Consider the following 40,715-nt stretch of genomic DNA (forward strand, 5'->3'; position numbering starts at 1 on the left):
CATTCCATACAGCCAAGCTTTTCAGCTCTGAACACCTCAGAAAAGCTTGACCGCCAACAGAGTATCTACATTTGTTGCAACGTGGCCATGCCTGTGAGGCCATGGTTTTCAGCCTTGTTGGCCTGACGGGGTTTTGAGGTGGGCATTGATGACGCCTCACATGACTTGAGGCATGCGCCAAGGCAGGCAACTATGGCCTGTCAGGTTCGGCACGTTGCAACAAATGTAGGAGCGGATTTATCCGCGATGCGCCGCGCGGGCGGCGCTCGATCTCGTAAGCGCTGAAGATCTCCAGGCGAACCCCTGGCAGCCACAAAAAAGGGGCGTCCGTATCACAGAACACCCCCTTCTCAACCACTGAAAACTGTCAGTCAGTCGTAATCCGCGAATGCTGCTTGGTGTCCTTCATGGTCGCATACACCAGCAGCGAGCAGGCGATGCATGCCGTGACGTACCAGTAGAAGCCGCTTTCCATGCCAGCGCTCTTGAACCACAGGGCCACGTACTCGGCGGTGCCGCCGAAGATCGACACGGTCAGCGCGTATGGCAGGCCGACGCCCAGGGCGCGGATTTCGGTAGGGAACAGCTCGGCCTTCACCACCGCGTTGATCGAGGTGTAGCCGCTGACGATGATCAGCGCTGCCATGATCAGGAAGAACGCGCCCCACCAGGTCTGAATGGTGTGCAGGGTGCTGAGGATCGGTACGGTGAACAGGGTGCCCAGCACGCCGAAGGCGATCAGGATCGGGCGACGGCCGATCTTGTCGGACAGGCCACCGATCACCGGCTGCAGGCACATGAACAGGAACAGCGTGGCCGCCGAGATGGTGGTCGAATCACTGATGCTCATGCCCACGGTGTTGACCAGGTACTTCTGCATGTAAGTGGTGTAGGTGTAGAAGGCCAGGGTGCCGCCCATGGTCAGGCCAACCACCGTCATCAGCTCTTTAGGGTGGCGCATGAGCGTGCGCATCAGGCTTTCCTTGGCCTTTTCCTTCTTGGTGAAGGAGGCGGTTTCTTCCATGCCGCGGCGCAGGTAAAGCGCAACCACCGCGCACAGCGCGCCGATCACGAAGGGTACGCGCCAGCCCCAGGCATACAGCTGCTCGGTGGTCAGGGTCTGTTGCAGGATGATCAGCACCGCCAGGGCGATGAGCTGGCCGGAGATCAGCGTCACGTACTGGAAGCTGGAGAAGAAGCCGCGGCGGTCCTTGCTGGCCATCTCGCTCAGGTAGGTGGCCGAGGTACCGTATTCGCCGCCCACCGACAGGCCCTGCATCAGGCGTGCGACGACCAGCAGGACCGGCGCCGCGACGCCGATGGTTTCATAGCCCGGGGTCAGGGCGATCACCAGGGAGCCGGCGCACATCAGCAGCACCGAAGCCATCAGGGCGGCTTTGCGACCCTTGCGATCGGCATACAGGCCCATCAGCCAGCCACCGATCGGGCGCATCAGGAAGCCGACGGCGAAGATCGCGGCGGTATTGAGCAGTTGTGCGGTGGAGTCGCCAGCGGGGAAGAAGGCCTTGGCGAAGTACAGCGAGAATGCGGCGTAGACGTACCAGTCGTACCATTCGACCATATTGCCGATGGAACCACTGAAGATCGACTTGAGGCGGCTGGCGGTGGTTTTTTCAGCGGCGGGCGCGACGGCCGCCCCGGCTGGCAGGGAGGTGGCGTTATCCATCAGGGATACCTTCTCGTTGTTTTTGTGGAGCGCGCCGAAGCGCAGCTTGCCAGGGCAGTTGCAGAAGGTGTGCCAAATGGGTGCGCAACGATCCAAATGGGGGCGTTCGCGGGCACAGCGGCCGCATGCTACTTGAGCCAGCAGCATTCTCTGTGGGAGCGGGCTTGCCCGCGAAGGGCTGCAAAGCAGCCCGGAATGGTCTGGGAATGAGCGGATATTTGCCTATTGATGTCAGGCAATAAGCGGATTTCCGCCTACTGCCGCGCGATAAAGTCTTCACGCACCAAACCATGCCGCTGCATCTTCTCGTTCAACGTTCGCCGAGGCAGCTGCAAGGCCTCCATCACCGCCTTGATCTCCCCGCCATGCTGACGCAGCGCCGCCCGCAGGCACTGGGCCTCGAAGGCCTCGATCTGCTCGACCAGCGATTGCCCTGCGGGCACCGCCTCGATGTTCGGTGAGCCCAGCCCCAACGCATGGCGCTCCGCCGCATTGGCCAGCTCACGCACGTTGCCCGGCCAGTCATGGGTGAGCAATTGCGCCAGCTGCGCGCCCGACAATGCCGGCGTCTGGCGTCCAAGCTTCTCGGCCGTCGCCCGGGCAAAGTGCTCGAACAGCAGCGGGATATCCTCACGCCGCTCACGCAACGGCGCCAGGCGCAGTTCCGCCACGTTCAGGCGATAGGCCAGGTCTTCGCGAAAACGCCCGGCGCGTGCCTCTTCGAGCAAGTCAGGCTTGGTTGCGGCAACGATTCGCAGGTCGACGCTGATGCTCTGGTTGGCCCCCAACCGCTCCAGCTTCTGCTCCTGGATCACCCGCAACAGCTTGGCCTGCTGGGCCAGCGGCATGCTCTCGATTTCATCGAGGAACACGGTACCGCCGTTGGCGTATTCCAGTTTGCCTATGCGTTTGCCCTGGGCGCCGGTGAATGCACCGCTTTCGTGACCAAACAGTTCGGCTTCGAACAGCGATTCGGGAATGGCCGCGCAGTTGAGCGCGACGAACGGTTTGTCGGCACGCGGTCCGAAGTCGTGCAGGCAGCGCGCCACGCGCTCCTTGCCGCTACCGGTTTCGCCGCGGATCAGCACATTGACCGGCAGGTTGGCCAGGTCGAGCACTTGCCGGCGTAGCTGCTGCAGGCCTTGCGACATGCCCAGCAAGGTTGCTTCCAGGCGCGACTTGAGGTCGGCCTGTTCATGCAGGCGGCGGTTCTCCAGGACCAGCTGGCGTTTCTCCAGGGCGCGGCGCAGGCTGCCCAGCAAGTGCTGAGGGGTGAAGGGCTTTTCGAGGAAATCGTAGGCGCCGTTGCGCATCGCTTCGACCGCCATTGGCACATCGCCATGGCCGGTCAGCAGGATCACCGGCAGGTCCGGGTCATCCGCCTGCAGGCGTTCGAGCAGTTGCAGCCCACCCATGCCCGGCATGCGGACGTCGCTGATGATCACCCCGGCAAAGTGCGTGGGCAGCTGGGCCAGGCAGTCTTCGGCGCGAGCGAACAGCTGCACGCTGAAGCCCGACAGGCTCAGCCACTGCTCGACTGCAGTGCGGATGCTGGCTTCATCATCGACGACGATCACCGAATTCAACATACAGGCTCCAGGTCACGGGGCAGGCTCAGGCTCAGGCGGGCACCACCCGGCAGGTTCTCGGCGTGCAACTGGCCGCCGGCTTCGACGATGATGCCATAGGAAATCGCCAGGCCCAGGCCCAGGCCTTCGCCCACCGGCTTGGTGGTAAAAAACGGGTCGAAGACTTTCGCCAGGTCCGATTCGGCAATACCGCCGCCGGAATCCAGCACGCTCAGGCGCCACTGCTCGTGGTCAGGTTCGATGCGGACCTCCAGGCGCTTGTAGCTTTTGTCGGCCATGGCGTCGAGGGCGTTGCGCAGCAGATTGATCAGTACCTGTTCGAGGCGAATCGCATCGCCCCGAACCCAGGCCGGGCGGGCCAGGTACAGGGCCACCTCGACTTCCTCGCTGCGAATGCGGGTGTCCAGCAGGTGCAGGGCCTGGTCGACCACGGTGGCCAGGTCGAGGCGCTCGCGCAAGCCGACCGGGCTGTTGCGGGCGAAGGTCTTCAGGTGGCTGGTCAGCGCGGCCATGCGCGTGAGCATCTGCTCCAGCGGTTCGAGGGCCTTGCGTGCGTCGTCGTAGCGGCCGTGGTCGAGCAGCAGGCGCAAGGTTTCCAGCTGCATGCGCTGGGTGGTCAGCGGCTGGTTGATCTCGTGGGCCATGGCCGCCGACATCTGCCCCAGCGCCGCCAGCTTGGCTGACTGCACCAGGCCTTCCTGGGCGGTGCGCAGCTCGCGGGTGCGTTCCTCGACCTGGCGCTTGAGCTCTTCACGGCTGCGTTGGCGCATGCGGGCCAGGCGCAGGCGCTGGCTGACGAACAGCACGGCGAACACCAGGCTCAACCACACAGCGGCAGCGCCCAGTGCCGCGTTGCGGCCAGCGGCTTCGACCTGCGGCTTGCGCAGCAGGTGCAAGGTCCAGTCCTCGCCTTCCAGCGGCAGGCTTTCCCAGAGGTATTCGGCGGGGCCGTCGGGGCCCTGTACGCGGCTCAGGTAACTGTTGCTGGCGAAGCGGGTAAGTACCTGGTGCTGAAGCGGCACCAGCGGCTGTTTGTCGTATTGGCGGGTTTCGCCAAGCTCGGCGCGGTCGGCGCTGCTGAGCGGTTTGAGCTCGCGGTAGCGCCAGCCGTCCTGGTTGGCGATGAAGGTAATGCCGCGGGCGTCACTGACCAGCAGGATGTCGCTGCCCTGGCGCCATTCGCGCTCAAGCTCGGGGAATTCCAGCTTGACCACCATGGCGCCGAGGAAGCGCCCCTGTTCGTCGCTGACTGCACTGGACAGGAAGTAGCCTGGCACGCCACTGGTCACGCCCACCGCATAGAAGCGGCCGCTACCCTGGCTGCGGGTCTGTTTGAAGTAGGGGCGAAAGCCGTAGTTGGAGCCTACGTAGGTGGTCGGCAGGCGCCAGTTGCTGGCGGCCACGGCCAGCCCGGTGCGGTCGAGCAGCTCCAGGGTCGAGGAGTTGGCGGCGCCGTTGATGCGTTCGAGCTTGAGGTTGAGCGCGTGCTGCACCGGCTCGCTGACCGGGCCGCGCAGGGCTTCGATCAGCTCCGGGTCCAGGGCCAGCACGGCGGGCAAGGCGCGGTAGCGATCGATCAGGGTGTGCAGGGCATTGGCGTACAGCACCAGCTGCTGGCTGGCGCGCAGGGCGTCGTCTTCCATTGCCTGGCGTTTGGCCTGGTGCATGGCCCAGCCGGCGCTGAGAACGGTGCCGAGCACGATCAGCAGAGTGATCAGCCCCAGGCGCAGGGCGCGAAAGGAATAGGGCATGGGGCGGATCCAACTGAAGGAATATCGGGTCCGGCCCTTTCGCGGGCAAGCCCGCTCCCACAAGTGTTCTGCACACAGTCAGATTTGATGGGAGCGGGCTTGTCCCGCGAAAGGGCCAGCGCTGGCGACCAATCAGTTACAGCAGTTCGAAGCTCTTCTGCTGCACAGCCTCGGAATCCAGCCCGATCTGGACATTGAATTCACCAGGCTCGGCCACCCGCTGCAACTGGCCATTGTAGAACTTAAGGTCGTCCTCGCTGATGCGGAAGGTCAAGGTCCGCGACTCACCGGCCTTGAGCATCAGTTTCTGGAAGTTCTTCAGCTCCTTGACCGGGCGGCTCATCGACGCCGACACATCCTGCAGGTACAGCTGCACCACCGTCTCGCCGTCGAGCTTGCCGGTGTTCTTCACCGTCACCTTGGCCTCCAGGGTGTCGCCACGCTTGAGGTCCTTGTTCGACAGGGTCAGGCCCGACAGCTCGAAGCTGCTGTAGCTCAGGCCATAGCCGAACGGGTACAGCGGGCCGTTGGGTTCTTCGAAATACTGCGAGGTGTAGTTGCCCGGCTTGCCTGGGGTGTATGGCCGGCCGATGCGTGTGTGGTTGTAGTACATCGGAATCTGCCCGACCGAGCGCGGGAAGGTGATGGCCAGCTTGCCCGACGGGTTGTAGTCGCCAAACAACACGTCGGCGATGGCGTTGCCGCCTTCGGTGCCGGAGAACCAGGTTTCGAGGATGGCGTCGGCTTGCTCACGCTCCCAGCTGATCGACAGTGGGCGGCCGTTCATCAGGACCAGAACCAGCGGCTTGCCGGTTGCCTTCAGGGCCTTGATCAGCTCGCGCTGGCTGGCCGGGATTTCCAGGGTGGTGCGGCTCGACGACTCGTGGGACATGCCACGCGACTCGCCGACCACGGCTACCACCACATCGGACTGCTTGGCGGCCTTGACCGCTTCATCGATCAACACGGCCGCAGGGCGTGGGTCATCGACGATTTCCGGGGCATCGAAGTTGAGGAAGTTCAGGTAATCGAGGATCGCCTTGTCGCCCGTGACGTTCGAGCCCTTGGCGTACACCAGCTTGGCCTTGCCCTCGACAGCGCGGCGCAGGCCCTCGCGCACGGTAACCGAATGCATCGGCTTGCCGTCTGCAGCCCAGCTGCCCATCATGTCGATCGGGGCATCGGCCAGCGGGCCGACCAGGGCGATGGTGCCGGCCTTTTTCAGCGGCAGGGTCTGGTTGCGGTTTTCCAGCAGTACCAGGCTGCGGCGCGCCACGTCGCGGGCCGCGTCGCGGTGCAGGCGGTTGTCGGCGTAGTAGTCTTTCAGGTCGGTTTCGGCCTTGCCGATGCGCACGTACGGGTCCTTGAACAGGCCCATGTCGTACTTGGCGCCGAGCACCTCGCGCACGGCCTGGTCAAGCTCGTGCTCGGTCACCTCGCCGGACTTCAGCAGCCCTGGCAGCTCTTCGCCGTACAGGGTGTCGTTCATGCTCATGTCGATACCGGCCTTGATCGCCAGCTTGGCGGCTTCACGGCCGTCGCGGGCGACACCGTGGCGGATCAGCTCCTGGATGGCGCCGTGGTCACTGATGGTCACGCCCTTGAAGCCCCACTGCTTGCGCAGCAGGTCGTTCATCAACCAGGTGTTGGAGGTGGCCGGTACGCCGTTGATCGAGTTGAGCGCCACCATCACCCCGCCCGCACCCGCGTCGAGCGCGGCGCGGTAGGGCGGCAGGTAGTCGTTGTACATCTTCGGCAGGCTCATATCGACCGTGTTGTAGTCGCGCCCGCCCTCGACTGCGCCGTACAGGGCAAAGTGCTTGACGATGGCCATGATGCTGTCGGGGTTTGCCGGGCTGCTGCCCTGGAACGAGCGGACCATCACCTGGCCGATCTTCGAGGTCAGGTAGGTGTCTTCGCCGAAGCCTTCACTGGTGCGGCCCCAGCGTGGGTCGCGGGCGATGTCGACCATTGGCGCGAAGGTCATGTCCAGGGCGTCAGCCGACGCTTCGATGGCCGAGGTGCGGCCGACCTTGGCGATGGCGTCCATGTCCCAGCTGGCAGCCAGGCCCAGGCCGATCGGGAAGATGGTGCGTTCGCCGTGGATGGTGTCGTAAGCGAAGAACATCGGGATCTTCAGGCGGCTGCGCATGGCGGCGTCCTGCATCGGCCGGTTCTCGGGGGCGGTGCGCGAGTTGAAGGTGCCGCCGATGCGCCCGGCGGCGATTTCTTCGCGGATCTTGTCGCGGGGCATTTCCGGGCCGATGCTGATCAGGCGCAACTGGCCGATTTTTTCGGCTTCGGTCATCTGGCTGATCAGATGGTCGATGAACGCCTGCTTGTCCTGCAGGGGCGGGGCGGTAGGGGCGGCGAGGGCCGCCTGGCTGGCAAGGCCCATGGCCAGGCCCAGCAAAGACAGTTTCATCATCAATTCCATTGTCGAGGCCCTTGCCGTATCCACGGTGATACGTGCGTGGCCGAAGTTTTCAGGCGGCTATTGTTGTACGATTCGCCGGTAATTCATCCAGCGGCGGATTATGCCTGAATATGTCGGCCGCGGAGGAAGCCCCGAATGCCGGGACAACAACTATAAGAACGCTTAAGAGACCGACGGCATGACTTCCCTCAACGAATACGAACGTCGCCAGGTGGCTGAGGCCATTGCCCGCGTGGAGCGGCGCACCGATGCGCAGCTGGTGACCGTGCTGGCGCGTCGCGCCGATGACTACGCTTACCTGCCACTGTTGTGGGCCGCCATACTGGCGCTGGCGCTGCCTGGCTTGCTGCACGGGTTGTTGGCCTGGCCCGGTGTGCGCGGGCTGCTGGTTGCCAACATACTGTTGTTCATCGGCCTGTGCTTGCTGCTGCGCAGCCCGCGCCTGGCGCCTATGCTGATCCCCGCTGCCTTGCGCCGCTGGCGCGCTTCGAGCCTGGCGCACCAGCAGTTTCGCGAGCAGAACCTGCAGGGCACGAAGGGCGCCACGGGGGTGCTGATCTTTGTCGCCGAGGCCGAGCGGCATGTGGAAATCCTGGTCGACCAAGGCATCGCCCAGCATCTCGATGCCAAGGCCCGGGCAATGATGGTTGCGCGTTTCACCGAGCAGGTGCGCCAAGGGCAGACCTTGCAGGGCTTTGTCGACTGTATCGAGGCGTGCGGTGAGCTGCTGTGCGAGCACCTGCCACGCACCCACACACGCAACGAACTGCCCAACCGTCTGGTGATTCTCGACTGAACCGGCAGGCGCTACGGTCTGTGCGGGCTTGGCCCGCGAAGCATGCACCGCGGTGCATGGCACCGGCTTCGCCGGTGTTCGCGGGGCAAGCCCGCTCCCACAGGGGCCTTGGCACACGGTAGAATGTGCGCTCCGCTACCCAAGGCTGCTTTTCTCCATGTCCGCCAGTACTTCCGCTTCCACCGCGCCGGATGCGCGCGCCCAGTTCCTCGACCTGCTGAGCGCCGCCCTGCACGGCAACACCTTGGTCAAGCTGGTGTTGGCGCGCCATGTCGGCACCGACCAGAGCTTGCAGCGCATCATCGCCAAGCCGTTGTTGGTCAAGGGTCAGGCCCAGCTGTCGCTGGTCTACCGCCACCAGACCCGCGACATCACTCGCAACCTGCCGCTGGACCAGGCCCAGGCGCTGCTTGCCGAGCTGCTGCCGGAGAGCTTCCGCAATGCCCACCTGTTCGACGCCGATGGCGAAGTGCAGCTGACCTTCAGCAAGAAGGGCAAGCCGATGCTGCAGCGCCACGGCGCGCAGGCGCCACGCGAGGCGGCTGCCAACAGCGGCCATGACCGCGAGAAGAAACGCTACCTGGCGCTGTCGCGGCCATTTCTGCGTGACCTGGGCGTGACCGATGCCCAAGGCGCGCTGATCCCGTCGATGTCGCGCAAATGGAAGCAGATCAACAAGTTCATCGAAGTCTTCGACCACGCCCTGGCCAACGCCCCGCTGCCGGCCGGGCAGCCGCTGCGGGTCGCCGACTTTGGTTCCGGCAAGGGTTACCTGACCTTCGCCATGCATGACTACCTGCGCAACACCCTGAGCCGGGAAGCACAGGTGACCGGGGTGGAGCTACGCCAGGACATGGTCGACCTGTGCAATGCCGCCGCCCAGCGCCTGGAGCATTCGGGCCTGGAATTCCAGTGCGGCGACGTGCGCAGCGTGGTGCCCGAAGCCATCGAGGTGATGATTGCCTTGCACGCCTGCGACATCGCCACCGACTACGCCATCCACACCGGTATCCGCTGCAACGCCGCGATCATCATGTGCTCACCGTGCTGCCACAAGCAGATCCGCCCGCAACTGCACAGCCCGGGGTTGCTGCAGCCGATGCTGCAATATGGGTTGCACCTGGGGCAGCAGGCCGAGATGCTCACCGACAGCCTGCGCGCGTTGTATCTGGAAGCCTGTGGTTACGAGACCAAGGTGTTCGAGTTCATCTCCCTGGAGCACACCAACAAGAACAAGATGATTCTTGCGGTGAAGCGCCGGCAGGTAGGGGATAACGCGGCATTGCTGGAGAAAATCGCGCAGCTCAAGGCGTTTTATGGGGTGCAGGAGCATTGCCTGGAGACGTTGTTGCAGGCGGACAAGCTGATCTGAGTAGAAACGAGATCAAGTCCCTGGACGCCCGCCCGCCAGACAAGGCGCGTCATCTAACGACGCGCTGACGGCACCTCGATCGCCAACCCCTCAAACCCCAACGGATGCGTACTGGCATCGAAGAAGTGCAGCGCCGTCCCCGTCATATCCCCGAACCGCTCGACAAAGTGCTGTTTCTGGTTGAGTACCGAAGCCTCGCTCAATGGTCGGATGGCAATCGACAGATGCGCCGGCCGCGCCTGGCGAATGGCTTCGACCAGGTGCTGGTCAGTGCTGTCGAGATGCTGACCGAACAGACACAGGCCCTGGCTTTCCTGTGCCAGTTGCCCCAACCCCCAGGCCAGGTAGTCCGAGTTGCGAATGGCGCGCAGTTTTTCGTCGCTGCGTTCTTCGTTGACGAACAACGGCACCTCCCCGGGAATGTTCACGGCAAAGCCGTCCAGCAACTCGGCGCTGTCGGCGCTGCGCTGGCGGGTGCTACCGTCGGGCAGCTTGAGCAGGTGCAGGCCGCCATGCAGATGCAGCACGCGGGTGCCTTCACTGCGGGTGCGGCGTACGTCGAAGAACCCTTGATCGTCGAACAGCGCGGCGAAGCCCTGTGGATCGTGCAGCAGGGCCCAAGGCAGAATGAGGTCGTAGTTGCTGGTATAGACGCTTTGGTATTCGCGCAGGGCCTGGTTGATCGACGCCAGGGTGGTGGCGGGCATCAGCGGCCAGGGCAGGTGCAGGGTGCGGATGGCGTGGATCAGGCCTTCCTTGATCGAGTAGTAGCGGTTCAACGGCGCGGTGGAGTTGATGGCCAGGGCGGCGTTGGCGCGCACGGTGTGGTTGAGGGTGCTCAGCACCGGCTCGAACAATTCGGTGCCCAGCGACTTGAACAGGGCCTGGTCGCTGATCGCCAGGCCCTTCTTGCGCCCGGCGCGCTGGGCCTCTTCGTACAGCGAGAAGTAGCCGAACGGTTTCCACAGCGCGCGACTGGCGCCGTTGCCCAGCAGCAGGGCTGTGCACGGGTGGCGCTGGTTGAGGTCTGGCCAAGAGGCGAGGCGGGCGTCGAGAGCTGGCATGGGCGGTCCGTTCGGTGGTGCGGGAAACGGCGGGGACTTTAGCATGTCATGCAAGGTGTGCGAGGGTTGCTGTTTACATTGCCGTCTTGTCTTGCCTGCGCCGGCCTCTTCGCGGGTGAACCCGCTCCCACAGTTACCGCACTGCCCTGAAGCAAGTGGTGACCCTGTGGGAGCGGGTTTACCTGAAATCCGGTGTCGACGGGATCTTCACCAACCGGGCGGGAAAGTTGTTGCGTGCTTATCGACGCCCGGCAGAAAGCGAGGCGGTTTTGCTGAAGCGTTTGGGATACTGAACTAATGGGCAAGTGCCCTGAGGACATGGTCAGGGTCGTTGCGTATGGCACGTAACAAAGCCTTGGCTGGCCCGGTAGGCTCCCTGCGCCCTTGCTCCCAGTTCCTAAGCGTGGCGACCTGAACATCGATCATCTCGGCGAAGCGTACTTGGGACAAACCCGTGGATGTGCGGAGTCCGATTCCTCAATCGGCCACCGGCTCCCTGCGACTCCTGTTCCGCCAAACCCGATAAGCCCGTATTCCCGCCCGCACCGAGCCGAACAGCAGCTTGTCTTCCATCTCCCGTGCCATCCCTGAGCGCACCAGCATGCGCAGGAAAGTGCCGCGGGCGCGGGCGATTGCGAAGTGGATGCCCTGCGCTGCAAGGGTATCGCGCACCTCGCGCAGGGCGGCGATGCCGCTGACGTCAATGCTGCTCACCGCTTCTGCATCGAACAGCAGCACCTGCGGCTGGGCCTGGCTCTGCACGGCTTCGAGCAGGCGCATCTTGAAGTAGTCGGCGTTGAAGAACAGGATCGCGTCGTCGAAGCGGTATACCACCAGGCCCGGCACGGTGCGGGCGTCTTTGTTCTTGCGGATGTCGACCTGGCCCTCGGTGCCCGGCAGCCAGCCGAGCACGGCGTCGGTCGGTTGGTAGATGGTGTAGAGCAGGCGCAGGATCGCCAGGGTCACGGCAAACACGATGCCCGGCAGCACGCCCAGGCCGAGCACACCGACCGTGGTCAGCAGGCACAGCCAGAACTCGAAGCGGCTCAGGCGTCTGATGCTGCCCAGCGACTTGATATCGATCAGGCCCCAGCCGGCCATTAGCAGCACGGCACCTAGCACTGCCTGCGGGATCCAGGCCATCGGTGCGGTAAAGAACAACAGGATCAAGGCGATGACCAGTGCCGCGATGATGCCGACCAGCTGGCTCTTGCCACCGACCATGTCATTGACTGCCGTGCGCGAGTCGGCGCCGCTGATGGCAAAGCCCTGGGAAATGCCAGCGGCCAGGTTGCTGACGCCGAGTGCGACGAACTCATGGTTGGCGTTGATCGCATAGCCGTGCCGCGCGGCGAAGCTGCGTGCGGTGAGCATGGCGCTGCAGAAACTTACGGTGGCGATACCCAGGGCATCGCGTAGCAGGGCCTTGGTTTCATCAAGGTTGCTGTGGGGCCAGGCGAGCTTGGGGATGCCGGATGGCACCGGCCCGAGAATGGCGACGCCGAAACGGTCCAGGCCGAGCAGGCCGGCCAGCAGGGTAAAGACTGCCACGGTCACCAGGGCCGCAGGCAGGCGAGGGTAGCGGCGCGGCAGCCAGATCAGCAGCGCCAGGCCCGCCAGGCCGATGGCCAGGGTCATCCAGTGGATCTCGTTCAGGCGCTGGAAGAAATTGACCACGCTGAGGATGAACCCGTCACCCTCGATCTTGAAGCCCACGACCTTGGACAATTGCCCGGCAATCAGGCTCAGGCCGATGCCGTTCAGGTAACCGATCAGGATCGGTCGCGAGAAGAAGCTGGCGATAAAGCCGGCGCGTGCCAGGCCGGCGACAATCAGCATCACCCCGACCAGCACCGTGACAATCACTGAAAGCTCGGCGATGCGTTGCGGGTCGCCCATGGCCAGTGGCGCCACGGCGCCGGCAATCATCGCGCAGGTGGCGGCGTCCGGGCCGACCATCAGCTGGCGTGAGCTGCCGATCAGGGCGTACACCATCATCGGCAGCACGCACGCGTACAGGCCGTATTGCGGCGGCAGGCCCACGATCTGTGCATAGGCGATGGCGATGGGGATCTGGATCGCTGCCACCGACAGCCCTGCCTGCAGGTCGGCATGGAACCATTCGCGGCGGTAGTGCAACAGGTTGGCAAGGCCGGGGAGCCAGCGGGAGAGAAACATGCGTGGTCCTTTCGAAATGTTTCACGGATCCATGAAGCATATGCACTTCAAGCCGTTTCGCTTGCAAGCGAATTGGAACGGAAAACATCGAGCGCGGCCATGGGCCCAGTCAAGGACGGCAGCAGAAACGAAAAAAGGAGCCGTGGGCTCCTTTTGACAGCGATGACGTTGCTGGAACGCCATGCGGGGAATGCTATGTGTGGAGCGGGTAGAGGGAATCGAACCCTCAACTAAAGCTTGGGAAGCTTTCGTTTTGCCACTAAACTATACCCGCGTCTGCGCTGGACTTTTTACCAGAACCCTCCCTGAAATAGAAGCCCAAGTTATAAAAAAGCTTGTCGGCGACCCATAACCTGCGGGTGTGGGCTACAGGACGCCGATGCGCTCAAATGGCCAATGCATGCTGCCCCTGGTTGTATGAATTACCACGTTGACGGGACTCGCGCACGGTTGGCTTGAGGAAGCCAAGCATGACGTTGCGGGTGTCTTCACAGGCAGACTTGTTTTCCATGTCGAGGAAGTGGCCAGCGTCGCGGATCACGCTGAACTGGCTGTTGCCTACATGCTTGCCGAACTCGCGTGCATCTTGAACGGTGGTGTATTCGTCGCGCTCGCCATTGATGAACAGCACCGGGATGTCGATGTTGCGTGCGCCCCTCAATGCCCGTTCCAGGTCACGCTGCAGCACTTCGTTGATGTGGAAGTGCATCTGCGCATACTCGTGGCTGTCCAGGCTGCTGACATGCCGGTAGTTGAAGCGCTTGAACAGCGATGGCAGGTGCTTGCCGATGGTGTCGTTGACCAGGTTGCCGACCTGGTAGCGATCGCACGCAGCCAGGTACTGGCAGCCACGCTCCAGGTAGTCGCGCATCGGTTCGTTGATCACCGGCGAGAACGAACTGACCACCGCCTTTTTCACCTGCCGCGGCTGGTGCGCCAGCGCCAGCAAGGTGCAGGCACCGCCCCAGGAAAAGGACATGACGTGGTCGCACTGGAAGCGCTCGATCAGTTCGAGGAGGATATGCGCCTCGTCTTCCTTGCTGATCAGCCGTTCCTGGCGGTTGTGCGGCTTGGACTTGCCGGCATACGGCTGGTCGTACAGCACAACGTTGAATTGGGGGTGCAGGTTACGCACCGTCTGGGCGAACGAAGCCGTGGTGGCCAGCGAACCATTGATCAGGATGATCGTCTTCTCGGCCGCATCCGCGCGATAGAACTCCGTGTAAACCCGATACTGACCTTGGATATCAAGTACAGCAATTTCTGGCCTCATGTCATCGACTCCTGGCGCAAAAAGGGTAATCGCGTCACCTAGGGTGCACGTTCTTTATGACAGGTAGGCATTTGCCTGAATAAATCGGGGGGCCCTGTGTCGATCCTTCGCACACGTGTCGACGATATTGTTTTGGCGGGCAATCTGCCGTGCCCCAAGGCATCTGGGCTTTGGGTGGCCGGCAAAAGGTGTCATGAACTGCGGGCGTGACTGCTTGGTCACTCGCGGACTGACGAGTTAGGAGTCAAGCAGCGGGTCGGGGATCCTGCAAGTGCTGTTTGCGCAAATTTGTGACTTGAGCCGCTCAGCGGTCGTATGCCTGTATTACGGCATTCACACCGAAGCGATTTCTTCGGCCGTCAGGGCCCTGAAATCCCCAGGTTGCAGGGCCGGATCGAGGCGGATCGTCCCCATGCTTTCGCGATGCAGGCCGACCACCTTGTTGCCGAAATGGCCGAACATGCGCTTGACCTGGTGATAGCGCCCTTCGACGATTGCCAGCCGCGCCTGGCGCGGGCCGAGGATATCGAGCTGGGCGGGCAGGGTGGTCAGGTCTTCGAAGGCGAAATACAAACCTTCACGGAACTTGGCCGCATAGTGCGCGCCAATCTCGTCTTCGGTTTCTACCAGATAATGCTTTGGCAGCTTGGTGGCCGGCTGGGTCAGGCGCCGTGACCACTGGCCATCGTTGGTCAGGATCATCAGGCCGGTGGTGTTGAAGTCCAGGCGCCCCGCGATGTGCAGGTCGTCGCGCAACTCGCCGGGCAGCAGGTCGAGCACGGTGCGGTGCTGCGGGTCTTGCGTGGCGCTGACGCAGCCAGTGGGTTTGTGCAGCATCAGGTAGCGTGCAGGTCGGCCGGCCTGCAGCAATTGATCGTCCACTTCGACGCGGCTGAACTCACGGACCTCGGCTTTGGGATCGCTGACCATTTCGCCGTCCAGGCGCACACGGCGCTGTGCCAGCAGCAGGCGCACTTGCTGACGGTTGTAGCAGGGCAGGTTGGCGAGGAAGCGGTCTAGGCGCATGTAAGTCTCTGATTTATGTGGGCTCTGTGGAAGCGGCTTTAGCCGCGAACACCGGCATAGCCGGTGCCAGCCACCGCGTCGCCTGCTTCGCGGCTAAAGCCGCTGCCACAGGATTCGCGGCAAACCTTCAAAATTGAGCAGGATGGTTGCTTCCACTTGCAGTTTTCAACTGCTCTTCCACGGCGGCGCAGCGCGGGCACAGGCAGGCCTTGTCGCGCAGTTCGGCAGGCAGGGCCTGGAGCACGGCGGGGTCGATGCTCACGCTGTAGCACCAGCAGGCCTGGGTGGCGCTGCGTGGGTCGGCCAGGCTGCATTGGTTGAGGGCGCCACAGGCGGGGCAGTGCTGGCTGTCATTCATGTTCGGTTCCGGGTGTTTCACTGCAGACACGGTTGCGGCCGGCCTGCTTGGCACGATAGAGCGCACGGTCGGCGCGGGTCAGCAGGGCGTGCAGGGTGTCGGCAGGCTGCAAGGCGCTGAGGCCGATACTGGTGGTCAGGTGCAAGGGTTGATCTTCGTAACTGAACGTCAGTTGCTCGGTACGACGGCGGATCTTCTGCGCCACCTCGATGGCCTGCCGGCCTTCGGCCTCACGCAGCAGCACGATGAACTCCTCACCGCCCCAGCGGCAGAGTATATCCGACTGCCGCAGGCTGCCCTGCAGCACGTTGGCGAACTGGCGCAGCACTTCGTCGCCTGCCAGGTGGCCGTGGGTATCGTTGAGCACCTTGAAATGATCGAGGTCGATCAGCAAGGCGACCAGCGGTGCGCAATCGCGTTGGGCCTCCTGCAGGGCCTGGGCAGCCAGCAGGTCGAAGCTGCGCCGGTTGGGCAGCCCGGTGAGGCTGTCGAGGGTCGCCAGCGCTTCGGTGCTGGCCTGGTGGCGCCTGAGCATGCCATTGAGCAGCGACAATACCACCAGGGTGATCATCGCGCAGATCACCAGGTTCAGGTACAGCGAGTGGCGGATGTGGTCGAGGGCGCCGGTCTCGCGTTTGTCGACCAGCAGGTACCAGCCCAGTTCCGGCAATTGCCGCACGTTGAGGAAGTGGCTGTGGCCTTTGCTGTCCTTGTACTCATGGCTGCCCTCGGTGGGTGTCGGGCGCTGCGCCAGCACATCGCTCAGGTCGGCATTGTCGGCCAAGGCTTGCCCGACCTTGAGGCCATGGAGGGCACCCTCCGAGCCAGTCAGAATGACCTTGCCCTTGGCGTCGGTGAAGAATACCGAGCGCTGGTAGCGGCGCTGGTACTTGTCGATCAGCTGGACCACCGCGTCCACGCTCAGGCCAACCCCGGCGGCGCCGATGAAGCGCTGCTGGTAGTCGAGCACCCGATAGTTGATGAACACAGTCAGGCTGTCCTGGTTGGCCATGTCCAGGTCGACGTTGATCTCATAGGGCGCTGTCATTTCGCGCAGGCGGAAGTACCAGGCATCGCGCCAGGTGTTGGGTACCACGTGCTTGAGCACGCCCTTGGCCTGGTAGTAGGTGAGGCTGCGGTCGGAGACGAAGAACGAGGTGAACGTGTCCTGCTTGCCCATGACCTCGCCGAGAAAGCGCGTGATGCGCTGGGTGTCCTGTTCACCTGCCAGTACCCAGTCGCGCAGGAAGGTGTCCTGGGCCATCATCGAGGCGATCAGCACTGGGCGGATAAGGTCTTTCTGGATCTCTGAATAGACGGTATCGGAGGTCAGCGGCAACTCGGTGTTGACGATGCCGTCGCGGATCGCGCTGCGCGAGGCGAAATAGCTGATCAGCGATGTGGCGAGGAAGCCGCAGGCCAGCAAAAGCAGTAGGGTGAGGATCAGCGAGCGCTGTGAAAACAGGGCGGAGCGTGAAGGCATGATCTTCCCATGATGTGTGCCGAGGCGCACATTCTAGTGAGATGACAGGCAAATGACTGCATGTTTTTCAGGGTTATTTCGACCTGTATCAATTTGTTGCTGAAATGGCACTGCACCTCGGCGCCGTTGTCTGATTCATTGTCGATGAGCGCATTTTCGTCGATGCTCGCCAGCGCCGCTGTTCGGGCACCTTAGCGGTCCAGGAGGCCGCCATGTCCTATCGAATTCTGTTGATCGCCCTGTTGGGGCTGATGACGTCCGCCTGCGCGCCCTACTACGAGAGTGGCGGCTATTCCCGTTCTGAGTACTATTCGACCGATCGCTACGTGACGCCGGGGTACTACCGCTATGACCGCTACTATGTGACGCCGCAGCCCCGCTACTACTACCAGCCGGCACCTCGCTACTACCGGCCGGCGCCGGCACCATACTACCGGCCCTATCCTGCGCCTGGGATGAACCAGTGGCATGGCAACCCGCGTTACGACTATGGCAATCGCCAGCGCAACGACTATGGGCGCGATCGCGACCGCCATGACTATCGCGATGGCAGCCAGCGCTACCAGCACGATCGCTGGCATTCCAACAACCGCGGGGACAACGATCGCCAGTCAGATCATGGGCGTCGAGGGGACCACAACTGGCAACGCTGATCAGCCCATGACCCCCAGGTCGGCCAAAGGATGGCGCCCTTCCCACGCCTTGGCGAAATGCGCCTCGACCACCGCCGCTGGCACCTGAGCCACATCCGGCCAGTGCCAGCGCGGCTGGTTGTCCTTGTCCAGCAAGCGGGCACGCACACCTTCACTGAATTCCGGGTGCCGGCAGCAATTGAGGCTCATGCTGTACTCCATCTGGAACACCTGGGCCAGTGACAGGTGCCGGGCACGCTGGATCTGCTCCCAGACCAGGTGCGCCGTCAGCGGGCAACCCTCATGCAGGCGTTGGCCGGCTTCGGCCAGCAACGGGTCGGTGTGATGCTTGAGGCCTTCCAGTGCCCGCCAGGCTGCAGCCGGGTCGGCCACATCGAGCAGTGCGTCGATCACCTGGCGCCGCGGCAGCCACTGCGCCGCAGGCAGCTCGGCCCAGGCGCGATGCTGTTCGGCCTTGAGCAGGCTGTTCAGTTGCAGGTCGGTCTGTTCCTGCCAGTTCAGTTGCAGCAGCTCTTCGATCAACGCCTCTTGCTGTTCTTCGCCGAAGAAACGATCAGCCAGGTCCAGGTCGAGAGCATCACGAGCATTGATCGGTGCCCCGGTCAAGCCGAGGAACAGGCCGAGCTTGCCCGGCAGGCGGGCGAGGAACCAGCTGGCCCCTACGTCCGGGTAAAGGCCGATGCTGATTTCCGGCATGGCCAAGCGGCTGCTGGGCGTGACGATACGCACCCCGGCACCCTGCAGCAGCCCCATGCCGCCGCCCAGCACATGCCCGTGGCCCCAGCACAGCAGCGGCTTCGGGTAGGTGTGCAAGAGGTAGTCGAGGCGGTACTCGGCGGCAAAGAAGGTGGCGGCCAGCGGTGGCACGCTGCCGCGGTGTGCCAGGCAGGCCTGGGCCAATGCCCGCACATCGCCGCCAGCGCAGAAGGCCTTGGCACCGCTGCCGCGCAACAGCACGCAGACCACCCCAGGATCGCTGGCCCAGCTGTGCAACTGTTCGCCGAGCACTTCGATCATCGGCAGGTTGAGGGCATTGAGCGCCTTGGGGGCATCGAGGGTGGCGATGCCGATTCGGGCGCCATCGGCGCCGGTGAGTACCTCGCATTGAATGGCCATGGACTACCTCGCGCAAGTCATCCCCCAAGTATGGCCTGCGTGGCCGATCATGCCGGTCGTCGGTCGGATCGATTGACAAGGGCAGGTGGCTTACCTAGTGTCGCGCCATTGTTTACGGATGGCCCCATGACTGAAGACGATCGCATCAAACTCGAACCCAGCTGGAAGGCTGCACTGCGCGCCGAGTTCGACCAGCCCTACATGCATCAGCTGCGTGAGTTCCTGCGCCAGGAGTACGCGGCCGGCAAGGAAATCTACCCGCCGGGGCCGCTGATCTTCAATGCGCTCAACTCCACGCCGCTGGAGCAGGTCAAGGTGGTGATCCTCGGCCAGGACCCCTACCACGGCCCGGGCCAGGCACATGGCTTGTGCTTTTCGGTACAGCCAGGCGTGCCGGCGCCGCCGTCGCTGGTCAACATCTACAAAGAGTTGCAGCGCGACCTCAACATCCCGATCGCCAGCCACGGCTACCTGCAGAGCTGGGCCGAGCAGGGCGTGTTGCTGCTCAACACGACCATGACCGTCGAACGCGCCAATGCCGCTTCGCATGCCAAGAAGGGCTGGGAGTTCTTTACCGACCGGATCATCCAGGTGGTCAGCGAGCAGTGCCCGAACGTGGTGTTCCTGCTGTGGGGGGCGCATGCCCAGAGCAAGCAGAAGCTGATCGATGGCACCAAGCACCTGGTGCTCAAGTCGGTGCACCCGTCGCCGCTGTCGGCGTATCGAGGGTTCCTGGGGTGCGGGCACTTCAGCCGCACCAACAGCTTCCTCGAACAGCGTGGCATGGCGCCGATCAACTGGGCATTGCCGCCTCTCTGAAGCCGTGTCGCCTCTTCGCGGGTAAATCGGGGCACCGAAGAGGCCGGCACATCTAATCTGGGTTTGCATTCCATAGTCGGAACAACGGCTCTGCCAGAAACAGCACCAGGACCAGCCGTACCACCTGCAGCGCCGTCACCAGCGGCACCGACAGTTGCAAGGTTTCGGCTGTCAGGCTCATCTCGGCGATCCCACCCGGCATCATCCCCAGCGTCAGCGAACGCAGGTCCAGTTCAGTCATCACGCTCAACACCCACGCGGCACTGCCGGCAATTGCCATGCACAGCGCCGTGGCCAACAGCGTACGCCCGAGAAAGGACGGCGCGCGGCGGAAGAACGCGCGGTTGAAGTGGCAGGCCAGGCCGCTGCCGATCAGCCACTGGCCGATCTGGCTGGCACCGTTGGGCAGGGCGATCTGCAGGCTGCCCGCCAGGCTCACCGAGGCGGCCACCAGCAAGGGCCCGAACAGCCACGGGTTAGGCTGGCGCAAGCGTTGCCAGACAAAACCCACCGCCACGCCCAGCGGCACGATCAGCGCCAGCCAGCCCCAACTGACGTTGCCGTTGTGATTTAGCGCCACGCCGTCACCGAGCAGGAACTTGAACAGTGCCGGTACGCACAGCACCACGGCCAGCACACGCAGGCTCTGTGCCGCGGCCACCTGGCTGAGTACCGCACCGTTGCGTGCGCCAAGGTTGACCATCTCGCCCGAGCCACCGGGCATGCTGGCGAAGAACGCCGTTGCGCGGTCTTCGCCGGTGCGCCGCAGCAGCCACACGCTGATTACGCTGGAGAGGGTGGTGAACAGCGCGCCGAAGCAGATCAGCGCAAAGTGGCTGGCGACCTGCTCGATCACCGCCGGGGTAAAGTGCAGGCCGATACCGATACCGATGATGCATTGCCCGCATTTGCGGCCATTGGGTATTTCCGAGAGCTGCCAGGGCGTCAGGCAGCGTACCAGGATGATTGCCAGCAACGCACCGATCATCCACGGCAAAGGCCAGCCGACCTTGCTGGCGGCAAAGCCACCCGCAAGGCCGACCAGCCCGGTTGCGACAAACAGCGGCAGTGGCCGGTCAGGCATCAGCCATGGCCCGGCGCTGCAGGCTGCGCTTGCGCCAGCTGCGCAGCAACGGCAGGGTCAGCATGACCGCCACCAGCACCCAGACACCCATGCTGATCGGGCTCGACCAGAGGATGCCCAGCTCACCGTTGGAAATCGACAGTGCCCGGCGCAGGTTCTGCTCCATCAGGCCGCCGAGGATGAAACCGAGCAGGATCGGCGACAGCGGGAAGTCCAGCTTGCGCAGGATATAGCCCATGATGCCGATGCCGACTATCAGGAACAGGTCGAAGGTGGTGGCATGCACCGCATATACCCCGATCGCGGTGATGATCGCGATTACCGGCACCAGCGCCCAGTTCGGCACGGCGAGGATGCGGGTGAAGATGCGGATCATCGGGATGTTCAGGATCACCAGCATGATGTTGGCGATGAACAGCGAGGCGATCAGGCCCCAGACGATGTCCGGCTGCTGTTCGAACAGCAGTGGGCCTGGGGTGATGTTGTACAGGGTCAGTGCGCCGATCATCACCGCCGTGGTGCCCGAACCGGGTACGCCGAGGGTCAGCATCGGCACCAGGGCGCCGCAGCAGGAAGCGCCAATGGCGGTTTCCGGGGCCGCCAGGCCGCGGGCGTCACCCTTGCCGAACTTGCCTTTGTCACCGGCGATGCGTTTCTCGGTCATGTAGGCCACGGCGCTGGCCAGGGTCGCGCCGGCACCCGGCAGCACACCCATGATGAAGCCCAGCAGGCCGCAGCGGATATTGACCACGAACACCGATGCCGCTTCCTTGAGGTTGAACAGCATGCGCCCGGTGGCCTTGACCGCTTCGTGGCCATGGTGGGTCTTTTCCAGCAACAGCAGGATTTCGCTGACGGAGAACAGGCCCAGTACCAGCACCACGAACTGGATACCGTCGGCCAGGTGCACGCTGTCACCGGTGAAGCGGTATACGCCGCTGTTGGCATCGATACCGACCGCCGACAGGAACAGGCCGATCAGTGCCGCAATGAATGTCTTCAGGGGCTTGTCACCGGCCATGCCGCCGAGGGCGACGATGGCGAACACCATCAGCACGAAGTATTCCGCCGGGCCAAAGGCGATCGCCCATTTCGCCAGCAGCGGGGCGAACAGCACCATGCCGCAGGTGGCGATGAACGCGCCGATGAACGAGCTCCACGCCGACAGCGACAGGGCCACGCCAGCCAAACCCTGACGTGCCATCGGGTAACCGTCGAGGGTGGTCATCACGGTCGAGGCTTCGCCCGGGATGTTCAGCAGGATCGAGCTGATCCGGCCGCCGTATTCGCAGCCCAGGTATACCGCAGCCAGCAGGATCAGCGCCGACTCCGGCGGCAGGCCGAGGGCGAAGGCGATCGGGATCAGCAGCGCCACGCCGTTGATCGGGCCCAGGCCTGGCAACAGGCCGACCACGGTGCCGATCAGCGTGCCCGACAGGGCCGTGACCAGGTTGTATGGGGACAGGGCGACGCCAAAGCCCTGGCCCAGGTAGCTCAAGGTATCCATGTGTCAGTTCTCCAGTACGCTCAGCAGGCCAAGGGGCAGGGGGACGTCCATGACGCGGTCGAACAGCCAGTACAGCAGCACGCTCATGCCCACCACCACGAGGGTGCTGTGCAGCCAGCGGCCGCCATACAGGCGGGCCATGGGGATGCCGACCAGGATGGCGCTGAGGATGAAGCCCAGGGCTTCGAAGGTGCCAGCGAAGACGATCAGCAGGCCGACGCAGGCGGCGATCTTGGTCAAGGTTTCGCGGTCGAGCTCTGGCTCGTCGTCCTTGCGCACGATAGGTGTGGGGCGAATGGCCAGGTACAGCAGGCCCAGGCTCATCAGGCCAAGCATCAGCAACGGGTAGGCGCGCGGCCCTACCGGTTCGTAGGAGAACGCGGCCTGGTAGGGCCAGGCCATCACGGCCAGGGCGGCGCACACCGCCAGCAGGGCCAGGGCGAAGATGCGTTGCAGGATCATCAAGAAGTCCTCGTTGGACGCGGGCCCTGTGGGAGCGGGCTTGCCCGCGAACACCGGCATAGCCGGTGCCATGCACCGCGGTGCTTGCTTCGCGGGCAAGCCCGCTCCCACAGAGGTCGGTGAAAGATCGGGGGCTTACTGGATCAGGCCGAATTCCCTGGCCAGTGCCTTGTAGTCAGCCACCTGTTTCTTCACGTAGCCGTCCAGCTCCGCGCCGGTCATGGCGAACGGGAACAGCTCGCGCTGGTCGCGCAGCTTGGCGAAGTCTTCCGAGGCCAGCATCTTGTCGAACGACTCCTTCCACCAGGCGTAGTCTTCGTCGCTCACCTTCGGCCCAAGGTAGAAACCGCGCACCACTGGCCAGACGATGTCGTAGCCTTGTTCCTTGGCAGTGGGGATGTCTTTCATTTCCGGCTCGTCCAGGCGGTTTTCCGAGAACACCGCGAGGATGCGCATGTTGCCGCTCTGGATGTGCGGCATGGAGTCGGAGATGTCGGTGGAGCCGACCTGGATGTGCCCGCCCAGCAACGCGGTGGCGATCTCGCCGCCGCCTTCCAGGGCCACGTAGCGCAGGTCCCGCGGGTTGATGCCGGCAGCCTTGGCGATCAGCGCGGTCTGCATCCAGTCCTGGCTGCCGACGGTGCCGCCGGAGCCAATCACCACTTTGCTCGGGTCTTTCTTCAGCGCCGCGACCAGGTCGTCGAGGGTCTTGTAGGGCGAGTCGCTCTTGACCGCAATGGCGCCGTAGCTGGTGCCGACCGCCGCCAGCCATTTCACCGCGTTCTCGTCGAAGCGGCCGAACTTGCCCTGGGCAAGGTTCAGCAGCGAACCGCTGGACCAGGCCACAAGGGTGCCGGCATCGGCCGGGCGCTGGGCGACCACGGCGTTGTACGCTACGGCGCCGACACCGCCGGGCATGTAGGTCACGCGCATCGGTTTACTGAGGATCTTCTCCTGCACCAGGGCACTCTGCGCCAGTTTGCAGGTCAGGTCGAAGCCACCGCCGGGTGAGGCGGGGGCGATGCATTCAGGTCGTTTCGGTTCGGCAGCGAGGGCGTTGCCTGCCAGTAGCAGGCAGCCGGTGGCGAGGACGAGGCGGCGCAGTGAAAAGGTCATCGAATGTCTCCGTGAGCGTTGTTGTTATGGGTTACCGCATGGGTTACCACAGCGCGACGCTGTAGCTCACCAGCAACCGCACTTCGTCGGCATCGCGGGCGAAGTTGGAGCGGAAGGTGGCGTTGCGCAGGCGCACGGCGACGTTCTTCAACGGGCCGCTTTGTACCACGTACTTGAGTTCGGTGTTGCGTTCCCACTCCTTGCCCTCGCCACCGGCGGCACGGCTGACGTTGTCGCCGTTGATGTAGCGGGTCATGAAGGTCAGGCCGGGGATGCCGAGGGCGGCGAAGTTGTAGTCGTAGCGCGCTTGCCAGGAACGCTCGTCGGCACCTGCGAAGTCGTTGATCTGGACGAAGTTGACCAGGTACGGGTCGGCGCCATCGATGTAGGGGAAGGCGCTGTCACCCGACAGCTGCTGCCAGGCGGCGCTGACCTTGTGCCCGCCCAGGCTGTAGCTGAGCATCGTGTTGAAGGTGGTGTTGTCGATGCGCCCGGCCTTGGCGGCGCCCGCATCGTCGCTGATCGCCAGGCGCACGTCGGCGCCAAAGGTGCCTGGGCCCCACGGTTGGGTGGCGAGCATGCCGACGAAGTGCTGACGGTAGATATCATCGAGCTGGGCGAAGTGATAGCTGCCGGTGATGCGGTCGGTGAATTTGTAGTCCAGGCCAGCCAGGTCGAGATTGTCGGCGCTGAAGGTGCCCCCGAAACGGCCGTTCTTGTTGTTGAGGGCCAGGTCTTCCCAGTTGGTGTCGTTGCGGTCCTTGGCCTTGTCCAGGCGCGCGCCGGTGAAGGTCAGGCCCTTGATTTCCTGTGAGGTCAGCAGGCCGCCCTCGAACGTTTGCGGCAGGATGCGGCCGTCGTTGGGCTGCAGGGTCGGCAGTTCAGGGATCAGGCTGCCGATCTTCAGTTCGGTCTTCGACACTTTCACCTTGCCGGTCAGGCCGAGCTTGGAATACTCGTCGGCGGCCTTGCCGTCATCGTGGGTCGGCAGCAGGCCGGTGTCGGTGCGGTCGGGGCTGGAGTCGAGCTTGATGCCCAGCATGCCCAGCGCATCCAGGCCGAAACCCACGGGGCCATCGGTGTAACCGGACTCGAAGTTGAGCATGAAGCCCTGGGCCCATTCGTCGCGCTTGGATTGCTGCGCGCTGGTGCCGTCGCGGAAGTCGCGATTGAAGTACATGTTGCGGGTTTCGAAGGTCGCCGTGCTGTCTTCGAAGAAGGCGGCCTGGCTCAGCGGGGCGACACCGGCAAGTGCAAGGGCACTGGCGATGGCAGAAGGGCGTGCGGACAGGGAACGGCTAGGCGCGAACGCCTGAGGCTGCGATGACAGCATCGGGATGACTCCGTTTTTTTGTTCTTATTCGTTGCACCTTGCTGGTGCTTTTTTCGGCGCGTGGGGCGACCGTGGTGCGATGCTAGGCAACGAACCTTTCGCTAACCTTTCAGCGTGAAAGGTTTGTGCCGAGGGGCTTCACAGGCTTGCCGACGGCGGTACACTCCGCGCCACCGTCCCACCCGAGCAGGGAGAATCCGATGCGTGTGCTGCTGGTCGAAGACCATCTGCAACTGGCCGAAAGCGTGGCCCAGGCCCTGAAAAGTCACGGCCTGACCGTGGATGTATTGCATGATGGCGTGGCTGCCGACCTGGCCCTGGCCAGCGAGGAATACGCCGTTGCGGTGCTCGATGTGGGCCTGCCGCGCATGGACGGTTTCGAGGTGCTGGCGCGCCTGCGCGGCCGTGGCAAGACCTTGCCGGTGCTGATGCTTACCGCGCGCAGCGATGTGAAGGACCGGGTCCATGGCCTGAACCTTGGCGCCGATGATTACCTGGCCAAGCCCTTTGAGCTGACCGAACTGGAAGCGCGGGTGAAGGCCTTGCTCAGGCGCAGTGTGCTCGGTGGCGAACGCCAGCAGCGCTGCGGGCCACTGGTATACGACCTGGACACCCGTCGCTTCAGCCTTGGCGAGGACAACCTGACCTTGACCTCGCGCGAACAGAGCGTGCTCGAGGCGTTGATCGCCCGCCCAGGCCGGGTGATGAGCAAGGAACAGCTGGCTGCCCAGGTGTTCGGCCTGGATGAAGAGGCCAGCCCCGACGCCATTGAAATCTACATCCATCGCCTGCGCAAGAAGCTCGATGGCCACCCGGTCGCCATCGTCACCTTCCGTGGCCTGGGTTATCTGCTCGAGCACCGCGATGCGTGACAATGGCAGCTTGCGTGGGCGGCTGCTGGGCAACCTGGCGCTGCTGCTGGTGGTGCTGATGCTGGCCAGTGGCCTGAGCGCCTACTGGAACGGTCGCGAAGCGGCCGATACAGCCTATGACCGTACCTTGCTGGCGTCGGCGCGGACCATCGCCGCCGGGTTGTCGCAACGCGATGGCAGCCTCAGCGCCGATGTGCCCTACGTGGCGTTGGACACCTTCGCCTACGACAGCGCCGGGCGTATCTACTACCAGGTGCTGGACATCAACCAGAAACTGATTTCCGGCTACGAGCACCTGCCGCCCCCGCCACCCGGCACCCCGCGCACCGACGACTATCCGGCATTGGCGCGCTTCTACGACGCCACCTACCTTGGCCAGGATGTACGTGTGGTCAGCTTGTTGAAGGCGGTGAGCGAGCCGAACATGAACGGCATGGCGGAAATTCGCGTGGCCGAGACTGAAGAGGCGCGGGTGCGCATGGCTCGCGGGCTGATGGCCGATACGTTGCTGCGTCTTGGCATGCTGGCGTTGGGTGCACTGGTCATGGTGTGGTTCGCGGTGAGCGCGGCACTGCGCCCGCTGGAGCGCCTGCGCACGGCGGTTGAGGAGCGCCAGTCGGATGACCTGCGGGCACTGCCGGTGGTGCAGGTGCAACGCGAGCTGAGCCCGCTGGTGCGTGCCTTGAACCACTTCACCGAACGCTTGCGCGGGCAGTTCGAACGCCAGGCGCAGTTCATTGCTGAAGCTGCCCACGAACTGCGTACGCCGCTGGCGGCGCTGAAGGCACGGGTCGAGTTGGGGTTGCGTTCGCAGCAGCCCGAAGAATGGCGGCAAACCCTGGAGTCCGCAGCGCAAGGTACTGATCGCCTGACCCATCTGGCCAATCAGTTGCTGTCGCTGGCGCGGGTTGAAAACGGAGCAAGGGCGATTGCCGAGGGCGGTGCCCAGCGCCTGGACCTGAGTCAGCTGGCCCGTGAGCTGGGTATGGCCATGGCGCCATTGGCATACAACCGGGGCGTAGCCTTGGCGCTGGAGGCCGAGGCACAGGTGTGGTTGAAGGGGGAGCCGACGTTGCTCAACGAACTGCTCAGCAACCTGGTGGACAATGCGCTGGCGCACACGCCGGCAGGCGGTAATGTGATTTTGCGGGTGCTGGCCCCGGCGGTTCTGGAGGTCGAAGACGATGGGCCAGGAATCCCCGAAGATGAGCGCGAGCGGGTGTTCGAGCGGTTCTACCGGCGGGGTGTGCAGGGCAGTGGGCTGGGGTTGGCAATCGTCGGCGAAATCTGCCGGGCGCACCTGGCGCAGATCAGCCTGCATGATGGCGAGAAGGGCGGGTTGAAGGTTCGGGTCAGCTTCATCGCCGACTGATTGGTTGCCTGTCCCGGCCTCTTCGCGGGCAAGCCCGCTCCCACAGGTTCTGCACTTACCTTGAGGGCAGTGCAGAACCTGAGTCAGCAAGTACTGCACTTACCCAGGCCAGTGCAGCCCTGGGGGAGCAGCTGTCTTGTTCAATTTTGAAGAGTTGGCGTGACCCCTGTGGGAGCGGGCTTGCCCGCGAAGAGGCCGGCACTGGCGGCACAAATCAGCGCAGCATGCTCCGCGCTTCCAGCAACTCGGCAATCTCCAGTTCGGTGCCATACGGCAGGCCCAGGTGCCGATAGGCCGGCAACGCTGGCAATGGCCTGCTGCGCCCGCGCTGGCTCAGGCACTTGGCAATCTGCACCACATCGATGTAGTCGACCTTGTCAGTTCGACGGTCCAGGTCCTGCACCTGGCTCGGCAGGTTGACCAACTGCTCGGGAAACTCCCACGACGAGAGAATCTTGTCCCCCAGCACCGGCTGGATCTGCTCGATCACATAGTGCAAGCAGACCGGGTCGGACAGCAGCTCGTTGTGCTCTTCAGCGTAGATCAGCACCGGCAGTGCACCGATCTGGTTGACCAGCCCGCCGAGCGTCGCCTGGTCGGGTTTCAGTTGCGTATAGCGACGGCACAGTTCATAACTGATGCCTGCCACTTCAAGGCTGTTCGACCAGATATCACGCAATTTTTGTTCAACTGCAGACGAGCGGGCATGGAAGATCTGTTCGATTACCAGGCCGATGGCCAAGTTGCAGCTGTAGTTGATGCCCAGGCGGGTGATGGCCGTGTGCAGGTCGGTGACTTCGACCGCTGCGCGCAGCAGCGGGCTGTTGACCACCTTGATCAGGCGCGCCGACAGGGCAGCGTCACGGCCAATCACCTTGCTCAGGGCGGCAACGCTGATTTCGCTGTCTTCAGCCGCCTCGCGAATGCTCAGGGCAACCTCGGGCAGGGTTGGCAGGACCAGGTCATCGTTGTCGATGGCAGCGAGCAATTGCGCTTGAACCATCTCGGCCAGCTTGTTCATGAACGTCTCAACGGCAAGGGTGGTGCACTGTTCAGCGCTGGATTTCCCGGTCGCGGTCCAGCTCGTACGGCAGGGTCAACACCTGCAGGCGCGGGCCTTCCGGGCTGCCCAGGTGCAGGTTGTCGTCCTCCACCGACTCGGCACTCAGTACCGCGAGCAGCTCGCAGCCCTGGCCGCTGCCGGCGGCAATGACCACTTCACCTACCGATGAGCTATGGGTTGGCGAGAAAATTTCAGTGCCTGGGGCTGGAATATCCTGCAGGTCGAGCGCCAACCGATACTGACGACGCTTGAGCTTGCCCAGGTACTGCATGCGCGCGACGATTTCCTGGCCGGTGTAGCAGCCTTTCTTGAAGCTCACGCCATCGACTGCCTGCAGGTTGATCATCTGCGGGATGAACAGCTCACGGGTCGGGCCCATGACCTGGCCGATGCCAGCGCGAACCTGCCCAAGCAGCCAATCATTGAGGTTGCCCTCGGGCAGCGTGGCGGCCAGCTGTTGGCGAACGCTGGCGGCCTTGTCTGCCGGTACCCAGAGTTCGCTGCGGTCAGCCGAGACGGCAATGGCGATCAGGCCGTCATGGCGCACGGTACTACCCGCTGTTGTCGCAACGTCCAGCCCCAGCGCCTGCAGCGCGGCACCGCCGCCTTGCAGGCCGAAGCGTGCCCAGGCCGCACTCTCGTCGGTGAGCGTGGCCTTGGAGAACACGGCGTACTTTTTCAGGTCGGCCAGTTGCAGCTCCAGCAACTCGCTGGCCATGGCCAGCAGGTAGCCATTGCCCTCGGGCAGGATGCGGAAGCTCGACTGCATGCGCCCCTTGACCATGCAGCGGGCGCCGAGGCTGGCGTGCTCGGTGCTGAGGTAGTTGATGTTGCAGGTCAGCTGACCCTGCAGGAACTTGCCGGCGTCGGAGCCGCGGACGGCGAGGATGCCCTCGTGGGACAGGGGGCTGAAGAAAGCGGAATCGGCCATGGGTCATCGCGGTGGCTAAAGACTGGCGGCCATCATAGAACGCCAGTAACAAAATAGGTAGGTGACTAGACCAACGCCCTGTGCCGCTTCGTTCACTGCGCGGTATACTGCGCGACCATTCGAGGAGGGCCCCATGGTCGAACAAACTGAACTCAACCGGCTTTTCTGGCACAGCCGCCGCGGCATGCTGGAACTGGACGTACTGCTGGTGCCATTCACCCAGGAGGTCTACCCGACCCTGAGCGAAGCCGACCGCGAACTTTATGTCCGCCTGTTGAGCTGTGAAGATCAGGACATGTTCGGCTGGTTCATGGAGCGTACCGAGTCGGAAGACCCGGAGCTGCAGCGTATGGTTCGCATCATTCTGGATCGTGTCCAGCCCAAGTGAGTGTTTCGAGTGCCGCTGGCAGGGCTCGCGCCTGTTGCTGGCGGCCTATCTGGTTTGCCAGGTGCTGGCCCTGCAGGTCTTGTGGCTGAGCGTGCTGCCCTGGTGGCTTGGCCTTTGTCTGCTTGCCGCTTGCATTGCTCACGCCTGCTGGGCCATCCCCCGTCGTATCCTGCTGACTGATCCCCGTGCCGTTACCGGTCTGCGCCGAGATGCGTTGGGCTGGCGCGTGTTCAGCCGGGCGCTGGGCTGGCAGCCGGTGCGCTTGTGTCGGGACAGTGTGGCGCTGCCGGGGTTGGTGGTGTTGCGGTTCGTCAGGGCAGGGCACTGGCTTGGTGAGAGCCAGTGCGTACCTCGGGACGCCCTGGGGGCAGATCCGCATCGGCGCTTGCGGGTGAGGCTCAAGTTCAGCCGGCGCCGGTTCGACGCCTGTTTCAGGCCGGGCTGAGGATGGTGTCCTTGGCCTCGGGCAGCATCCCCGGATAATCCAGGGTGTAATGCAGGCCACGGCTTTCCTTGCGCTGCATCGCCGAGCGGATCATCAGCTCCGCCACCTGGGCCAGGTTGCGCAGCTCGATCAAGTCGCGGCTGACCTTGTAGTTGCTGTAGAACTCGTCGATTTCGTCGAGCAGCAGGCGAACGCGATGTTCGGCGCGCTGCAGGCGCTTGCTGGTACGCACGATGCCCACATAGTCCCACATGAAACGCCGCAACTCGTCCCAGTTGTGCGCGATGATCACGTCTTCGTCCGAATCGGTCACCTGGCTGGCGTCCCAGCAGGGCAGGGCCTTGGGCATGGCGATCTGCTCCAGATGCGCCTCGATGTCCGCGGCGGCGGCGCGACCATAGACGAAGCACTCCAGCAGCGAATTGCTTGCCATGCGGTTGGCACCATGCAGGCCGGTGAAGCTGGTTTCGCCGATAGCGTACAGGCCGGGGACATCGGTATGGCCGCGATCATCGACCACGACCCCGCCACAGGTGTAGTGGGCCGCTGGAACCACCGGGATCGGCTGGCGGGTAATGTCGATGCCGAAGGCCAGGCAGCGCTCGTAGACGGTCGGGAAGTGGTTCTTGATGAAATCGGCCGGCTTGTGGGTGATGTCGAGGTAGACGCAATCGACGCCCAGGCGCTTCATTTCGTGGTCGATGGCGCGGGCGACGATGTCGCGCGGGGCCAGCTCTTCTCGCGGGTCGAAACGCGGCATGAAGCGCTCGCCGTTGGGCAGGCGCAGTAACGCCCCTTCGCCACGCAAGGCTTCGGTGATCAGGAAGCTCTTGGCCTGCGGGTGATACAGGCAGGTCGGGTGGAACTGGTTGAATTCCAGGTTCGCCACCCGGCAGCCAGCGCGCCAGGCCATGGCAATGCCATCACCGCAGGCGCCGTCGGGGTTGCTGGTGTAGAGGTAGACCTTGGCCGCGCCGCCGGTGGCCAGCACGGTGAAACGGGCGCCGAAGGTGTCGACTTCTCCGCTGTTACGGTTCAGTACGTAGGCGCCCAGGCAGCGATCACCCGCCAGGCCAAGGCGGCGTTCGGTGATCAGGTCGACCGCCACGCGCTGCTCCAGCAACTCGATGTTCGGGCGCTTGCGGGCTTGCTCCAGCAAGGTGGTGAAAATCGCCGCGCCGGTGGCGTCGGCGGCATGGATGATGCGCCGATGGCTGTGGCCACCTTCGCGGGTCAGGTGGAATTCGAAACCGCCATCATCGACGCTGTAGTGTTCGTCGCGGGTAAAAGGCACACCTTGTTCGATCAGCCATTCGATGGCTTCGCGGCTGTGCTCCACGGTAAATCGCACAGCTTCCTCGTTGCACAGGCCGCCACCGGCATTGAGGGTGTCCTCGACATGCGACTGTACGGTGTCGGTGTCGTCGAGAACGGCGGCGACCCCACCCTGGGCCCAGAAAGTCGAACCGTTGGCCAGGTCACCCTTGCTCAGCACGGCAATGCGCAGGTGGCCGGGAAGGTTAAGTGCCAGGCTGAGACCGGCTGCGCCGCTGCCGATCACCAGGACATCATGTTGGAATTGTTGGCTCATGTCGGGACACTAGTAATCTTTGGAAAGGGCGCGGCACAATAGTCACGTGCAGATGGCAATGTGAAACTATCGTGAATGCTGGCCGGGCTGCCTTTATAGCAGCCTGCGGTAGCCAATTTCCATGCCAGTAAGGACGTTGCGTCAATCTTTCCGGGAACTTTCCGACACGGCCGGAAATCCTATGAAGGCTGTCCGCACGCCACCATTTGCCGCGGCGACGCGAGGCGGCAGCTCTATTCGGGCTGACACCCTGCGTATTCGAAACCTGATTATCGACGCAGCGGGCCGTGACCGTGCCGCGTCTTCCGTGCGAGCCGACCAAGGGCCGCAGGAAACTTGCTTGGAGGGGAGAACTTTTGCGTAAAGCCCGAGTCTATGGTTGCAAGCCTGAACAAAGGCTGTTGCAACGCTCCTTCGAGTTCACTGAGGAGTGTTCATGCTAACCCAGGAAGAGGATCAGCAGCTTGTCGAGCGCGTGCAGCGCGGAGACAGGCGAGCGTTCGATCTGTTGGTGCTGAAGTATCAGCACAAGATTCTAGGGTTGATCGTGCGGTTCGTTCACGACACCCACGAGGCCCAGGATGTGGCACAGGAAGCCTTTATCAAGGCCTACCGTGCGCTTGGCAATTTCCGCGGTGACAGTGCGTTTTATACCTGGCTGTACCGCATCGCCATCAACACGGCGAAGAACTACCTGGTGTCCCGTGGAAGACGGCCACCAGACAGCGATGTGAGCTCCGAGGATGCGGAGTTTTACGACGGCGATCATGGTCTCAAGGATCTCGAGTCCCCAGAGCGCTCGTTGTTGCGGGATGAAATCGAAGGCACTGTCCATCGCACCATCCAGCAACTGCCCGAAGATTTGCGCACGGCTTTGACCCTGCGTGAATTCGACGGGTTGAGTTACGAAGACATTGCCAGCGTCATGCAATGTCCGGTGGGTACCGTGCGCTCTCGAATCTTCCGCGCTCGGGAGGCCATAGACAAAGCCCTGCAGCCGTTGTTGCAGGAAACCTGAGACAGCGGCGACAGCCAAGAGAGGAACCGCCATGAGTCGTGAAGCTTTGCAGGAATCGCTGTCCGCGGTGATGGATAACGAAGCGGACGAACTGGAATTACGTCGGGTGTTGAACGCCGTCGACGATGCCGAAACCCGTGCCACCTGGTCGCGTTACCAGGTAGCCCGCGCAGCGATGCACAAGGAATTGTTGCTGCCCAAGCTGGATATCGCCTCGGCGGTCTCCGCCGCGCTGGCTGATGAAGCCGTGCCGGCCAAGGTAAAGCATGGCCCGTGGCGCAGCATTGGCCGCCTGGCCGTTGCTGCCTCGGTCACCGTAGCGGTGCTGGCTGGCGTGCGCATGTACAACCAGGACGAAATTACCGGTGCCGAACTGGCTGCTCAGCAGCCTGCGCAGCAAGGCCTGAGCATGCCACAAAGTCAGGGCCCCGCGGTTTTGGCAGGCTATAGTGAAAGCAGTGAGCAACCGACCGGGCCTATGGCCAACGGCGTGCTGCAGAACCAGGCCGGCTGGGATCAGCGTCTGCCAGGTTATCTGCGCCAGCATGCGCAGGAATCCGCGCTCAAGGGCACTGAAAGCGCCCTGCCGTATGCCCGCGCCGCCAGCCTGGAAAACCGCTAAGTAAGGAGGATCATGCGCGCGCTACCTCTCCTGTCGCTGCTGATAGGCAGCTGCATGACGGTGCCAGCATTGGCAGCCAATTCTTCGCCTGAGGCGAGCGAGTGGTTGAACAAGCTGGCACAGGCCGAGCAGAAGCAGAGTTACCAGGGCTCCTTCGTCTACGAACGTAACGGCAGCTTCTCTTCCCACGATATCTGGCATCGCGTTCAGGACGGCAAGGTCAGCGAGCGGCTACTGCAGCTTGATGGCCTGGCCCAGGAAGTGCTGCGCGTGGATGGCAAGGTGCAGTGTGTCAGTGGCGGCCTGGCCAGTGGCGTTGGTAGTCCGCCGGATTCTGCGCCGCGAACGCTTGATCCCCTCAAGCTGATGGGTTGGTATGACCTGAGTGTGGCGGGCAAGGCACGGGTCGCAGACCGTGATGCCGTGATCGTCACGCTGACTCCCCGCGATCAGCATCGCTATGCATTCGAACTTCATCTGGATCGCCAGACCGGCCTGCCTCTGCGTTCATTGATGCTCAATGACAAGGGGCAGTTGCTCGAACGCTTCCAGATGATCCAGCTAAATACTGACGCTGTGCCCAGTGACGAGGCGATGCGTGCACGTGCCACGTGCAAACCGGTTGAGCATGTGGCCAGTGCTGCAAGCGAAGCCGTCGCCGGCTGGCGGTCGGACTGGCTGCCGCCGGGTTTCGAACTGATCAACAGTACGGTGCGCCGCGATCCTGAGCACAACAGCTCGATAAGCAGCCTGATGTATGACGATGGACTGGCCCGTTTCTCGGTGTTCCTCGAACCCGTGAAGGATGATGCCGGTGCCGATGTGCGCACCCAGCTTGGTCCGACCTCGGCCGTTTCACGGCGCCTGAATACGCCCAAGGGCAAGGTGCAAGTCACCGTGGTCGGCGAGATTCCGCTGGGTACGGCAGAACGTGTCGCGCTGTCGATGCGCCCTCAGGATGCCCAGGCGCGCCAGTGATGGCGCGCTTTTCCGGTCCGGCACCAGGGCAATGCGCAGGCAAACGGACATGCGCCTGAAATGAAATTAAAGCATTGTCATTTGCAATCCTTCGGCAAATTTTCTATAGGTCAGGCTTCATAGGAGTCTGGCCTTTCCTGCTTTGGGCAGGGCTATTTCCAACTACCGCTCGTTGTGACGGGAGCCGTATGTCAATACCACGCTTGAAATCCTACCTAACGATGTTCGCCGCCGTGCTTATGCTCGGCCAGGTGCTCAGCGCCCAGGCCGATGAAGCCCTGCCGGACTTCACCACCCTGGTCGAGCAGGCCTCGCCGGCGGTGGTCAACATCAGCACCAAGCAGAAGTTGCCGGACCGCCTCGCCTCCGGCCAGATGCCGGACCTCGAAGGCCTGCCGCCGATGTTCCGTGAGTTCTTCGAGCGCAACATGCCACAGCAGCCGCGTTCGCCGCGCGGTGATCGCCAGCGCGAGGCCATGTCGCTGGGTTCGGGCTTCATCATTTCCAGTGATGGCTATGTACTGACCAACAACCACGTGGTTGCCGATGCCGACGAGATCATCGTCCGCCTGTCGGACCGCAGCGAGCTGCAGGCCAAGCTGATCGGCACCGACCCACGTACCGACGTGGCCTTGCTCAAGGTCGAGGGCAAGAACCTGCCGACCGTCAAGCTGGGTGACTCCGAGAAGCTCAAGGTCGGAGAGTGGGTGCTGGCCATCGGTTCGCCGTTCGGCTTCGACCATTCGGTGACCAAAGGTATCGTCAGCGCCAAGGGCCGGACCCTGCCCAACGACACCTATGTGCCGTTCATCCAGACCGACGTGGCCATCAACCCGGGTAACTCCGGCGGCCCGCTGTTCAACATGAAGGGCGAAGTGGTGGGTATCAACTCGCAGATCTTCACCCGCTCCGGCGGTTTCATGGGCCTGTCCTTCGCCATCCCGATCGATGTGGCCATCGATGTGTCCAACCAGCTGAAGAAAGACGGCAAGGTCAGCCGCGGCTGGCTGGGCGTAGTTATTCAGGAGGTCAACAAGGACCTGGCGGAATCGTTCGGCCTCGACAAGCCGGCGGGTGCCCTGGTCGCGCAGGTGCTGGAAAATGGCCCGGCAGCCAAGGGTGGCCTGCAGGTGGGCGACGTGATCCTGAGCATGAACGGTCAGCCGATCGTCATGTCGGCTGACCTGCCACACCTGGTCGGCAGCCTGAAGGACGGCGAGAAGGCCAAGCTCGAGATCATCCGCAACGGCAAGCGCCAGACCCTGGACGTTGCCGTCGGCCCGATGCCCGATGACGATGCCGACATCGCTGCCGGTAGCAGCCCTGAAGGCAGCGCCGAGCGCAACAGCAACCGCCTGGGCGTGTCTGTATCGGACCTGACCGCAGAACAGAAGAAAACCCTGGAGCTCAAGGGTGGCGTGGTCATCAAGGAAGTCCAGGACGGCCCGGCCGCGATGATCGGGCTGCGCCCGGGCGACGTGATCAGCCACCTGAACAACCAGGCGGTCGCCTCGGCCAAGCAATTCACCGAAATCGCCAAGGACCTGCCGAAGAATCGTTCGGTGTCGATGCGCGTGCTACGTCAGGGGCGTGCCAGCTTCATCACCTTCAAACTTGCTGAATAAGCGAGCTCAGGGGGAGGAAAGGGCAGCTTCGGCTGCCCTTTTTCATGAAAGTTCACAATTGCAGGTGCGAATGCTGTGTACAGTCCGATAGAGGAATCTCCCATATCCCAGCAGCTTAAGGTACAATTCCCGGCTATTTTTCGGCGGGCGTCCGGCTCGCAGCCTTTTCCGAGTGTTGACCCGTGAGTGATTTGAGTCATATCCGCAATTTCTCCATCATCGCCCACATCGACCATGGCAAGTCGACGCTGGCCGACCGTTTCATTCAAATGTGCGGTGGCCTGTCGGCGCGCGAAATGGAAGCCCAGGTACTGGACTCCATGGACCTTGAGCGCGAACGCGGTATCACCATCAAGGCCCACAGCGTCACGCTCAACTACAAGGCGCAGGACGGCAAGGTCTACCAGCTGAACTTCATCGACACCCCCGGCCACGTCGACTTCACCTACGAAGTCTCCCGTTCGCTGGCGGCCTGTGAAGGTGCGCTGCTGGTGGTGGATGCCGGCCAGGGCGTCGAAGCCCAGTCCGTGGCCAACTGCTACACCGCCATTGAGCAGGGCCTTGAGGTCATGCCGGTCTTGAACAAGATGGACCTGCCTCAGGCCGATCCGGACCGCGTGAAGGACGAGATCGAGAAGATCATCGGCATCGATGCCACTGACGCCGTGGCCTGCAGCGCCAAGAGCGGCATGGGCGTGGACGAGGTGCTTGAGCGCCTGGTGCAGACCATCCCTGCGCCGGAAGGCGATATCGAAGCGCCACTGCAGGCGCTGATCATCGATTCCTGGTTCGACAACTACCTGGGCGTGGTCTCGCTGGTACGTGTGCGCCACGGCCGTGTCAAGAAAGGCGACAAGATCCTGGTCAAGTCCACCGGCAAGGTGCACCTGGTCGACAGCGTCGGCGTCTTCACGCCGAAGCACACCCAGACCGCCGACCTCAAGGCCGGTGAAGTAGGCTTCATCATCGCCAGCATCAAGGACATTCACGGTGCGCCGGTGGGTGACACCCTGACCCTGTCCACGACCCCTGAGGTCGAGGTGCTGCCAGGCTTCAAGAAGATCCAGCCACAGGTCTATGCCGGCCTGTTCCCGGTCAGCTCCGACGACTTCGAGGACTTCCGCGATGCCCTGCAGAAGCTGACCCTCAACGACTCGTCGCTGCAATACATGCCGGAAAGCTCCGACGCCCTGGGCTTCGGCTTCCGCTGCGGCTTCCTCGGCATGCTGCACATGGAGATCATCCAGGAGCGCCTGGAGCGCGAATACGACCTGGACCTGATCACCACCGCGCCAAGCGTGATCTACGAGCTCGAACTCAAGACCGGTGAGACCATCGTCGTCGATAACCCGTCGAAGCTGCCGGATGTCTCGTCCGTGGCCGATTTCCGCGAGCCGATCGTTACCGCGACCATCCTGGTGCCACAGGAGCACCTGGGCAACGTCATCACCCTGTGCATCGAGAAGCGTGGCGTGCAGCGCGACATGCAGTTCCTCGGCAGCCAGGTGCAGGTGCGCTACGACCTGCCGATGAACGAAGTGGTACTGGACTTCTTCGACCGCCTGAAATCGACCAGCCGCGGCTATGCTTCGCTGGACTATCATTTCGATCGCTACCAGTCGGCCAACCTGGTCAAGCTGGACGTACTGATCAACGGCGACAAGGTCGATGCCCTGGCATTGATCGTGCACCGCGACAACGCGGCCTACAAAGGCCGTGCGTTGACCGAGAAGATGAAAGAACTGATCCCTCGGCAGATGTTTGACGTGGCGATCCAGGCAGCCATCGGCGGCCAGATCATCGCGCGGACGACTGTCAAGGCACTCAGAAAGAACGTACTGGCCAAGTGCTACGGTGGTGACGTCAGCCGTAAGAAGAAACTGCTGGAGAAGCAGAAGGCCGGTAAGAAACGCATGAAACAGGTGGGCAACGTGGAGATTCCACAGGAAGCCTTCCTCGCCGTGCTCAGGTTGGATAGCTAGGTCCTATGTCGCTAAATTTCCCGCTGTTGCTAGTCATCGCCGTCTTTGTCTGCGGTCTGCTGGGCTTGATCGATCTGCTGTTCCTGGCTCCGCGCCGGCGGGCAGCGATCGCCAACTACCAGGGCAGCGTCACTCAGCCCGAAATGGCGGTGGTCGAGCGCCTGAGCAAAGAACCGCTGCTGGTCGAGTACGGCAAGTCGTTCTTCCCGGTGCTGTTCATCGTGCTGGTGCTGCGCTCGTTCCTGGTCGAGCCGTTCCAGATCCCTTCGGGGTCGATGAAACCGACCCTGGAAGTGGGCGATTTCATCCTGGTGAACAAGTTCTCCTACGGCATCCGTCTGCCGGTGATCGACAAGAAGGTCATCGAGGTCGGTGACCCGCAACGCGGCGATGTGATGGTGTTCCGCTACCCGAGCGACCCGAACGTCAACTACATCAAGCGTGTGGTCGGCCTGCCGGGCGACAAGATCAGCTACACCAGCGACAAGCGGCTGTTCGTCAACGGCCAGCCGATCGCCGAGCAGCTGGTTGGCGCCGAACCCGGTACCTTGGGCAGCGCCGAGCTGTACAAGGAAAAACTCGGCGAAGCCGAGCACCTGATCCGCAAGGAAATGACCCGTTATCGCATGCCGCCGGACCAGCAATGGACCGTGCCGGCTGGCCATTACTTCATGATGGGCGACAACCGCGACAACTCCAACGACAGCCGTTACTGGGATGACCCGAAGATCCCTCAAGCGCTGCACGGCATGGTTCCGGACCGGAACATCGTCGGCAAGGCCTTCGCGGTCTGGATGAGCTGGCCCGAGCCCAAGCTCAGCCACTTGCCCAACCTGTCGCGGGTCGGTCTGATCCATTGATACCCTTCGGCGCTGTCCTGCAGACAGCGCCGAATGCATTTCTGACATAGGCTGTGTTCTCAAGGAACGAGAGATTCGCCGCTCGCCGCGACGGACCACAGCCAAACAGTCTTTCAGGATGTTGATTTGAACAACGCGTTGAACAACCAACGGGTGGCTGCATGAGTGCTTCCCTTGCCCGTCTCGAGCGCAAGCTCGGCTATACCTTCAAGAACCAGGAGCAGATGCTGCTGGCCCTGACTCACCGCAGCTATGCCGGGCGCAACAACGAGCGCCTGGAGTTCCTCGGTGACGCCATTCTCAACTTCGTTGCCGGCGAGGCGCTGTTCGAGCGCTTCCCGCAGGCCCGTGAAGGCCAGCTGTCGCGTCTGCGCGCCCGCCTGGTCAAGGGCGAGACCCTGGCCAGGCTGGCCCGTGGTTTCGACCTGGGCGATTACCTGCGCCTGGGTTCGGGCGAACTCAAGAGCGGTGGCTTCCGCCGCGAGTCGATCCTGGCCGACGCCCTGGAAGCGCTGATCGGCGCCATCTACCTGGACGCGGACATGCAGACCGCGCGCGAGCGTGTGCTCGCCTGGCTGACCGACGAGTTCGAAGGCCTGACCCTGGTCGACACCAACAAGGATCCGAAAACCCGCCTGCAGGAATTCCTGCAATCGCGCAGCTGCGAGCTGCCGCGTTACGAGGTGGTCGACATCCAGGGCGAACCGCACTGCCGCACCTTCTTCGTCGAGTGCGAAGTGGTGCTGCTGAACAACAAGAGCCGTGGCCAGGGCGTTAGCCGGCGTATCGCCGAGCAGGTCGCCGCCGCTGCTGCATTGATCGCCCTGGGCGTGGAGAATGGCAATGACTGATAACAACCCGACCCGCTGCGGTTACGTGGCCATCGTCGGCCGCCCGAACGTGGGCAAGTCGACCCTGCTCAATCACATCCTCGGCCAGAAGCTGGCGATCACCTCGCGCAAGCCGCAGACCACCCGCCACAACATGCTCGGCATCAAGACCGAGGGTGACGTGCAGGCGATCTATGTCGATACCCCGGGCATGCACAAGGCCAATGACAAGGCCTTGAACCGTTACATGAACCGTAACGCTTCGGCGGCCCTGAAGGACGTTGACGTGGTTATCTTCGTGGTCGACCGCACCAAGTGGACGGACGAGGACCAACTGGTGCTGGAGCGCGTGCAGTACGTGACTGGCCCGCTGATCATCGCCGTCAACAAGACCGACCGCATGGAAGAGAAGGCCGAGTTGATTCCGCACCTGCAGTGGTTGCAGGAACAGCTGCCGAACGCTGAAGTGATGCCGATTTCCGCGCAGCAGGGCCACAATCTGGAAGCGCTGGAAGCCCAGATTGCCAAGCACCTGCCGGAAAACGACCACTTCTTCCCGGAAGACCAGATCACCGACCGCAGCAGCCGCTTCCTCGCTGCTGAGCTGGTGCGCGAGAAGATCATGCGCCAGTTGGGTGCGGAGCTGCCGTACCAGATCACCGTGGAAATCGAAGAGTTCAAGCAGCAGGGCCATGTGCTGCACATCCATGCTCTGATCCTGGTCGAGCGTGATGGCCAGAAGAAAATCATCATTGGTGACAAGGGCGAGCGCATCAAGCGCATTGGCTCTGAAGCGCGCAAGGACATGGAAGTGCTGTTCGACTCCAAGGTCATGCTCAACCTCTGGGTCAAGGTCAAAGGCGGCTGGTCCGACGACGAGCGCGCCCTGCGTTCGCTGGGCTACGGCGACCTTTAACTCACCCTGAGCAATCGACGTACCCTGTGGGAGCGGGGGGGGGGGGGGGGGGGGGGGGGGGGGGGGGGGGGGGGGGGGGGGGGGGGGGGGGGGGGGGGGGGGGGGGGGGGGGGGGGGG

The 40,715-nt window shown here is 63.2% G+C and carries 35 protein-coding genes, 1 tRNA gene and 1 pseudogene; 16 read left to right on the forward strand and 21 right to left on the reverse strand.

The window, feature by feature from the left end; translation table 11 throughout:
- Positions 1-367 precede the first annotated feature (367 nt).
- The 4 genes from ACIPZ5_RS26785 to bglX all read right to left on the reverse strand — a co-directional run bounded on the left by ACIPZ5_RS26785 (position 368) and on the right by bglX (position 7,455).
- Entirely contained in the window at positions 368-1,687 is a 1,320-nt protein-coding gene (locus ACIPZ5_RS26785) for an MFS transporter (protein ID WP_085675291.1), read from the reverse strand.
- Positions 1,688-1,941: 254 nt separating this feature from the next.
- The gene (locus ACIPZ5_RS26790; RefSeq protein WP_313711185.1) at positions 1,942-3,276 is read right to left on the reverse strand and encodes a sigma-54 dependent transcriptional regulator; all 1,335 of its coding nucleotides are present in this window, start codon (positions 3,274-3,276) and stop codon (positions 1,942-1,944) included.
- Positions 3,270-5,027, reverse strand: a complete 1,758-nt coding sequence (locus ACIPZ5_RS26795; protein ID WP_400811544.1) for an ATP-binding protein — start codon at positions 5,025-5,027, stop codon at positions 3,270-3,272. Before ACIPZ5_RS26795 ends, ACIPZ5_RS26790 begins: the two co-directional genes overlap by 7 nt.
- Positions 5,028-5,163: 136 nt before the next feature.
- Positions 5,164-7,455 (reverse strand): beta-glucosidase BglX, encoded by a 2,292-nt coding sequence (gene bglX / locus ACIPZ5_RS26800; protein WP_343598699.1) that lies wholly within the window; start codon positions 7,453-7,455, stop codon positions 5,164-5,166.
- A gap of 187 nt (positions 7,456-7,642) precedes the next feature.
- Here bglX and ACIPZ5_RS26805 point away from each other — a divergent pair, with 187 nt between their 5' ends.
- Both ACIPZ5_RS26805 and ACIPZ5_RS26810 read left to right on the forward strand, forming a co-directional pair.
- Entirely contained in the window at positions 7,643-8,260 is a 618-nt protein-coding gene (locus ACIPZ5_RS26805) for a TPM domain-containing protein (protein WP_343598698.1), read from the forward strand.
- A 157-nt stretch (positions 8,261-8,417) separates the two neighbouring features.
- Positions 8,418-9,632: a class I SAM-dependent methyltransferase gene (locus ACIPZ5_RS26810; protein WP_400811548.1), complete on the forward strand. Its 1,215-nt coding sequence runs from the start codon at positions 8,418-8,420 to the stop codon at positions 9,630-9,632.
- 53 nt (positions 9,633-9,685) lie between these two features.
- Here ACIPZ5_RS26810 and ACIPZ5_RS26815 read toward each other — a convergent pair whose 3' ends face one another.
- The 8 genes and pseudogenes from ACIPZ5_RS26815 to ACIPZ5_RS26850 all read right to left on the reverse strand — a co-directional run bounded on the left by ACIPZ5_RS26815 (position 9,686) and on the right by ACIPZ5_RS26850 (position 17,014).
- Entirely contained in the window at positions 9,686-10,696 is a 1,011-nt protein-coding gene (locus ACIPZ5_RS26815) for a DUF4917 family protein (RefSeq protein WP_400811550.1), read from the reverse strand.
- Positions 10,697-10,990: 294 nt separating this feature from the next.
- Positions 10,991-11,164, reverse strand: a pseudogene (locus ACIPZ5_RS26820) (helix-turn-helix domain-containing protein); the annotation flags it as partial.
- Positions 11,165-11,173: 9 nt separating this feature from the next.
- Complete coding sequence (locus ACIPZ5_RS26825; protein WP_400811553.1) at positions 11,174-12,874, reverse strand: SulP family inorganic anion transporter; 1,701 nt, start codon at positions 12,872-12,874, stop codon at positions 11,174-11,176.
- A 200-nt stretch (positions 12,875-13,074) separates the two neighbouring features.
- Positions 13,075-13,148: transfer RNA gene (locus tag ACIPZ5_RS26830), tRNA-Gly, on the reverse strand.
- Between the two features lie 111 nt (positions 13,149-13,259).
- Positions 13,260-14,147 carry an alpha/beta fold hydrolase gene (locus ACIPZ5_RS26835; RefSeq protein WP_400811555.1) on the reverse strand — a complete coding sequence of 296 codons (888 nt, stop codon included), beginning with the start codon at positions 14,145-14,147 and terminating at the stop codon, positions 13,260-13,262.
- A 333-nt stretch (positions 14,148-14,480) separates the two neighbouring features.
- Entirely contained in the window at positions 14,481-15,173 is a 693-nt protein-coding gene (locus ACIPZ5_RS26840; RefSeq protein ID WP_400811557.1) for a pseudouridine synthase, read from the reverse strand.
- Between the two features lie 127 nt (positions 15,174-15,300).
- Positions 15,301-15,531: a cysteine-rich CWC family protein gene (locus ACIPZ5_RS26845; RefSeq protein WP_343598692.1), complete on the reverse strand. Its 231-nt coding sequence runs from the start codon at positions 15,529-15,531 to the stop codon at positions 15,301-15,303.
- A complete protein-coding gene (locus ACIPZ5_RS26850; protein WP_400811559.1) occupies positions 15,524-17,014 on the reverse strand; it encodes a diguanylate cyclase in 1,491 nt (496 codons plus the stop codon). The genes ACIPZ5_RS26845 and ACIPZ5_RS26850 overlap by 8 nt, the downstream gene beginning before the upstream one ends.
- Positions 17,015-17,226: 212 nt before the next feature.
- Here ACIPZ5_RS26850 and ACIPZ5_RS26855 point away from each other — a divergent pair, with 212 nt between their 5' ends.
- Entirely contained in the window at positions 17,227-17,667 is a 441-nt protein-coding gene (locus tag ACIPZ5_RS26855) for a hypothetical protein (protein WP_343598690.1), read from the forward strand.
- Here ACIPZ5_RS26855 and ACIPZ5_RS26860 read toward each other — a convergent pair whose 3' ends face one another.
- Positions 17,668-18,783, reverse strand: coding sequence for an enoyl-CoA hydratase/isomerase family protein (locus ACIPZ5_RS26860; RefSeq protein WP_343598689.1), 1,116 nt, complete (start codon positions 18,781-18,783; stop codon positions 17,668-17,670). It lies immediately after the preceding gene.
- A gap of 126 nt (positions 18,784-18,909) precedes the next feature.
- Between ACIPZ5_RS26860 and ung the strand changes: the two genes are divergently transcribed.
- Positions 18,910-19,602, forward strand: coding sequence for a uracil-DNA glycosylase (gene ung / locus ACIPZ5_RS26865; protein WP_343598688.1), 693 nt, complete (start codon positions 18,910-18,912; stop codon positions 19,600-19,602).
- Positions 19,603-19,654: 52 nt separating this feature from the next.
- On the opposite strand, the gene ACIPZ5_RS26870 is transcribed toward ung, so the two are convergent.
- The 5 genes from ACIPZ5_RS26870 to ACIPZ5_RS26890 all read right to left on the reverse strand — a co-directional run bounded on the left by ACIPZ5_RS26870 (position 19,655) and on the right by ACIPZ5_RS26890 (position 25,104).
- The gene (locus ACIPZ5_RS26870) at positions 19,655-20,686 is read right to left on the reverse strand and encodes an AbrB family transcriptional regulator (protein WP_400811564.1); all 1,032 of its coding nucleotides are present in this window, start codon (positions 20,684-20,686) and stop codon (positions 19,655-19,657) included.
- On the reverse strand, positions 20,679-22,193 hold the full coding sequence (locus ACIPZ5_RS26875) for a tripartite tricarboxylate transporter permease (RefSeq protein WP_400811567.1): 1,515 nt from the start codon (positions 22,191-22,193) through the stop codon (positions 20,679-20,681). Before ACIPZ5_RS26875 ends, ACIPZ5_RS26870 begins: the two co-directional genes overlap by 8 nt.
- A gap of 3 nt (positions 22,194-22,196) precedes the next feature.
- The gene (locus ACIPZ5_RS26880) at positions 22,197-22,655 is read right to left on the reverse strand and encodes a tripartite tricarboxylate transporter TctB family protein (protein ID WP_313711206.1); all 459 of its coding nucleotides are present in this window, start codon (positions 22,653-22,655) and stop codon (positions 22,197-22,199) included.
- 135 nt (positions 22,656-22,790) lie between these two features.
- Complete coding sequence (locus ACIPZ5_RS26885) at positions 22,791-23,771, reverse strand: tripartite tricarboxylate transporter substrate binding protein (protein ID WP_343598686.1); 981 nt, start codon at positions 23,769-23,771, stop codon at positions 22,791-22,793.
- Between the two features lie 43 nt (positions 23,772-23,814).
- Positions 23,815-25,104 (reverse strand): OprD family porin, encoded by a 1,290-nt coding sequence (locus tag ACIPZ5_RS26890; RefSeq protein WP_400811570.1) that lies wholly within the window; start codon positions 25,102-25,104, stop codon positions 23,815-23,817.
- A 200-nt stretch (positions 25,105-25,304) separates the two neighbouring features.
- Here ACIPZ5_RS26890 and ACIPZ5_RS26895 point away from each other — a divergent pair, with 200 nt between their 5' ends.
- Positions 25,305-25,976 (forward strand): response regulator, encoded by a 672-nt coding sequence (locus ACIPZ5_RS26895; RefSeq protein ID WP_027594137.1) that lies wholly within the window; start codon positions 25,305-25,307, stop codon positions 25,974-25,976.
- Positions 25,969-27,348, forward strand: a complete 1,380-nt coding sequence (locus ACIPZ5_RS26900; RefSeq protein WP_400811572.1) for a sensor histidine kinase — start codon at positions 25,969-25,971, stop codon at positions 27,346-27,348. The genes ACIPZ5_RS26895 and ACIPZ5_RS26900 overlap by 8 nt, the downstream gene beginning before the upstream one ends.
- A gap of 214 nt (positions 27,349-27,562) precedes the next feature.
- On the opposite strand, the gene ACIPZ5_RS26905 is transcribed toward ACIPZ5_RS26900, so the two are convergent.
- Both ACIPZ5_RS26905 and ACIPZ5_RS26910 read right to left on the reverse strand, forming a co-directional pair.
- Positions 27,563-28,369 (reverse strand): HDOD domain-containing protein, encoded by an 807-nt coding sequence (locus ACIPZ5_RS26905; RefSeq protein ID WP_079226737.1) that lies wholly within the window; start codon positions 28,367-28,369, stop codon positions 27,563-27,565.
- A 31-nt stretch (positions 28,370-28,400) separates the two neighbouring features.
- Positions 28,401-29,342 carry a YgfZ/GcvT domain-containing protein gene (locus ACIPZ5_RS26910; protein ID WP_400811575.1) on the reverse strand — a complete coding sequence of 314 codons (942 nt, stop codon included), beginning with the start codon at positions 29,340-29,342 and terminating at the stop codon, positions 28,401-28,403.
- A 133-nt stretch (positions 29,343-29,475) separates the two neighbouring features.
- Here ACIPZ5_RS26910 and ACIPZ5_RS26915 point away from each other — a divergent pair, with 133 nt between their 5' ends.
- Together ACIPZ5_RS26915 and ACIPZ5_RS26920 are read left to right on the forward strand one after the other, a co-directional pair.
- Complete coding sequence (locus tag ACIPZ5_RS26915; protein ID WP_008094993.1) at positions 29,476-29,730, forward strand: succinate dehydrogenase assembly factor 2; 255 nt, start codon at positions 29,476-29,478, stop codon at positions 29,728-29,730.
- Entirely contained in the window at positions 29,714-30,175 is a 462-nt protein-coding gene (locus ACIPZ5_RS26920; protein ID WP_343598682.1) for a protein YgfX, read from the forward strand. Before ACIPZ5_RS26915 ends, ACIPZ5_RS26920 begins: the two co-directional genes overlap by 17 nt.
- Here ACIPZ5_RS26920 and nadB read toward each other — a convergent pair.
- Positions 30,162-31,766: an L-aspartate oxidase gene (gene nadB / locus ACIPZ5_RS26925; protein ID WP_343598681.1), complete on the reverse strand. Its 1,605-nt coding sequence runs from the start codon at positions 31,764-31,766 to the stop codon at positions 30,162-30,164. The two genes, ACIPZ5_RS26920 and nadB, sit on opposite strands and share 14 nt — an antisense overlap.
- A 436-nt stretch (positions 31,767-32,202) precedes the next feature.
- Between nadB and rpoE the strand changes: the two genes are divergently transcribed.
- The 8 genes from rpoE (at position 32,203) to era (ending at position 40,597) form a co-directional block, all read left to right on the forward strand.
- Positions 32,203-32,784 (forward strand): RNA polymerase sigma factor RpoE, encoded by a 582-nt coding sequence (rpoE, locus tag ACIPZ5_RS26930; protein WP_003252049.1) that lies wholly within the window; start codon positions 32,203-32,205, stop codon positions 32,782-32,784.
- A 31-nt stretch (positions 32,785-32,815) separates the two neighbouring features.
- The gene (locus ACIPZ5_RS26935) at positions 32,816-33,406 is read left to right on the forward strand and encodes an RseA family anti-sigma factor (protein ID WP_343598680.1); all 591 of its coding nucleotides are present in this window, start codon (positions 32,816-32,818) and stop codon (positions 33,404-33,406) included.
- Between the two features lie 12 nt (positions 33,407-33,418).
- Positions 33,419-34,384 (forward strand): MucB/RseB C-terminal domain-containing protein, encoded by a 966-nt coding sequence (locus ACIPZ5_RS26940; RefSeq protein WP_400811580.1) that lies wholly within the window; start codon positions 33,419-33,421, stop codon positions 34,382-34,384.
- 188 nt (positions 34,385-34,572) lie between these two features.
- Entirely contained in the window at positions 34,573-36,009 is a 1,437-nt protein-coding gene (locus tag ACIPZ5_RS26945; RefSeq protein WP_261941357.1) for a DegQ family serine endoprotease, read from the forward strand.
- A 182-nt stretch (positions 36,010-36,191) separates the two neighbouring features.
- Entirely contained in the window at positions 36,192-37,991 is a 1,800-nt protein-coding gene (gene lepA / locus ACIPZ5_RS26950) for a translation elongation factor 4 (RefSeq protein WP_261941356.1), read from the forward strand.
- 5 nt (positions 37,992-37,996) lie between these two features.
- Positions 37,997-38,851: a signal peptidase I gene (gene lepB / locus ACIPZ5_RS26955; RefSeq protein ID WP_152954572.1), complete on the forward strand. Its 855-nt coding sequence runs from the start codon at positions 37,997-37,999 to the stop codon at positions 38,849-38,851.
- 161 nt (positions 38,852-39,012) lie between these two features.
- The gene (gene rnc, locus ACIPZ5_RS26960) at positions 39,013-39,702 is read left to right on the forward strand and encodes a ribonuclease III (RefSeq protein WP_027917873.1); all 690 of its coding nucleotides are present in this window, start codon (positions 39,013-39,015) and stop codon (positions 39,700-39,702) included.
- Positions 39,695-40,597 (forward strand): GTPase Era, encoded by a 903-nt coding sequence (gene era / locus ACIPZ5_RS26965; RefSeq protein WP_016498176.1) that lies wholly within the window; start codon positions 39,695-39,697, stop codon positions 40,595-40,597. Before rnc ends, era begins: the two co-directional genes overlap by 8 nt.
- Positions 40,598-40,715 lie beyond the last annotated feature (118 nt).

The organism is Pseudomonas sp. NPDC089428 (genome assembly GCF_044749325.1).
Taxonomy (GTDB): Bacteria; Pseudomonadota; Gammaproteobacteria; order Pseudomonadales; family Pseudomonadaceae; genus Aquipseudomonas.

Bases quoted from the DNA above. Each gene is read 5' to 3' on its own strand.
- ACIPZ5_RS26785 (WP_085675291.1), bottom strand. From the start codon at position 1,687: ATGGATAACGCCACCTCCCTGCCAGCCGGGGCGGCCGTCGCGCCCGCC.
- ACIPZ5_RS26935 (WP_343598680.1), top strand. From the start codon at position 32,816: ATGAGTCGTGAAGCTTTGCAGGAATCGCTGTCCGCGGTGATGGATAAC.
- ACIPZ5_RS26850 (WP_400811559.1), bottom strand. From the start codon at position 17,014: ATGCCTTCACGCTCCGCCCTGTTTTCACAGCGCTCGCTGATCCTCACC.
- ACIPZ5_RS26860 (WP_343598689.1), bottom strand. From the start codon at position 18,783: ATGGCCATTCAATGCGAGGTACTCACCGGCGCCGATGGCGCCCGAATC.
- ACIPZ5_RS26880 (WP_313711206.1), bottom strand. From the start codon at position 22,655: ATGATCCTGCAACGCATCTTCGCCCTGGCCCTGCTGGCGGTGTGCGCC.
- ACIPZ5_RS26815 (WP_400811550.1), bottom strand. From the start codon at position 10,696: ATGCCAGCTCTCGACGCCCGCCTCGCCTCTTGGCCAGACCTCAACCAG.
- ACIPZ5_RS26885 (WP_343598686.1), bottom strand. From the start codon at position 23,771: ATGACCTTTTCACTGCGCCGCCTCGTCCTCGCCACCGGCTGCCTGCTA.
- rpoE (WP_003252049.1), top strand. From the start codon at position 32,203: ATGCTAACCCAGGAAGAGGATCAGCAGCTTGTCGAGCGCGTGCAGCGC.
- era (WP_016498176.1), top strand. From the start codon at position 39,695: ATGACTGATAACAACCCGACCCGCTGCGGTTACGTGGCCATCGTCGGC.
- rnc (WP_027917873.1), top strand. From the start codon at position 39,013: ATGAGTGCTTCCCTTGCCCGTCTCGAGCGCAAGCTCGGCTATACCTTC.
- ACIPZ5_RS26805 (WP_343598698.1), top strand. From the start codon at position 7,643: ATGACTTCCCTCAACGAATACGAACGTCGCCAGGTGGCTGAGGCCATT.
- ACIPZ5_RS26870 (WP_400811564.1), bottom strand. From the start codon at position 20,686: ATGCCTGACCGGCCACTGCCGCTGTTTGTCGCAACCGGGCTGGTCGGC.
- ACIPZ5_RS26810 (WP_400811548.1), top strand. From the start codon at position 8,418: ATGTCCGCCAGTACTTCCGCTTCCACCGCGCCGGATGCGCGCGCCCAG.
- ACIPZ5_RS26825 (WP_400811553.1), bottom strand. From the start codon at position 12,874: ATGTTTCTCTCCCGCTGGCTCCCCGGCCTTGCCAACCTGTTGCACTAC.
- ACIPZ5_RS26875 (WP_400811567.1), bottom strand. From the start codon at position 22,193: ATGGATACCTTGAGCTACCTGGGCCAGGGCTTTGGCGTCGCCCTGTCC.
- ung (WP_343598688.1), top strand. From the start codon at position 18,910: ATGACTGAAGACGATCGCATCAAACTCGAACCCAGCTGGAAGGCTGCA.
- ACIPZ5_RS26890 (WP_400811570.1), bottom strand. From the start codon at position 25,104: ATGCTGTCATCGCAGCCTCAGGCGTTCGCGCCTAGCCGTTCCCTGTCC.
- ACIPZ5_RS26915 (WP_008094993.1), top strand. From the start codon at position 29,476: ATGGTCGAACAAACTGAACTCAACCGGCTTTTCTGGCACAGCCGCCGC.
- ACIPZ5_RS26945 (WP_261941357.1), top strand. From the start codon at position 34,573: ATGTCAATACCACGCTTGAAATCCTACCTAACGATGTTCGCCGCCGTG.
- ACIPZ5_RS26845 (WP_343598692.1), bottom strand. From the start codon at position 15,531: ATGAATGACAGCCAGCACTGCCCCGCCTGTGGCGCCCTCAACCAATGC.
- ACIPZ5_RS26790 (WP_313711185.1), bottom strand. From the start codon at position 3,276: ATGTTGAATTCGGTGATCGTCGTCGATGATGAAGCCAGCATCCGCACT.
- ACIPZ5_RS26910 (WP_400811575.1), bottom strand. From the start codon at position 29,342: ATGGCCGATTCCGCTTTCTTCAGCCCCCTGTCCCACGAGGGCATCCTC.
- lepB (WP_152954572.1), top strand. From the start codon at position 37,997: ATGTCGCTAAATTTCCCGCTGTTGCTAGTCATCGCCGTCTTTGTCTGC.
- bglX (WP_343598699.1), bottom strand. From the start codon at position 7,455: ATGATGAAACTGTCTTTGCTGGGCCTGGCCATGGGCCTTGCCAGCCAG.
- nadB (WP_343598681.1), bottom strand. From the start codon at position 31,766: ATGAGCCAACAATTCCAACATGATGTCCTGGTGATCGGCAGCGGCGCA.
- ACIPZ5_RS26895 (WP_027594137.1), top strand. From the start codon at position 25,305: ATGCGTGTGCTGCTGGTCGAAGACCATCTGCAACTGGCCGAAAGCGTG.
- ACIPZ5_RS26855 (WP_343598690.1), top strand. From the start codon at position 17,227: ATGTCCTATCGAATTCTGTTGATCGCCCTGTTGGGGCTGATGACGTCC.
- ACIPZ5_RS26940 (WP_400811580.1), top strand. From the start codon at position 33,419: ATGCGCGCGCTACCTCTCCTGTCGCTGCTGATAGGCAGCTGCATGACG.
- ACIPZ5_RS26835 (WP_400811555.1), bottom strand. From the start codon at position 14,147: ATGAGGCCAGAAATTGCTGTACTTGATATCCAAGGTCAGTATCGGGTT.
- ACIPZ5_RS26795 (WP_400811544.1), bottom strand. From the start codon at position 5,027: ATGCCCTATTCCTTTCGCGCCCTGCGCCTGGGGCTGATCACTCTGCTG.
- ACIPZ5_RS26840 (WP_400811557.1), bottom strand. From the start codon at position 15,173: ATGCGCCTAGACCGCTTCCTCGCCAACCTGCCCTGCTACAACCGTCAG.
- ACIPZ5_RS26900 (WP_400811572.1), top strand. From the start codon at position 25,969: ATGCGTGACAATGGCAGCTTGCGTGGGCGGCTGCTGGGCAACCTGGCG.
- ACIPZ5_RS26905 (WP_079226737.1), bottom strand. From the start codon at position 28,369: ATGAACAAGCTGGCCGAGATGGTTCAAGCGCAATTGCTCGCTGCCATC.